This window comes from uncultured Bradyrhizobium sp., from assembly GCF_947648125.1.
Lineage (GTDB): Bacteria > Pseudomonadota > Alphaproteobacteria > Rhizobiales > Xanthobacteraceae > Bradyrhizobium.
Genome location: NZ_CANSMR010000001.1, coordinates 1 through 57671, shown reverse-complemented (window position 1 = coordinate 57671; position 57671 = coordinate 1). Strand labels below are relative to the sequence as shown.

Here is a 57671-nt window from a genome sequence, read left to right as displayed (position 1 = left end):
AGGAGCTTGCCGATGTTGACTTCCGCGAGCAGGCCGAAGATGACCAGCGCAACGCTGGTCGGTAGCAGCATCGACAGCGTCCCGGAGATCGCGACGACGCCCGCCGCCATCTTCGGCTCGTAGCCCTGGCGGATCATCGCGGGCAGGCTGGTCGAGGACAGCGTCGCGGCGGAGGCTGTCGAGGTGCCGCAGATCGCGCCGAAGCCTGCGCCCGCGAGCGCGGTGGCCATGCCGAGTCCGCCGGGAATGCGGCCGACCCAGGCGGAGGCCGTCTTGAACAGATCGTCCGCCACGCCCGAGAGCAGCACGAGATCCGCCATCAGCAGGAACATCGGGATGGTGATCAGCTCGTAGGACGACACCGTCGAGAGCGGCGCGGTCTGCAGGATGCCAAACAGCGTCGGGAAGCCGCCGACCATCACAAGGCCGACCGAGCCGGAAAAGGCCATCGCAAAGCCGACGGGGGTACCGATGGCGAGCAGGCAGAACAGCAGGGCAAGCACGATAAGAGGTGTCATCTGCCGCTACTCGAACGTTCGGGCTTCGCCGATGCCGGTCACGGGCGGCAGCGGATAAAAGTCGCGCCCAGTGACGAGGCTGAGCACATTGCCGACGAGCTGCAGCGCCAGCCGCAGCACCAGTACGCCACAGCCGAACGGCACCAGTGCAGCCGAAATCCAGGTCGGCCAGGGGATCGCACCCGCGAGCACGTCATGCTGCTCGTAGTTTTCCATCGCGCGCTCGAAACCGACCTTGCAGATCAGGATGAAGACGAACAGGCCGGCCAGCCCCGTGACGATCTCCGACAGCCGCCGCCCCGCCAGCGAGAAGCGCGACAGCAGGATGTCGACGCCGACATGGGCGTGCTCGCGCAAGGCATCCGACAGGGTGAAGAAAAACACACCAGCCAAGAGATAGAGCCCGATCAGGTCGTAGGTGAAGGAGAACGGACGATTCAGGGCGTAGCGCATGAACACGTCGGCGACCACCAGCACCATGATCACGAAGAGAAAGACCACCGCGATCACGGTCAGCGCGCGCTCGAGCGCCGAAAGCGCATCTCCTGCCCGTTTGATCACTTCGGACGCCTCCTACTTCGCGCCGCCGGCGGCGAGCAGGCCGTCGAACTCCTTCAGCGCAGCCGAAGCCTGCTTGCCGCGGCTGTCGTGTCCGGCCGCCCACTCCTGCCCAACGCCCTTCAGCTTGTCCTTGATCTCGGCGCGCGTCGCCTCCGGCAGCGGCTCGAAGGAGACGCCGCTCTGCTGCAGGTGCGCCTTGGTCGCGTCCTGCTCCTTGTCGACGTCAGCGCAAGCCTTCGGCTCAATCGCCTCGGAGGCCTCGTCCATCGCCTTCTTCACGTCTTCCGGCAGCTTGTCCCAGACCGACTGGTTGATGGAATAGGCGACGATGAAGCTGCCGAAGCTGACGCCTTCGGTCGCGTGCTTCACGAGCTTGTCCAGGCCATAGGCCACGACGCTTTCCATCGGGAACAAGAGCCCGTCCATCGTGCCTCGCGAGAGCGACTCATAGGCGTCGGGTGCGGCCATGCGCACCGGCACCGCGCCGAGCGCGCGCAGCGTGAGATCCTGCGCGCCGCCGGTGGTGCGCAGCTTCAATCCCTGCAGGTCCTTCGGCGTTTCGACCTTCTGCTTGGCGGTCCACACCTGATAGGGCGGCAGCACCACTTCCATCAGCAGCTTGATCTTGTTGGGCGCATATTCGCGGCTGGAGAGCAGTCCCTCGCGCGCCGCCTTCCAGTAGGCGAGCGTGCCCTGGCAGCTCGTCTCGAACGCACCAGGCAATTGCGCGACTTCCGACAGCGGCATCTTGTCGGAGACATAGGACGGAGCGATGTAGCCGATGTCGACGACGCCCGACTGCGTCAGCCGCAGCATGTCGGCGGCTTTGCCGATCTGCTGGTTCGGATAATAGGTGAAGGTCACCGCGCCGTTGGTCCGCTTGGTGACCTCGTCCATCCACGGCTTCAGCATCAGGCGGACGAGATAGTGGCCGGCAGGAAAGGAATCGGCGACCTTCAGCTCCAGCGCCTGCGATGGGGCCGATGCCAGCAGGCTCGTCAGCAGCAGCGCGAGAAGCGCCCCGGATGATCGCAAACCCTTCTTGCCCAAGCTCTTTTTGTTCATTTGCGCCTCCCTCTGACGTCCCGTTCCCGAATAGCCGCAGCGTGATCGCCATCTCCTGTTCGGCAGGTCAAATACACAAATGTGGATATAAATGTCAAATACGAGAATTTTTGTGTCAATTTGCTTACGGGTTTGGGGCCAAGGAATTGACATGCTACATTTGTGAACCATAGATACATATCTGTGAACTTTGAGACCAAGAGACCATGGGACCGCTTTCCGGCACGACGATCCTCGACCTCACCTCTGTCCTGATGGGTCCCTATGCCACCCAGATCCTCGCCGACATGGGTGCGAACGTCATCAAGGTGGAAAGCCCCGAGGGCGATATCGTGCGGCAGATCGGCCCGGGCCGAACGCCGGGCATGGGCGGCATGTTTCTCAACGTCAACCGCGGCAAGCGCAGCATCGTCATCGATCTCAAGCATCCGGAAGGACGCAACGCCCTGCTTCATCTTGCACGAGAGGCGAACGCGGTCGTCTACAACGTGCGGCCACAGGCAATGGCCCGGCTTGGGCTCGGATATGAAGAACTCGCGGCGATCAATCCCGCCATCGTCTATGTCGGTGTATTCGGCTATGGCCAATCGGGCCCCTATGCCTCGAAGCCCGCCTATGACGACCTCATTCAAGGCGCATCCGCAGTTCCCACACTGACTGCGGCGGCCGGCGACGGCACACCGCGCTACGTGCCCATCACCATGGCCGATCGCATCGTCGGTCTCATGGCTGTAAACGCCATTCTTGGCGGGCTGATGCACCAGCAACGCACCGGTCAAGGGCAGCGCATCGACGTGCCGATGTTCGAATCGATGGCGGAATTCGTGCTGATCGATCATCTGGGCGGACTGACCTACGATCCGCCACTCGATGGCGGCGGCTATTCGCGCCTGCTGTCACGACACCGACGCCCGTACCAGACCCGTGACGGACATATCTGCGCGCTGATCTACAACGACAAGCAATGGCGCAGCTTCTTTGAGAGCATCGGCCGACCGGAACTCCTGAACGATCCCCGCTTCGCGAGCCATGCGGCTCGACTGAAGCGCATCGACGAGATCTACGAGGAGGTCGGTCACATCTTTCTTGAGCGCACCACCGCCGAGTGGCGCGATTTGCTGGAACGCGCGGACATCCCGGTCATGCCGATGCACACGCTCGAGACCATTCTCGACGACCCGCATCTCGACGCAGTCGGCTTTTTCAGGACGGTTGAACATCCGGTTGAAGGACAGATCCGGCAGATGCGAGTGCCCTCCACCTGGAGCGTAACTCAGCCGGAAGCACGGGGGCCGGCGCCGGCGCTGGGCGAACACGGACGTGACATCCTGGCTGATGCAGGCTTCTCAATCAACGAGATCGACCGGCTCGTGCAACAAAAAGCAGTTCACCTGGCGACGCGGCCTTGATTTGCGGCAAAGCGGGAAATCAGACAACACAGGGAGAGAAACGCGATGGCCGGACTTTATTTCGAGGATTTCAGCATCGGGCAGGAGTTCAGGCACGCCCTGACCCGCACCGTGACCGAGATGGACAACACCATGTTCAGCCTGCTGACGCTCAATCCGCAGCCGCTGCACATCGATGCACATTTCTCGGCAAAGACTGAATTCGGTCAGCGCATTTTCAACAGTCTTTACACCCTGGGGATCATGATCGGCATGACGGTCTATGATACGACGCTGGGGACCACAGTCGCCAACCTCGGAATGACCGACGTGACGTTTCCGAAGCCGGTCTTCCATGGCGACACCCTGCGGGCAACGACCAAGGTGCTCTCCTTGCGCGAATCCAAATCGCGTCCCAAAGCGGGCATCGTGGAGTTCGAACATCACGCCTACAACCAGCACGATGAGGTCGTGGGCAAGTGCCGCCGCATGGCGATGATGCACAAGAGGCCAGTCTGATGCGTTCCATGCTGTTCGTGCCGGGTGATTCTCCGCGCAAGTTCGAGAAGGCGAGCGAAGGCAACGCCGACGCGCTCATCATCGACGTTGAGGACTCAGTCGTCGCGGATAAGAAGGACGAAGCGCGCAAGCTGACGCTGGCGATGCTGAAAGGCCGCCGCGGGCCGCACCAGCTCTATGTCCGCGTCAACGCGCTCGACACCGGCATGACCTTGACCGATCTCGCCGCGGTGATGCCTGGCGTGCCCGACGGCATCGTGCTGCCGAAATCGTCCGGCAGCGACGACGTGCGGCAGCTCGCGCTCTGGCTCGATGCCTTCGAGGCAGCGGCCGGCTCCGCGGCCGGCTCGACCCGCATCGTCTGCGTGGCAACCGAAACCGCCGGCTCGATCTTCGGCCTTGGCACCTACAAGAATTGCTCGCCTCGCCTCGCCGGCCTGATGTGGGGCGCGGAGGATCTGGCCGCGTCGCTTGGGGCGACGGAAAACGGCAGCGGCGGCGTATTCCACAGTCCGTATCGCCTGGCGCGCGACATGTGCCTGATCGCCGCAGCCGCCGCCGAGGTGACGGCAATCGACACCGTTTTTACCGACATCGACAATCTCGCCGGCCTCGAACAGGAGACCCGGATCGCGCGCCGCGACGGCTTCTCCGCCAAGGCGCTGATCCATCCCAAGCATGTCGACGTCGTCAATGCCGCATTCGAGCCGACCGCGGCCGAGCGCGCGTGGGCCGAGAAGATCGTGGCGGCCTTTGCCAGCAATCCGAATCTCGGCACCTTGCGTCTCGACGGCAAAATGATCGACAAGCCGCATCTCCGGGCTGCTAGGAAGGTACTTGGCCTGTGATTCATATCGGTAGCTGAGCAGGTCAGCCAATCGCGGAAGGCCAATGATTGTTCGACAAGCCGCTAATGTACTGGAAATACTTGAGTATTTCGCACGAACGAAACGGCCGGCGACGCTGGCCGAGTTGGCGAGCCATTTCGGCTGGCCACGTTCCAGCACCTTCAATCTTCTGACCACCCTCACGGAGAAGGGCTACCTCTACGAGCCGCGCCCGCGTGCCGGCTACTACCCCACCCCGCGCTGGCTCGCTGTCGCTCGCCAAGTGTCGGAGGTCGAGCCCCTGCCTGCCTGGACACACGCTCTGATTGCGGACCTTTCGGTTGAAACCGGCGAAACGGCGGCGATCGCCGCACCCTCGGGCACCATGGCGATGTTCATCGACGTCGTGGAATCGAACGCGCCAATCCGCTACTTCGCCCAGATAGGTCATCGCATTCCGATTCACGCCACGTCGAGCGGGCGGGCATTGCTGCTGCTGTATTCTCAAGATGAGCGCGACGCGCTTTATCGCAAGATCGAATTCAAGCAATATGGACCGTCGACGCCCATCAGCATCGAAGCCGTCGAGTCCGAACTACGTGCCTCGATGGATCGCGGCTATTGTCAAAGCCTCTCAGACTACAGCCGCGATCTTGCAGGTGTCGCGATTCCACTTCCGATCGGAGATCGTCGTCTGTCTGTCGTCGTCGCGGGGCCAGAGTTTCGTATCGGAAACAAAACCCCCGAGATTGCCGCGACCCTCAAGAAATTCGTGGAGCACCACCGTCCGAAGTCAGGCTAAAGCGTGATGAAGTTAGGTTCGTCTATACCCTGAGTTTGCGAGGTAGTTGGCGCATTCCTCGGGCGTGAAGAGCTGCAGCGCCTCGCCGATTGCGCGGCAAACAGCTTCACGGTTCGAGCGGCGACGATCTTCGAGTTTCTTGGTGGAGATACTCACCGCAGATTGAGTCGACCCTAAACCGAAGTTTCCATCTGCATTTCGCGTAAGAGATTGGTTCGGCTCGACAATTTTGCGACAGGGCTTTTCGGCTGTTGGCTTTCTTCCGAGAGCGAAGCCGCGCAGGGCGCGCTCTGTTCCTTGCGGACCCGTCATCGCTGTTCAGCGCGCAGAATCCTCGAGAATCATCGATTCGTCGATATGACGCCGCCTACCGCAAAGTGCTCCATTTCGAAAACGGGCTCCTCGACAACTTGGCTGAGCGGTTTTTGGTCAACTCTCGAACTTCGCCTCTCGCTTTTCGAGAAAGGCACCGATACCTTCCTGTGCGTCTCGATGCATGAACAGAAATGGAAAGCCATCGATCGCGTGCCGCATCTCATCGCCGCCGAGACCGCGGTTGTAAAACGATTTTGCCATCTGCACCGCAAGCTTTGGTTTCGATGCAATTCGTTCGGCAAATTCCAGGGCGGCGGCGAGAAGATCACCATGGGGAACCACACGTAGTACGAGGCCTAGTCTGAATGCCTCATCCGCGCTGATTGGATCGCCGAGGATACTCATCTCCTTTGCTTTGGCGCGGCCAATCATATCGTGCAGACGCACAATCGCAAAACCGGGCAGTAGTCCGAGCTTGATCTCTGGCACCGCAAAGCGTGCGCGATCAGATGCGATGATAAAGTCCGAAGCGATCGCGAGTTCAAAGCCACCGCCGAACGCAATACCATTGACGGCGGAAATCACGGGTTTGCGGCAATTCTCCGGCGCAGCTAATACCCCTAAAGCCTCGATCATAAATTTTCGTACTTTGTCAGGATCAAAGTTGAAGCCGCTGATATCGGCGCCAGCGCAAAATGCCTTGTCCCCGTTGCCGGTGATGATGGCGACGCGGACATTGTCGTCTTCATCCACTTTCTTCAGGCCATCGAGAACACCCTCACGGATGCCTGTGCTGAGCGCGTTAAGCTTGCCCGGTTCGTCCAGCGTAAGGATCGCGATCTTCCCTTTGGTTTCATAGTTGACACTGCCTAGTCTCATCGCAGTCTCCTTACACTATGGCAAGATCGCTTTAGCGAAACGCGCTGAAATCCGGTCTGCGTTTCTCGAGGAACGCATTGGCGCCTTCCTGCTGTTCTTGTGTCGTGAAATAGGCAGGTGCTACCTCGCGTACGAGGTCATCCATATCGCGCTCCATGATTGGCGCCATGTGATAGTAGAATGAGCGCTTGAGAATCTTCAGGCAAGTGGGGCTTAAAGCTAGGAGTTCGTCGCAATATTTCCTAACCTCGACGTCGAGTTCGCCCATCGGAACGACGGAATTAGCTAGCCCCCAGTCGAGGGCTTGTTTGGCAGTGTAGCGTCGCGCCAGCATCCAGAGTTCGCGCGCGCGCTTATGACCGAGCACATTGGCGCTGTGCGAGACGATGTAGCCTCCCGCCGGAGAGCCAACACGTGGGCCATTCTGGCCGAAAATCGCATGCTCTGCCGCGATGGTGAAATCGCAGAAATAGGCGATGTGATGTCCGCCGCCAATCGCGTAACCGTTAACACGCGCGATCACGGGCTTTGGACATTCGACAATATGGCGGTTGAAGTTGAATTTCAACCCTTCGAGCCCGCTCTTGCCACCAGCGTCCTTCTCCCAGTTGACGTCACCGCCGACGCAGAACGCGCGCTCGCCGGAGCCGGTGAGGACGATGACGCCAACTTTCTTGTCTGCGGTTGCCTCGAGAATCAACCGCTCCATCTCTACGATGTTATCGCCGGTAAAGGCATTGAGGGTCTTTGGCCGGTTGATTGTGATGGTGGCGACGTAGTCCTTGACGCCGTACATGATCTCTTTTTCGGACACGATGGAACTCCATTTTGTTTTGACGAATTGATAGCCGAACTCAGCCGATCATGGTGTATCCGCCTGACACCGACAGGACCTGGCCGGTGACGTGACCTGCGGCGGCGGACGACAGGAACACTACGGCGTTGGCAATATCATTCGGGCGACCGAGTTTGCGCAGCGGCAGCGCCTTGGCAACTTTCTCGAATTGCTCCGCCGTGAACATTGAATCTGGTTTTGTCCACATGCTATTGGCGCCAACCTCTTCCGTAGCCACGGGAACAGTGACGCCAGGACAAACGACATTGCAGCGGATGCCATAGCGGCCGTTCTCTTTGGCAATGGTCTTCATGAAAGAATTGACGGCAGCCTTAACTCCACCATAGACCGCCTCACGGGGCTCACCCGATCGGCTTGCGTCAGAACTTATCGACACGATAGCGCCGGTGCTCTTCGGAATCATGATATCGAGCGCACATTTGGTGCAGTTAAGCACGCCAACATAATTGATCTGGATGATCTTCTGCCAGAACTCGGGCGTCGTCTGAGTGAAGAACATCAACTGATCCCAACCAACGTTGTTGACCAGCACATCAACCGTGCCATGCTTGTCAATCGCGGCCTTGAACATAGTCTTCACCTGATCAAAATCGGTCACGTCGGTCCTGATTACCTGAACGCTCGCAGCGCCATTCTTCCGCGCAAGGTCGGCAACTTTTTCAGCCTGCGCCTGGTCGAGATCGCCAACTGTGATGTTGGCGCCCTCAGCCGCAAACGCTAGCACAATCGCCCGGCCGATGTTGGAGCCGCCGCCAGTGACGACGACCGATTTTCCCTTCAGATTGAGATCCATATTCGTCACTCCCCGTTTTGCATTTGAGTTTTCGATTGCTTGCTCATGCTCCACTACCGCTACAACCGCGTTGCGCTAGACAGTCGCGCCGCTTGGCAAACCTGGCGCACGTTGTACGTGCCGCCTACGAGCCGGAAAAAAAATCGAAGGACGGCGAGCCAAGATCGAGCAGGCCGTCGATGCGTCACGCGGCGACGGTCTGGTTGAGTTCCTTGCATCTGGTGAGGACGTGAGGGCTCGTCTGTTCGCGCCACAAGATGTGCTCCGTTGCGTAGCGAGGCTGGTAGATATTCCGCTCACCGCGATCGGAGACTGGGTTGCTGGCGCCAAATCTGTCTTTGCCGGACTAACGCCGTTGACGTGCGGAACCCGTGGCCAGTCAGTGACCTCGGCGATAAGATAAGGAAAGACAAGATCAATCGTCGCGCCGCAAGACAAACGCCTTTCGCGGTAGTTTTCTGCACCCGCATCCTTGCGCTTAATCGAGATCGAAAAGTTATACATCAGCGCTCGCGCGAAACTGCTCAACTGAGGGAACGACTCTCGCCAACGTTATCCGAGCCTTTTCGCGTCTTCCCACCACGGTAAACTCCCCGAACCTTGGCTCTTCGTTTGCAACGGTGGCCATAACCCAAGAACTCGCAGCGCCCAACGTCGGCTTTCTAACACATGTTCGAATTAATTCATAGCGGATCGCGTCGATGGTACGTCGGAAAGCAGAAGAAATTTGCCGACTATGCCACTCGTCGGCGTCCCGCAGGCTTTCTCCAAGCGGGTTGTTGGCTCGAATTCGATGCGCCGGAGACCCACAATTTCAGTCGATGCTGAGACCCACACTGAGCTCACCGCATTTGGCACGAGATCAATGACGATCCGGCCATCATCGTGAGCGGTGTGGCGAATAACGGTTATGGTTGGCGGTAGGCCTTTGCTGGAATTCTTGCCGACATATCCGCTGCGGGTCCGCGCGCGCCGTCGATGGCATTTTATGCAGCGTGCATCAGCCGAGAACTCACTTTGGAGCGTTGACGATCTCGCGAAGCTTGAACTTCTGCACCTTGCCGCTCGGTGTTTTAGGCAAGGCGTCGAGCACCTCAATGCGTTCTGGCCAGTAGTTCTTGGCCACAGTGTTCTTCGCCATGTAGCCTGACACATCAGTTAAGGTAAGCGAAGCTCCTTCGCGCAGCACCACGCAGGCACAGGCCCTCTCGCCCAAGCGCTCATCCGGCACGCCAACAATCGCGACTTCCTGCACGGCGGGATGGCGATACATCAACTGCTCAATCTCGATTACGGGAACGTTCTCGCCGCCGCGGATGATGATGTCCTTGGTGCGCCCCGTGATACGAATGTAGCCGTCCTCGTCTTTGCGGGCGAGATCTCCTGTCTCAAACCAGCCATCCCGATCGACGGCATAGAGATGCGGCCGCTTGAGATAGCCTACAAAGGTGCCAGGACCTCGCGCTTGTAGCCGGCCCTCTTCGTTGTGAGGCAGGACCTTTCCCCCTTCATCGACGGTCCTGACTTCCATGCCCTGGCTTGGGCAACCATCGGTCTCGAAGACTTTTTGGGGCGGATCATCAAGCTTAGTGGTCGTCACCAGCCCGTTTTCCGTCATGCCCCATCCCGAAATGATGTGCGCGCCAAGATTCTCGGTTGCCCGGCGTACCAGAACGCGAGGAATCGGTGCGCCTGCTGAAACAAAAGTCCGCAAGGACTTCATTGCCTCGGGTCGGAGTTCGGCCTCCGCGGTCAAATCCGCCAGAAACGGTGTAGACGCCATGGTCATCGTTACACGTTCTGTCTCGATAATGTCTGCGGCCTTGGCTGGATTCCAGATATCCTGAAGAACGACTCGTCCTCCAAGATACAACGGCAGCAGCAAGCCAACGAGAAAACCGGTCTGATGGGCCATTGGCGAGGCCATTAACACGACGTCGTTGGCTGTGAGGTGGACGCGATCCTCGAAATATCGCACGCTATTAAGTAAGGTATTGCTTGTGTGCATCACTCCCTTGGGCTCACCGGTTGTGCCCGACGTATAAAGCAATTGCACGACATCATCGGCCGAGGCAGCGGTCGCTGCCTCAACCCGCTCTCCCGGCGCATTCAGCACTGCCTCGAAGTCGCGATCGTCGCCGGAACCGATGACAACAATGTGCTCAAGTGTGGGCACCTTGACCTTAAGGCGGTCCGCCATTGCGGCGTGATCGAAATCGCGAAATCGCCGTGGAACGATCAGCACGCGCGTCTCGGCCAGAGTTAGCATGAATTCCAATTCGCGATCGCGGAAAATCGGCATGATTGGATTTGTGACCGCGCCGATCCGCAGCAGCGCGAGGTGGAGGGCCACGAATTGCCACCAATTCGGTAACTGATACGACACCACTTCGCCGGGCTTGACACCGAGCCGCAGCAAATTAGCTGCGATTCGGTCGGCAGTTTGCTGCAGTTCGCCGTATGTCAGTAGGGCACGTCGGTTGGTCGCAGCTTCGTAGCCGACAACCGCTATCCGTCCTGGATCATACCTGACCGTCTTGGAAAAAGCGTCAAGCAGCGTCTGATCGCTCCAAAAACCAGCGGCTCGCATCGCTTGCTTGCGCTGTTCTGAAAGAATTTGATCCATCGCCATCCTATGCCTCCCTCAATCATTCTTCTGACGCCAAGTCCGTGATCAGACTGAAGCTGCCATTCTTCGTCATCACCGCCGGGGCCCAGCCCCTCCGACCGATCACGCGTTGCCAAGTTTCTCGCGAAGCCTGTCAGCTGCTTCGGGATTGGCGAGAGCGAAAAGGTCGCAAGCATCCTGGTTCTCGAACACCACTCGCAGCACCTGACGCATGATCTTCATCTTACGCGCTCGCGGTAGATCGTCGACGAACAGTATCTTTTCCGGCCGGAAAAGGCTGCCATGCCGTCGACGATGGTGGACGATAACTCGTTCGCTACTCCCCCGTCGGGGTTTACGCCCGGCATGCTGGCGGTGGTATTCGGGCGCAAACTGTGCGCAGAGCGCCCGCGGCGCGGCGCGCAGATCGTTATGCGTGTCGGGGAGAGATGCCTGCATCCGTTACATCGCCTTGTGCGCTTCGGGGCCGCTGGTCTCCAGGATCTCTTCTTCGGCGCGCTGCCAGATCTCATAGGCTATCGGGTTCTCGCTTTCCTCGAGGATATGGCCCACCAGCCCGATCGCACGCGCCATAACGCCAAAGCCGCGCACGATCTTCCATGGGAAGCCGAATTCGCAGCAGATCGCCCCGATCGCGCCGGTGGCGTTGATCGGCAGCATCTTGCCCGATGCCTTTTCCGCGACGGCTTGGATCTTCTGGATTAGCGCGACATATTCGCCCGACTTGCCGTTCTCGGCGGCGATCTGGAACAGCCGCGGCGCGCGGGGATCGACCGGCTTGTGCACCGGATGGCCCAGGCCCGGCACGATTGTCCTGCGGGATCGGAACGCCTCGACCGTTTGGGCGGCAATGGCGTCGAGATCGGCGCCGGTCCCCAGCTTGTCCTGCGGCAGCGCCTCATACAGCATCTTTGAGGCGCCTTCCATTGAGCCGACGAACACCGTGCCCAGCCCGCAGAGCCCCGCCGCGACGGCGGCCTGAAGCGATTCCGGCGCGCCCATATAGGTCATGCGTGCGGCCAGGGCGGACGGTGTGATGCCATGTTCAACCAGCGTGATGACGATCGCGTTGAACACGCGGCTTTCCTCGGGCGTGGCCTTGCGGCCTGTCAACTGCAGAAACGCCAGATCGCCGAGGTTCATGTGGCCCAGGATTTGGTTGGGCAGGTCCAGTCCGCGCACGCAAATCTTGTCGGGTGTGCTCCAGCCGATATTCGAGGTAATTTTCTGTTTGCGCTTGCTCATCAGACCGGATCCCAGGAAAAGACGTCCGCCGAGACCTCAAGCGGTGTGAAGTGTGACTTGAGCGCGGGAATGGCGCGCTCGGCGATCGCGTCCGCCGTCCAGCCATCGCCGGAATGAACCGAGCGTAGCGGACGCGACTGACTCATGAGAAAGATTTCGTTCATCCGCACGGCGAAGATCTGGCCTGAGACGTCTGCGGCCCTGTCGCTCATCAGGTAGCAAGCCATCGGCGCGACCTTCGCGGGCGTCATCTTCTTTATTTTCTCGACCCTAGCTTCCTGTTCGGGTGTATCAGTTTTGATCGACGAGATCATCCGGCTCCAGGCGAAGGGCGCTATACAGTTCGACCTAATGTTCCACCGCTTGAGGTCCAACGCGGCCGATTTCGAGAATGCCGCGATGCCCAGCTTGGCGGCGGCGTAGTTCGCCTGCGCGTAGTTGCCGATCAGGCCGGAGGTCGAGGTCATATGCACCAGGGCCCCGCCTTCCTTTCGATCGAAGTAGTCGACTGCGGCGCGCGAGGTGTTGAACGCCCCGTAAAGGTGAACCTTCACCACCGCGTCGAAATCCTCGTAGCTCATCTTGTGGAAATAGCCGTCGCGCAAGATTCCCGCATTGTTCACCACCGCGTCGATGCGGCCGAACTCCTTCACGGCGGCCTCGACCATGGCACGGGCGTGGTCCGGCTCGGTTACGCTACCACCATCGGCGATGGCGTGACCGCCGGCGGCCTTGATTTCGTCCACGACCGCTTGAGCGGCGGTGACAGTCTGGCCGATACCCTTCAGTGACGCACCCAAATCGTTGACCACGACCGCCGCCCCTTCGGCCGCCGCCATCAGGGCGATGTCGCGGCCGATCCCGCCCCCCGCGCCGGTGACCAGCACCACCTTTCCATCAAGCGCCTTTCCCAAATCAGACCTCCTCATTGCGACTTGCGAAATTTGTCGAGACCGCCGGAATGCATCACCCGGCCCATCAGAGGCGCACCGATGATCTCTTCGGCCTTGAGCGCGGCGTCGACCAGCTTGTCGAGGTCGATGCCCGTCTCGATGCCCAGCTCCTGACACAGGAACACCGCGTCCTCTGTGCAAACATTGCCTGCCGCACGGGCATGGCCGTGGCCGGCAAAGGGGCAGCCCCCAAGCCCGGCCACCGAGGTTTCGAACATGTCCACACCCATGGTTAGGGCGGCATGCAAATTCGCGATGCCCTGCCCGCGCGTGTCGTGAATGTGCATCCCTATCCGCGCCTCGGGCGCCAGCTCGCGCAGCGCGCCGACCATGCGCTTCACCACTTCGGGGTTGCCCCAACCCATCGTGTCTGCGATTACGAGAATCGGGACCGGGATCTGCTCTTCTTCACAGATATGCAGAACGAAGCGGAAATCCTCCAGCACCCGCTCTTGCGGGATAGGACCTTCGAGATTGCAGCCAAACGCGGTCATCACATAGGCGGCATCGACAGTGAAGCCGGTCTGCTTGTACAGCCGCACCCACTCGCGCTGTCGCTCGCGCATTTCCGCTGAAGAGCAGTTGTTGTTGGACTGCGCGAAGGCCTCGGAGGGATAGAAAAGGAGCCGCGGGTCGATATCAACCTCATGCGCGGTAAGTGCCTTGCGGAATCCCTTCTCGTTCAGCCAGAGCGCGGTGTATTTCACACCCGGCTTGCGCTTGATGCGCTGGAACAACTCGCCCGTATCAGCCATCTGCGGCACGTATCTGGGGCTGACGAAGCTACCCACCTGGATGCGCTTCAGCCCCGTCTCGCTGAGCATGTCGATCAGTTCGATCCGCTGTTCGATCGGGTAGATCTTGCTTTCGATCTGAAAGCCCTCGCGCGGGCCTTCTTCACGAAACTCTACGAACTTGGGAAAATCGGTCATGCGTGTTCCAATTCAGGTTCGATGATCTCGGCAATCGTCTGGCCGCGATCCACCATCATGCCTTTGGAGACCGCAATATTCGCGGCGATGCCGGAGGCAGACGCCTTGATGGAGATCTCGAGCTTCATCGACTCCAGGACCGCTACGACATCGCCTTCCGCTATCGCGTCGCCTTCGGACACTTTGACGTCGACGATCATGCCGGTCAGTGGCGCGAACACAGCCCGGTCCGCGACCGCGTCGGCACCGGCAAAGGCCAGCGGCGGGGTCGGGCGGAAGACAAGTCGGCCCGGCGCGGTGTCGATCTCGATCATCCCGCCATGCAGGCACGCCGTTACCACGCTTACCGTGTTGCCCTGCGCAACGCGCCACCGGCCCGGCGCGATCTCACGGCAGGAGAAAGTGAGGGCGGCACCGTCGCTGCCGTAAACCGTGTAGGTGTCGCCGGAGCGGACCCGGCCGACGCAGAGCTCCTCACGGTTTCCCGCTGCGTCGGTCAGCATCACGCGCGGGCCCGCCTCCATCGCGTCGCCGCCAAGGCCGAGCCGCCAGTTGGTGAAGATGTCGCGGTTTGACCACGGTTCGGCGGCGCCGTCGCCGCGTCCACGGGTGACGAAAAGCACGGCTGCCATGGCCTTCCAGAGCCGGGTGCCCGGCACTTCCGTCGGCGCGGTCAGATCGTCCAGCCGCTCATCGATCCAGCGGGTGTGGACGTTCATTCGCTCGAAATCGGCGTTGCGGGCTAGCGCGGCGAGGAAGGCGCGGTTGGTCTCGACGCCTTCGACCGCGACGTGATCCAGCGCCTGCGCAAGCCGCGCCAGTGCCGTCTCGCGGTCGGGCGCGTGGATGATCAGCTTGGCGATCATCGGATCATAATAGGGGGTGACGGCATCGCCTGCCTCGACGCCGCTGTCGATGCGAAGACCGTCGGGCAGGCTCAGAGTGGTCAGCGAGCCGGTGGACGGAGCGAAGTGCATCGCTGGGTCTTCGGCGTAGAGGCGCGCCTCGATGGCGTGGCCGTCGATCGACAGGTCGTCCTGGGTCAGACCGAGCCCCGCGCCTTCGGCGATGCGCAGGTGCAGCGCCACGAGGTCGAGCCCGGTGATCGCCTCAGTCACGGGGTGTTCGACCTGGATGCGCGGGTTCACCTCGAGGAAGAAGTATTCCTCGCCCGCCACCAGGAACTCCACCGTGCCCAGGCCGCGGTAGTCGAGCGTCTCGCCAAGGCGCACCGCGTCACGGGCGATCGCGTCGAGAAGCTCGCGGGGAAGGCCCCATGCGGGCGCCTCCTCGATCACCTTCTGGTGACGGCGCTGGAGCGTGCAGTCGCGCTCGAACAGATGCACGACATGGCCCTTGCCGTCGCCGGCGATCTGCACCTCTACATGGCGGGCCTCAGGCAGGAACCGTTCCAGCAGGAGACCTTCCGAACCGAAGGTGGACTTCGCCTCGCGCAGCGCTCCCTCAATGTCAGCGGCCAGGGTCTTCTCGTCGATCACGAGCCGCTGCCCGCGTCCGCCGCCGCCGCCCACGGCCTTGAGCAGCACGGGCAGCCCCATCCGGCGCACTTCGGCGGCGATCTTATCGGGATCGGACAGGGCGCCCGCGGCGCCCGAGATCACCGGCACGCTGGCCGCGATGGCGGTATGCTTGGCGCTGGCCTTGTCGCCAAAGCGTTCCAGGGTTTCCGGCGTGGGCCCGATGAAGATCATGCCGGCGGCCTCGACCGCGCGGGCGAATTCGGGGTTCTCGGCGAGGAAGCCGTAGCCGGGATGGACGGCGTCTGCCCCGGCGGCCTTCGCCGCGGCCAGCACAGCGTCGATGCGCAGGTAGCTTTCCGATGCCGGCCCGCCGCCGATGCAGATCGAGCGGCCGATCTCGCGCACGTGGAGCGCGTTGGCATCGGCTTCGGAATGGACCCCGACGGGGATGACGCCGCAGCTCCGCGCGGTACGGGCGATCCGGCAGGCGATTTCGCCGCGATTGGCGATGAGAAGCTTCTTGATCTTCACTACGGCCGCCTCACATCCGAAACACGCCGAAATGGGTTTCAATCTTCGGCCGTCGTGACGTGATGTCGAGCATCAGCGCCATCACCTCGCGCGTCTCTGCTGGTTCGATCACGCTATCGATCCAGAGGTTCGACGCGAAATTGTAGGCGCCCTGGAAATCCTCGTACTCCTTTCGGATCGGCGCCTTGAAGGCTTCTTCCTCCTCCCTCGTCCAGGTCCTGCCCTCGCGCTCGTTGATCTGGGCACGCACCTGGGCCAACACGCTCGCTGCCTGTTCGGGACCCATGATAGCGGCACGACCCGTTGGCCAGGCAAACATCGCGTCAGGCTCGAAGGGGCGGCCCAGCATAGCCAGGTATCCGGCTCCATACGAACCGCCGGTGATGATGGTGAATTTTGGCACCCGAGCGGAGGACATGGCGGTGATCATCTTCGCGCCCGCCTTGGCGATGCCCATCTGCTCCACCTCGCGGCCCACCATGAAGCCATTGACATCAGCCAGGAACAGCAGCGGGATGTCGCGCTGCACGCAGAGATTGATGAAATGCGTGGCCTTCAGCGCCGCTTCGACGAACAGCACGCCGGTATTGGCGAGGATCCCCGCCTCATGCCCGTGAATGCGGCCCCAGCCGGTCATCAAAGTGTCGCCGTAGAGCGGCTTGAACTCATGAAACTCGCTGCCGTCGACTAGCCGCGCGACGATCTCGCGGTTCTCAGTTGGTACTTTAGGATCACGGCTGAGGATGCCGTGGATCTCTTCCACCGGGTAGGCCGGTGGGCGCGGCGGCGCCGGCGTCTTGCACGGGGAGGCCTTCTCGCCCAGGTGCTTGACGATCTCTCGCGTGATGGCGAGCGCGTGGGCGTCGTCCTCGGCCAGATGGTCGGTCACGCCCGAGACCGAGCAGTGCATCTTGGCGCCACCAAGGGTCTCGTTGTCGACCTTCTCGCCAGTTGCGGCGAAGGTGAGTTCCGGCCCGCCAAGATACATAAAGCCTTGGCCGCGCACGATGACCACCTCGTCGCAAAGCGCCGGGATATAGGCGCCGCCGGCGGTGCAGGGTCCCATGACCACGGCGATCTGCGGTACGCCGTCGCCTGACATCCCGACTTGGTTGTGAAATATCGAGCCGAACTGGCCTTCGTCGGGGAAGATGTTCTTCTGATCAGGCAGAAACGCGCCCCCGGAATCGACCAATGTCACCACCGGCAGGCGATTGGCCCAGGCGATCCGCTGGGCACGCACGTGCTTTCGGCAGGTCATGCCAAAATACGTGCCGCCCTTCACGGTGGCGTCGTTGGCGATGATCATGCAGTGGCGACCCTCGATCACGCCGATGCCGGTGATGATCCCCGCGCCGGGCGGCACGCCGTCATATTTGTCGAGGCCGGCCAGTTCGCCGAGCTCTAGAAACGGCATGCCCGGGTCGATCAACCGCTCGACACGTTCGCGCGGCAGGATCTTGCCCTTCTTCACATGGCGTTCCCGTGCGCTTTCCGGCCCGCCGACGCGCTGCCTGCGCCGCAGCGCGTGCAGCTCCGCGACCTTGGCGCGGTAATGCGCATCGTTCGCCCGGAAGTTTTCCGAGCCGGTGTTGATTAGGGATTTCAGCTTTGTCATGGCAGGTCGGGGTACTTTCTCAACACGAAGGCCACCTTGGCCGCGCCCGGCTTTTCGAAGGTGTCGGGATCGACGATCCGGACATCGGCCTTGAAGACCAAAGCGTCGCGCATGCGCTGCTCGATCTTCTTCTTGAGAGTCGGATCGCCCTCGGGCTTGCGAGCGGGGCCGCGCTCGACGATGATTTTCAGCGGCTCCTGCGTGGTGTGGCCCTCGAAATCGGCCACCACACGCATCACGCCGTTCGTTTCTGGCACCATCTCATTGACAACGCTGTTGATCGCCGAGGGGAAGACGTTGGCCCCACGCACGATCAGCATGTCGTCGGTGCGCCCGGTGCAGCGGATCTTCGGGCCCGTCCGGCCGCAGGAGCAGGTCGTGCCGAGCACTTCGATGAAATCGCCAGACCGAAACCGCACCAGCGGGCTCGCGCGACGACCGAGTGCGGTATAGATCATCTCACCCTTGGCGCCGTCCTCCCAGGCAAGGATCTCACCTGTATCGGGGTGAAGCAGCTCGGTGATGATGTAATCCATGTTGACCATGTGCATACCCGACTGCTCGTCGCATTCGGCCCAGTAGGTCACGCCCAGATCAGTGCCGCCGAGCATTTCGGTGCATTTCGCACCCCACAGTTTTTCGATTTTGGTGCGGATCGCCGGAATCCCGCCGCCCGGCTCGCCGCCGACGACGACTCGTTCCACGCCCAGTCTGCTCGCTGGGGCGCCCAGCATCTCTTCGGCCTTTTCGGCTAAGTGGATCACGAAATTCGGCGCTCCGGCAATGCAGCGCGGGCGTATGTCGGCACAGGCGCGCAAGAGCCGGTCGACGCCGCCATCGGCCCCGATGGGCACGTCTATGGCGCCCATATATTGCAGTCCCTGCATCAACGGGATGCCGCCGACAAAACCCTTGGCGAGCGAGAAAGCGTGAAGCACCATGTCGCCGGGCCGCACGCCGTTGGCGAAGAAGCATCGAGCGCTCATCTCGTGCCACATCTCGGCATCGGATTCTGTTAGCGCTACGTAAGATGGGCTGCCGGTCGTACCTGACGAGGCTTGCATCTGGGTGATGTCGGCCACGGGCGCGGCGCGATGGCGACCGAAAGGTGGCTCGGCCGACAGGCTTTCTCGAATCTCGGTCTTGTAAGTAAAGGGAAGCTTTTGCAGATCCTCAATGGTGCGAATTTCATCGAATTCGACGCCAGCCTCGGCGAATTTATCCTGGTAGAAGGACGAGTTGGCCTTGAGATAGGCCATCTGCTCCACCAGCTTCCGTTCCTGTATCTTTCGTACTTCGTCGAGCGGCATTCCCTCGACATCATGCCAGAAACGGGCATTCACTTTCATTCCGGCATCGGCGCGGCGAAACCGCATTCCGAACTCCATGACGTTCTCCCTCTCCGGTTGCTGGCTCAGTAGGACCGCGGTAAACCCATGACCTTCTCGCCGATGAAGCTGAGGCACAGTTCACGATTTACCGGGGCGGTGCGCAGCAGGCGGACCAGAGGATAAAGCTCGTAGAGTCCGGTATCTTCCGTAAAACCCGACCCGCCATGCGCCTGAAGGGCGGCGTCCACGGCTTCGATCCCGGCCTCGGCGGCGGCATATTTCGCCATGTTCGATGAAGCGCCGGCGGGAAGCTTGTTATCGAATTCCCAGGCTGCGCGGCGGGTCATCAGGCTCGCCATCTCGACCGCTGTATGAGCTTTGGCCATCGGATGCTGCACGCCTTGATGCGCGCCGATCGGCTGGCCGAAGACGTTGCGCTCGGAAGCATAGGCCACGGCCTTCCCTAAGGCGAACCGGCCAATCCCGCAGCAAAGGGCCGCCAGGATGATGCGCTCGGGGTTGAGAGAGTCGAACAGGATCGAAAACCCCTGGTCTACCTCGCCGACGATGTCCTCGGGGCCGAGATCCACCTCATTGAAGAACAGTGTCCATTGTTCTTCCGGGAGCGGGATCGAGACCTTCACCCGCTGCATTTCGACGCCTTTTTTCTTCAGATCCACGACGAACAGCGTGAACCCGTCGGTCTTGCGCTTGATTTCAGTATGCGGCTGGGTGCGGGCAACCACGAGACAATAATCCGAGACATCCGCTCCGGTGATGAAGGTTTTTTCCCCTGACAGCGCAAAGCGGTTGCCCTTCCGCTTGGCCAGCGTGGTGGCCTTGATCGTGTTCGATCCCGCCCCCGGTTCGGTGATTGCGAAGCAGAACTGAATCTCGCCGCGGCAGGCGGCCGGCAGCAGATCCTTCTTGTGGAAATCTGTCCCGTGATGCGCGATATGGGCCAGCGACATAGTCGGGCCCACCACCATCATCAGAAGCGGAATGCCGTGATTGGCGGTGCCCTCCATGAACAGCGCCATTTCCATCATACCGAGGCCGGCGCCGCCATATTCCTGGGGCACCATTGTGCCTAGGAAGCCGTCCTTGGCGATCTGCTGGAACATCTCCTTGGGGAAGGCGTGGCGACGAGCATGATCCAGCCAATAGGCATTGTCGAATTTCTGCGCGAGCTGCCCACCATATTCGTAGATCTGGCGCTGCTCGTCGTTCAGCTTGAAATCCATTCCCGCACCCATTGTTAGGCTTTGAAGGCCGGCGTGCGCCGATTTTCGAACGCATTTAGGCCTTCCGTTACATCCACGCTGGGCAGCGCGCGCACGGCAGCGTCGCGCTCCAGCCGCATCTGCTGGTCGGTCGCCATGTCGGCACCCTCGCGCGCCAGACGTTTCATCTCGGCAATGCCGGGACGCGAGCGCGTGGCGATCTTCTGGCAATAGGCCAGCGCCGCCTGGCGCAGCTCTTCATCCGGCACGATGTAGTTCACCAGTCCAGCCTCCTTTGCCTCGTCCGCATTCAGCCAGCGGGCCGAGAACATCAGGTCGAGCGCCCGGCGCAGGCCCATCAGCCGGGTAAGCCGCTGGCTGCCACCCCAGCCGGGAATCAGCCCGAACTGCGCGTGCTGGTCGCCGAACTGAGCGCTTTCCGCGGCGAAACAGACATCGCAGGACAGCATCAGCTCGAGCCCACCGGCCAGGCAAAGGCCCTGCACCGCGACGATCACGGGGAGACGGCTCTGTTCCAGCTTGCGAAACCCTTCCATGCCAAAGGCGATGAAATAGTCCAGCGCGCGCGCGTCCATCAGCTTGCTTTTCACCTCGGTCAGATCGGCGCCAGTGCAGAAGTGCTTTCCCTGCGCGCAGATCAGGATCGAGCGAACGTTGCGGTCAGCCTCAAACCTTTCGCGGGCCCTGGAGATACACTCATGCGCCTTTAGCGACAGGCAGTTGGACTTCTCGGGGCGGGCAAGCTCGATAATGCCGACGCTGCCCTCGACGCTGACATTGACGGGATCGCTCATTTCGAACCTCCCTTCCCCTTTTTGTCGTATTGCAGCGCGATGCGGCCGACCTTTTCGCGGGCGATGACGAGCTTCTGGATTTGCGCAGTACCGTCGCCGATTTGCAGGCCCAGAACGTCGTTGTAGCGCTGATGGTGAGGCAGGTCTGTGGTGTAGCCATAATGGCCGTGCAGGATCAGGCACTGATGGATGATCTCGCAAGCGGTCTTCGGCACGTACCACTTGCACATCGCCGCCTCCTTGGTGTGCGGCAGGCCACGGTCGCGCAGATCGAGCGTGTAGTAGCAAAGCTGACGCATCATGGTGAGCTGCGTTTCGGCTTCGGCCAGCGGGAAGCTGACGCCCTGATACTGCGCCAGCGGCGCGCCGAAGGCCTCACGTTCTTGGACATAAGCCCAGGTTTCGTCCACCGAGGCCTGCGCCGCGCCTAGACATTGCAGCCCGATCAGGGCTCTGGAATAGTCGAAGCCCGCCATGATCGTGCCGAAGGCGCGATCCTGCTCGGCCATCAGGCATTGCGAGGGGATAAAGACGTCGTCGAAAAAAACCGAACCGCGCCCCACGGGCTTGGTACCGATATCGTTGAAATGGGTTCGCTTGATGCCCTTTTCATTGAGATCCACAAAAAATGCGCTCACCCCGCGCGAGCCGCCCTCAGGATCACCGGTGCGGGCAAAGACGACTGCCGCATCGGCCTGCGCGGCGAAGCTCATCGAGGTCTTCTCGCCGTTCAGCCGCCAGCCATTGCCGGATTTGGTGGCCCTGAGTTGCAGATTCGCCGCGTCCGATCCGCCGCGCGGCTCGGTCAATCCCAGCCCGATCACCGCCTCACCCGCCGTGACACGGGCCATCCATTCCTTGGCGATTTCGGGCGATGCGTGTTTCGCGACCATGCCGCCCATCAGCGACCCCAGAAGCTGGATGTAGCTGACGTTAAAGTCGGCCCGCGCGATTTCCTCGACGATCAATCCAGCCGTGACCGAGCTTTCGCCCAACCCGCCGAACTTCTCGGGCAGATCGGCGCCGATCAGCCCAAGTGACCCCATCTCCTTGACCAGCGCGCGATCCATCACGTGTTCGGCGGCTCGTTTCTGATAGCTTTCGAGCAGTTTCTCACGCGCGAAACGCTGCGCTGTCTCTCGGAATGCCTGCTGGTCTTCGGTCGGTTGAAACTGCACGTGCTGGTCCTCCCGCACTTTAAATCTTGCTTTTCAAAAACCTAACAAATGTTAGAATGCTTGGCAAGACCGAGCTGGAAGAACAACGGGAGGAACCATGTTCGATAAGAATTCCGGCAGCCCCGCTTACGCAAATCTGCTGTCTTCCATCACCGCCGGACGACACAGGCTGCGTAACCGCGTCATCATGGGGTCGATGCACACGAGGCTGGAAGCCGAACCGGACGGCGTCGCCCGGCAAGCTGCCTTCTATGCCGAACGGGCCCGCGGGGAGGCGGCGGTGATCGTCACCGGCGGCTTCTCTCCCAATCGGGAGGGGATGCTCGATTACGAAGGGCCGCGGCTCGACGATGCGGTCAAGGCGCTGAAGCTTCGCCCGATCTGCGATGCGGTTCATGCCGAAGGTAGCCTGATCTGCGCGCAGCTTCTGCATGCGGGACGCTATGCCAAGATCGAGGAATGCGTGGCTCCCTCGGCGATCCGGGCGCCGATCAACCGGTTTTCCCCGCGCGAAATGAGTGAGGAGGATATTCGGCGCACCATCGACGATTTCGCCCAGGCAGCGCTCAACGCGCAGGTCGCCGGTTTCGATGGTGTCGAAGTAATGGGGTCTGAAGGCTATCTGATCAACGAATTCGCCGTCACCCATACCAACAAGCGCGAAGACGGCTGGGGCGGCAGCGCCGACAACCGGCACCGCTTCCCGGTGGAAATCGTGCGCGCGGTGCGCGGCCGCTGCGGCCCGGATTTCCTGATCATCTATCGGATTTCGGCGGCCGATCTTGTCGAGGGCGGCGCGCCCGTCGAGGAGATCGCTGCGCTGGCTCGCAAGATCGAGGCCGCCGGCGCCGACATACTGAACACCGGGATCGGCTGGCACGAGGCGCGCGTGCCGACGATCGCCTATCCGGTACCGCGTGGCGCCTGGCGGAAGGCGGCGGCGAATGTGAAGGCGGCAGTGTCGATCCCGGTGGTGGCGTCAAACCGGATCAATACCCCGGAAATTGCAGAGGACATTCTGGCCTCGGGCGATGCCGACTTGGTGTCCATGGCCCGGCCTTTTCTTGCCGACCCGCATTTCGTACGCAAAGTGCGCGAGGGTCGGGCCGATGAAATTAACACCTGTATCGCCTGTAATCAGGCGTGTCTGGATTTCATCTTCTCGGACCGTCCCGCAAGTTGCCTTGTCAATCCGCGCGCCGGTCGCGAGATGGAATTCCGCGACACAAGAAGTGTGTCCCCGAAGAACGTGGCGATCGTCGGGGGTGGGGCAGCGGGTATGGCCACCGCGGTCGAGGCCGCACGGCTTGGCCACACGGTCACGCTTTTCGAGGCCAAAGACTGCCTGGGAGGACAGCTCAACCTGGCCCGCGCGGTCCCGGGCAAGAACGAGTTCGACGAAACCCTGCGCTACTATACCGGTCAGATGAACAAGCACGGCGTCAGCCTACGGCTGGGCCAACGCGCGAGCCTGGACGACTTAACCGGATACGACCATGTGGTGATCGCCACCGGGGTGACTCCGCGCATCCCTGACCTACCGGGCATAGACCATCCCAACGTTGTGACTTATGCCGAGATCCTCACCGGCGAACGCGAAGCAGGACAGTACGTGGCCATCATGGGCGCGGGTGGCATCGGCCATGACGTAGCGGAATTTCTCGTGACCCCTGCAGCCAAGACCAACGAGGTTGCGGCTTTTTTCCAAACATGGGGCGTGGACGGACAGTTCAGGAGCGTCGGCGCGCTGGCGGGTGATCCGCTGGCCAACATGCCGGCAAAACGGAGAGTGGTGATGCTTCAACGCAAGACGAGCAAGCCGGGACAGGGGCTTGGTGTTTCGACCGGTTGGATCCTGCGCAACGCATTGCGCAAACACGGGGTGGAGATCTTGGCGGGTGTGATTTATGAGCGGATCGACGACGAGGGGCTCCACGTCACTTCGAACGGCAAGACAAGAGTCATCGCCGCCGACACGATTGTTCTGTGTACCGGACAGGAACCTGAGCGGGCGCTGTATGAGGCGCTTGTGGTCCGAGGTATTCCCACCTCGATCATCGGCGGTGCAGCCGAGGCGGCGGAACTCGATGCCTTGCGAGCGATCAATGAAGGCCACAGGCTGGCGCAGTCGTTGTGATTGGAAAGGGGTGCCATGATTCCTGACGTCGCGCGCGCGGGCTGGTCTGACCTCTACGCCCTGTTTCGCGGCCGTGCCCTGGCGCGGAGCGATAAGCTGGCGATCGAATGGGCGGGCAAGAGCTGGACCTACCGTATGCTCCTCGAACGGGTGGACCGTCTGGCCGCCGCGCTCTTGCAGCGGGGGGTCGAGCCGGGCGACCGAATTGCGATCCTGTCGCACAACCGGGCCGAATATGTCGAACTCCAGCTTGCTGCCGCAGGGATCGGCGCCATCGTGGCCTGCCTGAACTGGCGACTTGCCGCGCCTGAATTAAAACACTGCATCGAACTGGTTTCGCCGAGACTCGGCGTGGTGGAACCAGAACTTCGAGCCTCATTCGAGGCCGTCTCCGACCTTCCTATTCTGGAGATCGGCGCAGATTGGGAAGAGGCGATCACCGCGGCCGCGCCGGATCGGCGCACCGGCACATTGGTGCAGGAGCCCGAAGCTGGTCTTACGATCCTCTATACCTCGGGCACCACTGGGCTGCCCAAGGGAGCATTGATCTCTCACCGCGCCCATATCGCGCGCACCTTGGTCTTTGCCGCGCAGCTCGCGCTCGATCCGGCGGACGCCTTCATCGCTTGGGCGCCCATGTTTCACATGGCCTCGACCGATCACGCGCTGGCGACGCTTCTGCGCGGCGGCACCGTCGTGATGATCGATGGGTTGCAACCACGCGAAATCAATGCCGCATTGTCACGCCACCTGGTCGGATGGTTGGTCATGATGCCGGGCGCCATCGAGGTATTCATCGCCGAGCGACGTGCCAACCCGGTGCCGATCAAGGGCGTCCGGGTCGTCGGGGCCATGGCTGATCTGGTCCCGCCGCATCAGATTGCGGAGCTGACCAGCCTTCTGAATGCGCCCTATCTGAACTCCTTCGGAGCCACAGAAACCGGGCTACCGCCAGCGACGGCATGTCTGATTCCACCGGGGGTCGTGCCCGAGCGGCTGTCCAAGCGACTGAGCGCATTCTGCGAGGTGCGCCTGGTCGATCCGGAGGGCAGAGAGGTGCCGGACGGTACACCGGGCGAGGTGGCGGTGCGCGGACCGACACTGTTTTCCGGCTACTGGGAGGCGGAGGAGACGAACCGGAACGATTTCCGTGACGGCCTGTTCCATATGGGCGATCTGTTCCGCCGCAACCCCGACGGCACGGTCGATTTCGTTGATCGCGCGAAATATCTCATCAAGACAGGTGGCGAGAACGTCTATCCTGCCGAGATCGAGCGTGTTTTGCTTGCGCATCCGCGGGTGTCGGACGCTGCCGTTGTCAAGGCGCATGACGCACGTTGGGGCGAAAGCCCTGTGGCCTTCGTCTCTGTCCATGGCGACGAGCCGACCGAGGAAGAGTTGAAGCAGATTTGTCGGGCCGAGCTTGCTGGGTACAAGGTTCCCCGAGAGTTTCGCATCGTCCGGTTTGAGGAATTTCCGCGCTCCACCAGCGGGAAAATTCAGCGCCATGTTCTAGAGAATTGGCTCGCAAAGGAGGGCGCGAAAGACCAAGCGGGCAAGCCACCGTAACGGTCTGTTCCGGCCCATGCTGAAAGGCGTGTCCAGATTCAACAGAATCGCCCGGACCGGTATCGGTGCAGCTGGGAACATGCGCGAGATATTGTCCTCGGTGCGTCCGTACCACGTGCGGGCCCTGTCGTTCAAATCCCAATAGAAGTTCTCGCAAACGATGATGTTTTTCCCGACAGCCCCATCGCGACGCAGGTAGTCGGTAATGAATCCGCTCAGTGCAACCAGCGTGGTATCGCCCTCGCAAATCTGGAATTCGCGCGCCTGCATAAAGGCAATTGACGAGGTCAGCGGCGGCGAAGGCGTCACAATGAAGGTCGGCATCAGCCTTATTCTGGAATCAGACATTGACGCCAATTTTTCGGGCCTAGTGTACCGAGAATTGCGTGACGGAACTGGCCGAGCGTGTTGGGCTATTCAGCTTGTTGGCAAGGCGATAGTGAAAACTCCGCCTTGGAAGCTCTCCTTACACTGCTCTCCGAACGTTACCCGTCACCTTGCTTGAGAAGTTGGCGCGTGCGGCGGGCCTTTGCAAAAGTTCGATCCGTTGCCATGAACCGAGCCAACATTGGTGCAATCAGCTTGACTGGATCATTGATCGGCTGATTGCTTTCGCGCGCGAGGATCTCGGCGTAAACGATGAGGTCCCGATGAACGGTTGCTGGTAATTCAACGGTGACCTTGACCGGTTTGTCGTTGTTGAGATCGCTCAATCTAAGCTTTGCCATTTCTTCATCCCCCATAAGGTTCGAGCACGAGATCGCGGTTCACTATCACTCTCACGGGAAATCCCGGACGGATCGTCAACGTTGGCTGGATGTTGAGATTCCGGCGAACCACTTGCTGTCCGGTCTGATTGAGAGAATTGGCGGCCCCTAAACGCAGCGCCTGAAGAACCGCTGTGTTGGATCCATTGTCTGCGCCTGACCCCAACTCCGAACCCACCCCAAGCAACGTCGACAACGCGGCGGCTCCAAGCAACTCTTTCCAATGATTGTCGAGCTCGTCTTCTAGACCGGAGTATCCCGCGACGTCAGCTCCCGGTTGTCTTTCGAGCACGATCGAGCGACCGTTAGGCATGATGAGTCGCGTCCAGACCAGGAGCACGCGTGATTGTCCGAAGGCGACCTGGCTATCGTAGGTCCCGATCAATCGCGCCCCCTGCGGAATCAGCCGGGCTCGCCCGGTCGGAGTGTCGTAGACATTTTCTGTCACTTGCGCCGTGACCTGCCCCGGCAAGTCAGACCGGATTCCCGTGATAAGGGCAGCGGGAATGATCGTCCCCGCCTGAACAACAAAGGGCGATGCTGGCCTCAGCAGTCGGTCGGGGCTTGTCGTCCGCCGATCAGCGGGCGCGTTGACGAAGGCGAGTTTTCGGTCCTGGCCATTTTGAGAAAATGCCTCATCGGAGGACGTTGTTGCGTTTGAAGGCGTCTCACTGGATGGTGCCGGAGCGGGCGACGGGCGGACATTGGTGTTTGCAAACACTTTGCTTGTGCGTGCGGCCTCCGTTTCCTGATTGACGCGTTGCTGTTCGGCGTCAATGACGAGCGAGCTGGGCGCTGAGCTTTGTGCCGCAACGATGGGACGGCCGAGATCACCGGGCAGAGGCGGTTCGAGTCGCGGCACGTCGTGGGGTATTCCCGCATAATCTTTCGGCAAGCTTGCAAGCTGATCGGCGACGTTGTGGTGATCGGTCGAGTAGAGTTCGTTCGGCGCTGAATTGCGCGGCTGATTACTGCGCAGTGCCCAAATCACGGCGCCAGAGATAAGCAGCAAGGCCAGAGCAGTGCCGCCGGCAAGAACTTTTCGAGAAAGCCGCGTGGTCCTCGGGCGCTCGGCACCCAGACGCAAGGCCTGCGGGCTATTCGCAGACGAATGCCTTGGTTCGGGTGCAGGACCAACGTTTCCGTTTGGGCCATTGTCCGTCACAATCGGCTCCCGTCGCTTCTGACAATTCGGACTCTCTGCTGCTTTTCACCGCCGAGCCGCAACTCGGCTGCCGCGAACAGGCGGTCGGCAATCAGGACATTCCTGTAGACGCGATAGTTGACGAGTTCGGACTTACCGTCCTGTCCGATGACGAACAGCGGCGGCATTTCGCCCTGCCCGATCCCTGACGAGAATTCGATATAGACCTTGCGGCCGTCATCGTACGCATTGACTGGCCGCCACGGCGGATTGTCGCCTTCAATGACGTAACGGTAGCGGCGCTGATACATCTCCGGGATGACCGGCATTAGTGGCAAAGCCTTGGAGTGGCTGGATCGGTCTTCCGGGTAAAACCAGGCGACCGACGGCATATATGGCTTCTCGCGAGAGCGGAGTTCGATCAGGTAGGTTCGTCGATCGGTGTTGACGACAAGGTTCGTCTCGATCGCGGGCCTTGTCGGCTTCACCATGATGTGGACGCGCCGGGTGTCTCCGTTTCCGCTTTCGGTATCACCGACGATCCAACGCACGGTGTCGCCAACGGCCAGCGGCCCTGAACCGATCAGCTGCTCACCCGGTTCGAGCGCGATGTCCGTAATCTGTCCTGGCGAGGCATAGATCTGATAGAGCGCGCCGGGGCTGTAGGGAAAAATCTGCGCGGCATTGAAATACCCCGCGCGCCGTGGCTGGACCCGCGCGACATCGTTTGCGATTTCGATGCGATCGGCCGGGTCCTTTGCCTCTGCTTCACCCTTCTTGCCGCCACGAGCAGGAGTCCAGGATGGAGGAACATGCAATGGCTGCGCATGATCGTCTGCGGGCATCGGCAGATCAGGAGACGGTGGTACGTCGTCGTCATAATTGATCTGCGGTGGTTTGAAGGTCGTGCAGCTCGAGAGCGCGAGCGCAATGAGTAAGGCTACACGTTTCAGGCTAGCCGATCTCGGTGCAAAGGTTCTCATTACCCGAGCTCCTTCGACCAGTTGATGGCGTTGACGTATACGCCTAGCGGGTTCTTGCGCAGGCGGTCAGCCTCGCGCGGGGTTTCGACGACGATAGAGAGGATCGCGGTCCAGCGTTCGGTCGCGGCGAGCTGACCGCTGTCATATCGGCGCTCTGTCCATGCAACTCGGAAGCTTTCCGGTGAAGCACGGATGACGCTGGAGATGTTGACCGCAACCTGTGTGTTGCCGAGCTTGGCAAAGGGGTCGTTGGTGCGCGCGTAGTCATTCAGTGCCGCCGCCCCGCGATCGGTCGTGAAATCGTAGGCGCGGAGCCAGTTCTGTCGCAGGACGATGGCGTCGGCAGGCAGGCCTCGAACATCTTCGATGAAGCGCGCGAGATGAAATGCGATCTGCGGATCGGTCGGCTGATAGAAGGGACTCGCTGGGGCAACTGCCTGGGCCTGACCGAGATGGTCCACTTGCACCACCCACGGTGTGATGGTGCCCTGGGTAGACTGCCAAACGAGGCCTGCAGCGAGTCCGCCGGACAGCAACAGACATCCGAACGCCATCAGCCGCCAATTCCTGGCCTGGACGCGTGCGGAACCGATACGGTCGTCCCAAACCTGCGCTGCCTTCTGGTAGGGCGTCACGGGCTGTGGCGTGCGGCCATAATGCACGGATGGTCTTTTGAACATCAGTGCCCTCCCTCGGACAGATCGACCGAGGCTCCACCACCGGCACTGTCGCCGCTGCGGACGGCGTGGGTAGCAGCGGACACACCCTGGTTCACGGCCTGCGCGCGCTTCATGCGGCGTGCCCAAGCCGGCGCGGCGTCCGTTGTTGACGAACCGCCACCGAACCCGGCAGCCATACGCCGTAGCGGGCTGACGATCGCCGAACCGCCTGCGCTGGCGACACCACCCAAGCCCCCCGCTCGGTAAGCACTTGCCGCTCCTGTCGCTGCCGTGGCTGCGCCGCGGGCACCGGCAAGAAGCGCGCCACCTGCCAGCCCCGCACCGCCAGCCGCGAGACCAGCGCCAGCGACGATGGCGCCCCCTGCCGCCAGGCCTGTCCCGACCGCGGCGCCGGCACCGAGTTGCGGTCCACCCGACACGATGCCGTTGGCAATGCCTGGCCCAAAGATGCCGAGGCCGAGAAGAGAAAGCGCCCCAAGCACAAGCGCCATGGCGTTATCGATCGTGGGCTGATTGCCGCCAAAGCCGGCCGTGAATTGTGCAAATAGTGTCGAGCCAATGCCGACGATGACGGCCAGCACCAGAACCTTCACGCCGGAGGAGATTACGTTGCCGAGGACGCGCTCGGCGGCAAACGCGGTCTTGCCGAACAGGGCGAACGGGATCAGCACGAAGCCCGCGAGCGTCGTCAGCTTGAACTCGATGAGCGTAATGAAGAGCTGGATGGCTAGAATAAAGAAGGCCAGCAGCACTACGATCCAGGCAAACAGCAGAACCGAGATCTGGATGAAGTTTTCGAAAAAGCTGACATAGCCCATCAGGCCCGAGATGGAATCGAGGATCGGTCGCCCCGCATCAAGCCCGACTTGGGCAATCCTTCCCGGCCTCAAGAAATCGGCCGAGGAAAGGCCGGTCCCTGAGGCTTTCAGACCCAAGCCAGCGAAGCTCTCGAAGATGATGCGGGCAAGGCTGTTCCAGTTGCCGATGAGGAAAGCGAAGACCCCGACAAATAGCGTCTTCTTGACGAGCCGAGCCAGAATCTCCTCGTCGGCACCCCATGACCAGAACAGGCCGGCTAGCGTGATGTCGATAGCAGCCAGCGTGGTGGCGAGATATCCGACTTCGCCTCTGAGTAGCCCAAACCCAGAATCGATGTACCGGGTAAACGTCTCCAGGAACTGATCAATGATTCCGGTGCCGACCATCGGTCACTCCTTCCCGGTCTGCTGGATCGAAGGGTAGCCAGATGGCAGCCGGCTCTCGTCCTTGGGCGCAGCAAACAATGAGGAGCCCGCATGGGCGGCCCCAGTATCGGACGCTGCTGGCGCTTTTTGCCCAAGAAACTGCCGGCGCTTCTCAGCCCAGGCCTTTCGGCACTCGGACAGAGCGTCTTTCTGCTCATACGTTACTGAGCGGCACTCCGCGAGCTTCGCCGTCAACGGATCGGATGTCACGTCGGCGGACGCCGGCGCGTTTGTCTGCGCCTCGTCACCACGCAGCCGAATCGCACAGGCAGCAACCTCGAGGACAATGAGCACCGCGGCCGCCAAGGTAAGGAGTCGTTTGATTGTTTTCGTGTTCATCAGTGAAACATCTGCACGGTTGTGGGTTGATAACCGGCGCCCTGAGTCAGGAAGCGGCGCAGTTGCTCTCTGCCCTGGTCCTGAGCGGCCGCACGCTGCGCGGACTCTAGATTCTGCGCTCGCCCGTGAGCTGCGACGACCGCAGTAAGATCCGCAAGTTGCTGAGCCTGCAGCGCCAGGAGCTGATTGCCGGCCTGGGTTGCCTGCAACGCACCGGTCGCCCCCTGGCTCGAGGTGACAAGGGCGGACATCTGGATGCGGTTGGTGTCGAGGTTGCCGACGACCGTGGCCTGCGTCCGCATGGCATCCTGGAGGCTGGCAAGTGCATTCTGCCAACGGCTTTGCGCGTTGGCGATTAACGCCTGGTCCGAAACACCCGCTGATGCCGGTCCATAGGTCGTCGAGAATGCACGATCGATCTGCTGGATGTCGTAGGCGATGCGCTGAGCCTGGGCGAGAAGCTGTTGCGTTCGCTTGATCGACTGCTCCAGTTGCAATAACGAGGAAAATGGTAGCGTAGCCAGATTCCTGGTCTGGTTGATCAGCATCTGCGCCTGATTTTGCAGAGATACGATCTGGTTGTTGATCTGCTGCAAAGCTCGAGCGGCGGTCAGCACGTTCTGCGCATAGTTGTTGGGATCGAAGACGATCAACTGCGCCGACGCAGGCCGCATGCTAGTAGCGAGGGTGAGCGCGATGATGCTGGCGGAGGCAAGACGGCGGAGGCAGTTCATTTGGATGCCTCCAATTCGGAGAGATGCGGGATGAGATCTGTCGCCCAAGCGATATCGCGGGCCTTCAGCCAGCCGGACACGAAACCGTCGCGGCCATGATCAATAATGACCTGTTCGATCAGGAGTTGGTCGGCCTTGGAGGACGTCGCGGTGAAGGCGAGCGCGACCTCGCCAAGGCCGAGCTCGAACAGTCGATTGCCGCGACGCGACTGGCAGTAGTAGTCGCGCTTCGGTGTGGCCCGAGCCAGGATCTCGATCTGGCGGTCGTTCAAACCAAAGCGCCGGTAAATCGCCATGATCTGTGGTTCGATGGCGCGGTCGTTCGGGAGCAAGATTCGAGTCGGACAGCTCTCGATGATTGCCGGCGCGATCGCCGAGCCGTCGATATCCGCGAGCGATTGGGTAGCGAAGATGACTGAGGCATTCTTCTTGCGAAGGGTTTTCAGCCACTCACGCAGCTGGCCGGCAAACTCTTGATTATCAAGCGCAAGCCAGCCTTCATCGATGATGAGCAAAGTTGGTCGGCCATTGAGCCGTCCTTCAATGCGGTGGAACAGATAGGAAAGGACAGCCGGCGCGACTGCGGTGCCGATCAACCCGTCGGTCTCAAAGACCTGGACTGAGGCTTCGCCAAGGCGCTCGAACTCCGCGTCAAGAAGCCGACCATACGGGCCCCCAAGACAATACGGCTGGAGAGCACGCTTCAACACGTTCGACTGAAGAAGGGCGCAAAGACCCGTCAAGGTCCGTTCTTGGATCGGCGCCGAAGCCAGCGAAGTCAGTGCCGACCAAAGATGATCCTTGACTTCCGGCGTGACCTCGACCCTTTCACGACCGAGGATCGCGGTCACCCACTCTGCTGCCCAAGCACGCTCAGACAAGTCATCGATCGCGGCAAACGGCTGAAGTTCAACGAACTCCGCGGATTCGCCCGAGAGCACGCCACCGATGTCATGCCAATCGCCACCCATGGCGACGGTTGCAGCCCGTACCGAACAACCAAAATCGAACGCAAAAATCTGAGATTCGCCGTAGCGGCGAAACTGCAGCGCCATCAGCGCCAGCAACACAGATTTGCCGGCGCCGGTCGGTCCGACTATAAGTGTGTGTCCGACGTCGCCAACGTGAAGGGAGAAGCGGAATGGAGTGGATCCCTCCGTCTTAGCCAGGAATAATGGCGGCGCCTTGAAATGATGGTCCCTCGCCTCGCCAGCCCATACCGCCGACAGCGGAATCATGTGCGCAAGATTCAGCGTCGAGATCGGGGGCTGCCGAACGTTGGCATAAACATGCCCCGGCAGGCTGCCGAGCCAGGCTTCAACCGCATTGACCGTCTCGACCATGCAGGTGAAATCCCGACCCTGGATCACCTTTTCCACGAGACGGAGCTTTTCATCGGCGGTGGCAGCATCGTCGTCCCAGACCACAACCGTGGCGGTAACGAAGGTCTCTCCGATTTGATCCGAACCCAGCTCCTGGAGCGCCGCGTCGGCATCGATGGCCTTATTGTGGGCATCGGTATCAAGAAGCGCTGAAGCTTCGTTGGTCATGACCTCCTTGAGGATCGCAGCCACCGATTTGCGCTTGGCGAACCATTGCCGTCTGATCCTGGTCAGAAGTTTGGTCGCCTCTAGCTTGTCCAGCATGATCGCGCGGGTCGACCAGCGGTAGGCAAAGGCAAGACGGTTCAGGTCGTCGAGAATCCCGGGCGTCGTCGCCGTCGGGAAACCCACAATAGTCAAAACGCGGAGATGCGCTGAGCCGAGTGCGGGCTCGAGACCACCGGTTAGCGGCTGATCGGAGAGCAGCGCGTCGAGGTACATCGGGATCTCGGGCACCCTGACGCGATGCCGCTTGGTCGAGACCGTAGAGTGCAGGTAGGTCAGCGTTGCTTCGTCATCGAGCCAGGCGCACTCGGGCATGAAGCCTTCAATGAGGTGCAGCACGCGATCGGTCCGGTCGATGAAGCCGCGGAGAATCTCGCGCGCATCGGCGTCCCCAGTCCGGTTGCTACCCTCATAAAGCAACCGTTCCGCTCTCGCGGTGCCCTCGGCCGGCGGGAGATAGAGGAATGTCAGGAAATAGCTCGATTCGTAATGCGCGCCGGCTTCTTCGAACTGTGCCCTTCGCTCTGCGTCGACCAGCGCGGACGCGGCATCTGGAAACGTATTGGGCGGATAGGCTCCTGCCGAATGACGTTGCCCCTCGACAAAAATGGCCCAGCCGGATTCAAGCCGGCGCAGTGCGTTGTTTAACCGACCAGCAACAGCAACCAGCTCTGCCGGAACGGCGCTATCGAGGTCCGGTCCCCGAAATTTCGCCGTTCGCTGGAACGACCCATCCTTGTTAAGGACGATGCCTTCGTCAACGAGAGCAGCCCAGGGCAGAAAATCGGCGAGGCGGGTATTGGAACGGCGGTATTCGGCGAGGTTCATCATGAGGGAGCTCACGGGTTGAGATGACCGGGGATACGAAGGTGTCTACGTACGACCTCGACGAAGTCAGGGTCGCGCTTGGCCGCCCAGACGGCGGCCATGTGGCCGATGAACCAAAGCAGGAGGCCCGCGACCCAGAGGCGCAGACCGATGCCCAGCGCAGCTGCGAGCGTTCCGTTGATAATGGCGATGGAGCGTGGCGCACCGCCCATGAGGATCGGCTCGGTCAGTGCGCGATGGACGGGGGTCTCGAAACCCGGGATCTCACTGCCCATCAGATCACCACTCCGCCGCCGAAGGAGAAGAACGACAGAAAGAAGCTCGAAGCCGCAAAGGCTATCGAAAGGCCGAACACGATCTGGATCAGTCTACGGAATCCGCCTGACGTATCGCCGAACGCGAGCGATAGCCCGGTGGTGATGATGATGATGACAGCTATGATCTTGGCGACGGGACCTTCGACCGATTGCAGGATCTGATTGAGCGGTTGCTCCCAGGGCATGTTGGAGCCGGCAGCCAAAGCTGGATTGACGTCGAAGCAGGAGGTCACCAACAGACTCGTCGAAACCACCCGACGCTCGAAGGAAGAAATAACGCTCATGAATTGTCCCCTATTGCTGTCAGGCTGTAGTCGCCGGAGGGAGCGAGCCCAGTGACGCTGGCAAGTTCGGCCAGGCGGCGATCGGCGCCGCGACCGGAAAGGACGGCGATGACGTCGATGGTTTCGGCGATGAGGGCGCGCGGGACCGTGACAACAGCTTCCTGGATGAGCTGCTCAAGCCGGCGCAAAGCTCCGAGCGTGGTGCCCGCATGGATGGTACCGATTCCCCCGGGATGACCCGTGCCCCAGGCTTTGAGCAGATCGAGGGCCTCTGGGCCGCGTACCTCCCCGATCGGAATGCGATCGGGCCGAAGGCGCAGCGATGAACGGACGAGGTCCGATAACGAGATCACGCCGTCTTTCGTGCGCAGCGCCACAAGATTCGGTGCCTTGCATTGCAGCTCTCTGGTGTCTTCGATGAGAACAACTCGATCCGAAGTCTTGGCGACTTCGGCGAGTAATGCGTTGGTTAGCGTCGTCTTGCCGCTTGATGTGCCGCCAGCAACAAGAATGTTCTTGCGCGCTTCGACCGCGCATTTCAGAGCAACGGCTTGCCCCGAGGTCATAACGCCTGCAGCGACGTAGTCATTCAGCGTGAACACCGCGACCGCAGGCTTTCGGATCGCGAACACGGGAGCTGCGACTACCGGCGGCAATAGTCCCTCGAAACGCTCTCCCGTCTCGGGCAACTCGGCCGAAACACGCGGGCTGGCTGCGTGGACTTCGGCACCGACATGGTGGGCAACCAATCGGACAATGCGCTCGCCATCCGCAGGAGGCACCATTTCTCCGCTATCTGCCAAACCGCTCGACAGCCGGTCGATCCACAATCGACCGTCAGGGTTGAGCATGACCTCGACGACGGTCGGATCTTCGAGAAAGCGTGCGATAGCAGCACCAAACGCTGTGCGCAGCATGCGCGCACCACGCGAAATCGCTTCCGATTGAATGGAATAGTGTACCACCGTCGTCCCCAACGAATGAGGCTGTCCCGAGCGGCCTCAGATGGGGATGATTAGAAAAGGCAGGAAGTGAGTTAGCGCAACAAGGCAATTGTCGGGTTAGTGGCTTGGCGTATAAAAAGAAAGGTCATGAAAATAGTTGTTCCAAGCGCATTCCGAATTGTGATCTTCAACAGGAGATTCGCGATGACCACAAGCCTTCCGAGGCTCTCGTTAGAACCTCTTCGGAGAAGCAGCTTCGCTAATGAGCTACGTAACCAGAATGGGCTTTGGGAACAGCCACGTGTGATGTCGGCTGTTCACCTCATAGCGGCGCAATTGCAGACGTCGCCGAACTTCGCAGAAGGGCCAGAGGACTAAACCGCTCGCGCGGTAGGCCGCTGCGGCAAGCAGCGCGGCCAATCCGATAGCGCCAAGGGGCGTCCTGTCTTGAGATGAGGGGTTGCAACAACCTCCACCCAAGACAGGAGCATCCCCATGACCGACGAGGCAATGAGCCCGTTGCGCCGGCGCATGATCGAAGACATGACGATCCGCAAGTTGGCCCCGAAGACCCAACATGACTACGTGCAAAGGGTCAAGAACTTCGCGGCGTTTCTCGGGCGATCGCCCGACACGGCGAGCTTCGAGGACGTGCGCCGCTACCAGCTACATCTGGCGGCAAGCGGGGTCGGCGTGCCGACCATCAACCAGACCGTCTCGACGTTGCGGTTCTTTTTCCGCGTCACGCTGCGGCGCCACGAGATCGTCGAGCACACCCATGTCATCCACGAGCCCCGCAAGCTGCCGGTGGTCCTCAGCGTTGAGGAAGTGGCGCGGCTGCTCGATGCCGCGCCGGGGCTCAAGTACAAGGCCGCGCTGAGCGTGGCCTTGGCGCCGGCCTGCGCGCCACAGAGGTCGTCTCGCTCAAGATCGCCGACATCGACAGCACGCGCATGATCATCCGCGTCGAGCGGGCAAGGGCGGCAAGGACCGCAACGTGATGCTGTCGCCGCACCTGCTCGACCTGCTGCGGACCTGGTGGCGGGCGGCGCGGCCGCAGGGCTGGCTCTTTCCCGGCCGCGATCCGGCCCAACCGATGACCACGCGCCAGCTCAATCGCGCCTGCCATGCCGCGGCCCAGATGGCGGAGATCAACAAGCGTGTCTCGCTGCACACCTTGCGGCACAGCTTCGCCACCCACCTCTTGGAGCAGAACATCGACGTCCGCGTCATCCAGGTGCTGCTCGGTCACGCCAAGCTCGACACCACCGCGCTCTATACCCGCGTCGCCACCAAGACGATCAGCGAGGTCATGAGCCCGCTGGAGCACATCGCACTCAAGCTCAAGGAGGTCCGGCCACCCGGCTGACGCCAGGACGGTGTCGCGCCCGGCTCTGGAGGTTGCGGATATCTTCCGCGACCATGGCCCGGCATGGCGCAAAGCCCATGCCGGCCATGTCAGCCTCGACCAGCTCAAGGTGATGTCGGCGATCGAGCGTTGCCGCACGGCGGCGCTTGGCGGCCATGTCGCGCGCTGCGCGGACTGCGCCTATACCACGATCGCCTACAACTCCTGCCGCAACCGGCACTGTCCGAAGTGCCAAAGCGCCGCCGCGAAGGACTGGCTTGCCGATCGCGAGGCCGAGTTGCTGCCGGTGCCGTACTATCACGTCGTGTTCACGCTGCCGGCGGCCATCGCCGACATCGCCTACCAGAACAAGGCCGTCGTCTATGATCTTTTGTTCAAGGTCTCGGCCGAGACCATGCTGACGATCGCCGCCGATCCCAAGCATCTGGGGGCCAGGATCGGCATCACCTCCGTGCTGCACACCTGGGGCTCGGCCATGACCCACCACCCGCATGTGCACATGATCGTGCCGGGCGGCGGCATCTCGCCCGACGGCCAGCGCTGGGTGTCTTGCCGGCCGGGCTTCTTTCTCCCGGTGCGCGTGCTCTCCCGCCTGTTCCGGCGACTGTTCCTGGAGAGGCTCGTCGCCGCCTACCAGGCCGGTCGCCTGAGCTTCTTCAGTGATCACGCTCATCTCGCCGATGCGCAATCCTTCGCGGCTTATCTCGCACCGCTGCGCAACGCCGAATGGGTCGTCTACGCCAAGCGGCCGTTCGGCGGACCTGAGGCGGTGCTGGCCTATCTGTCGCGTTACACCCACCGCGTCGCCATCGCCAACAGTCGCCTGATCGCCTGCGACGAGCGGGGCGTTACCTTCAAGTGGAAGGACTATCGCATCGAAGGCCGCGATCGCTACAAGCAGATGAGGCTCGAGACCTTCGAGTTCATCCGCCGCTTCCTCATCCACGTGCTGCCACGCGGCCTGCACCGCATCCGCCACTACGGCCTGTTCGCCAAAGGCGCTTGCGCCGGCAACATCGCCCGCGCCCGCGAGCTGCTCGCCGCTGCAAAGCCTGAAGGTCAGCCCACCAGTGCTGCCGTCGAACCCAACAAGTCGAGTTGTCCATGCTGCGGCGGCCGCATGATCGTCATCGAGGTGTTCGCGCGCGGTGCAACACCACGCCACCGCCCGACAGCTCCAACGAACCGCATCAGGATCGACACCTCATGACCGCGTCACCGTCCTGCAAATCTGGTCGTTACGCTCGCTGGATCTCGACCGGCCACGGCAGAGCGCGCCCAGCTATCCGCCAGCCGTCGCAAATCGTCGGGCAAGTTATGGAGTTCGATGCCACCCGCTGCTCATGCGTCAGCCGCTTCACCGTCGACCAACTCGTCGCATCGGCTCGATCCAAATCAGCCAGTTCGCCCGCGGCGCTCAAATCCCCATAGCGCCTGCGGCACCGCCGTACGTTCCCTCAAGCGCGGTTTCCTCCCTTGGAGGCTTTCGGACGCCGGCCGCCGAACTCGCGGCGCCGTCCCTCAAGCGGCCGGCATCCGAAACCCTTCACACCAGCGGACATCCTGCACGCACAACAAAAGCCCCGGCCTAAGCCGGGGTTTTCCAATTTGCCAGCACAGATTAGCCTTGTTGCTCGATTTCTCCGGGGCGCCATGTTTTATCGAACCAGGGCTCCAGCGGGCCATAGAGGCGAAGAATCATAAACCAGCCCTTGCCGGGAATTGTTTGCACCCAATTGTTTTCAAAGCCGGCCGGAGCTTTTGGTCCAAAATAGACATCGACGGAGCCGTCTGCATTGACCTTGAGCGCTTTGTTCTGACTGCTCACACTTGGGGACTGTTGATCAGTTTGCACCATCGAGCGCGTCTGGAGGTCGTAGACGATGACCGACCAGAAATCCTTGACTGGAATGTTCGGAGGCAGGTGCAGTTTATAGGTCTTGCCACCATCGAACGGGTTACCCTTGGAGTCATGGGAAGCCCATGGGTATTGAGAGCCTTCACCCACCATTTTCGCTTCCATCGCAGGCGTCACGCCCGTGGCGAAGAAATAGAAGAAGGCTGCTCCATCTAAGTTGCTGACCCCCGGCGCAGTTTCAAATTTGTATCCTCCGAAGAACGGTAGTCGCCACGAACTGTTTGGATAGAAGTAGGCGTCTTCACCACGAATCTCGAACGCGATCGTGCGTGCTGTTACAGCACCGATATTCGCCGCGTCCTCCAAAATCTTCTTCATCCGGGCATCGGGATTAAACGGCTTGCCCTTGGCAATGCCTATCGATGCAAACAGCCCCAGCGTTGTCGGGTCGCTTCCCTCGCTCGGCTCTTCTTGAATTACCTCATTGAGTAGACTCCAAAACGAGTAATCGCTTGGGAAGACGAAGTTCGACGGGATACCGGATGCATTGACGAATTTTACGGGTGGTGGATTGGCCGCGTCCGCAAGCTGATAAATTTTCAGGTTCTTTTTGACTGACTCGACCCCCGGCGCGGGCGACCCGTCGACAAGAAAAGATCGGAACGGCATCCAGTTTCCGTAGGTGCTCGGCCGCACGACGAAATAGCCCTCCGGGATCGCGTCCTTATACCCCGGCGGCAGTATTAGATATTTTCCGCCCCTTCCGCGATCTGCGCCTGTGATGCCGACATCAGCCACCCAGCGATACCAAAAGTCATCGATGCCCCCTAGGACCTTGGGCGGAATTTCTACGACCAGTGGTCCCTTGTGCGTATCAAGCCAAATGAAGCTGTAAACAGTGTTATCGTTCGCCGTCAGCTCCACGGTCCGCGCGTCGACAAGGTTTTCCCAAATGACGTCCGTCTGGTTATCCGGGCCGTATTTGCGCAGCGTATCCCGCATGCCCGCTTGGTTCACAATGGGAAGAGCCAAAAGATAGGCTTGAAGTGCGCGGGATGCATCGAGGTTGTCATAGATTTTCTGGATAGTCCCCTTATCAGGGTAGCCATTGGATAGGTTTAAGGTGCCGATTGGTGTTTCGACTTTGTCTGGCGTAGCGACGCCCGGCGGCATTGGTGTTTGGTATTTGTATTGCTGGGCATTTGCCGCAAGGGTGCAAAGCGCCAACATGGACAGCGTTGAAAAAACCGACAGCAGTACTCTCACGATGCGGCTCCATCATCTCGAGGGCTGAGGAACCACAGAGGTCTATTTTGGATGTCGCTATTCGGCTTTGACGGAGATCAACCGTAAGCGGCATTTTTGGCGATGCCCGGCATGTCGGGTCTGGGCCGATATTGTTGCAAAAGTCCCAAAACGCACAGCGCCTAATTTTCCGCCAAAGAACGAAACAAGCAACAATCGCCGATCAATAGAGCTTCAGGCGCGCTACCAGAATCGTCCGTTGGTTTGGCGCTCGGCGACGTGGTCCCCCACATCATTATTCAATCGCTGCACTCACGGGCCGGAGAATTTGAGTCCCACCTCGCAAAAAGACTTTTGCAACAATATCGGCCATAAGGCGACGTAGGGCGGGTGGTCGCATTGCTCTAGGGTGTAGGTTCTACCTGATACAGTCCATCGGCTGCCATCACGGCGTCGTAACGCCCGCGCGGATCGAGGTCCTTGTTCATCGGGCCTAACTTTGCGAGCGCCGACAGCGGGATCGTGTATTTCAAACCTGCGCCACCTTGACGTGGGCGAATGACGATGACAGCCGCCGCGCCCTCTGGCGCTCTTTCCGGCGCGATCATCAAAGTGCGTTGGCCAACGGACGCAAAGGTCGCGATTGCGACGCCATCAGCGAAGCACGCACACGGCGATTTATCGCTGTCGTAGTAGGTAACGGTTAATTCACGCGGTTTCGCGTCAAGATGCGCGACCGCATCAAGGCCGATCCTGATGCCAAGCGGAATGAACGCACCAAACGCGCCATGCACACGCGCTCCAAGAGCAACCCACTCTTCGGGGGTTTCAGCACGTGCGCCAACCGGCTGCAAAACCAGAAGCGCCGCGATCAGTATTCGCTTCATGAGCTTGGACCATTCCGGCAATGAAATTTTGCACTTGGAAGGAAACCAAGAAGGGAGTGAATGCGCAACGCATAATTATGACCGCTTGGGGTCATGAGCGACAAAACTCAAGGTGAGCATAATAGGTCCGTTTTCGGCTGCTTAGCGTCGGCTACGAGGGGGGACGGCTTCTACGAGGTGACGATCTGCTTACCAATCGCCTCCGGCACCCGCCTCAAGGATGGGCCCGTCAATGTAAGAGCCGCCGGATCCGGCAAGGCTTCCGGAAGGTTCACCGAAGACATTTCTGCCGAGGGTTCGGATCCATGGCACCGCAAACCACACCAGCGCGGCCGCCTGAAGCGCAACGCAAAGACCGAATGCGGCCTGATAGGCCACGACCGGATAATGCCCGTCTTGAGACGGCCATTGCCCGACCACGAGCCCGATGCCGTATTGAATCGTGAACGCCCAGCCGAAGTGCAAGAGGTTCAGGGCGCCGTTGGCGCGCGCGGCGAATTCCCTGGGGAAGTAATCCGCTACAACCGCGAAGCTTAGGACAGTTGCGGCGCCGGCCAGGGACACGGTGGACCAAGGCAGAAACGAAGGCAGATGAATGCGCAAAACCAGGGCGAGTTCGGCCACGATGAACAGCGCTCCCACGCCGGCCAACAGGACTTCGGTTCTTATATTGAGTTTGCGCAGGCGATCAGCCATGGCCCCAAGGAGGAGGGCTCCGAGACTTAGACCAACGGCCATAAGGAACATTTGAGTGACCCGGCTCTGCCCGTCGAGTCCTTCCACATCCGTAAGCCAGGCCGAAGCCCATAATGACTGCAACGCCCAAGCCGAGCCAATAGAGGCCGCTGAGAGCGGGGCGACTCTCAGGAAGCGAGGATCTGAATAAATAGACCACAACGTAAGTGGCTTTTGAGCGGAGGTGCCGATCTGTGAGTCGACGACGCGCTCCGGAACGACCAGGTAAATAAGCCCGCTCACCGCAAAGGTACCGATCGTCAAGATTTCAAAGAGGCTGCGCCAACCAACGTAATTCAGCAACCAATCGACTGGCGCTGTCGCTGTGACCGCGCCGAGCGATCCCAACATGATCATCCAGCCGTTGGCGAGCGCAACACGCTCTCTCGGAAACCAAGTGACAATGGACTTGAGCCCGGCCATTAGCGAGCCGGCAACGCCAAGTCCAATCATGGCGCGCGCAACAAGAAGCTCTGGAAAGCTCGACGCGTTACCGAACAGCGTGGCGCCGCCAGCCGCAAAGACCAGCAACACACCTTGGACCCGACGCGGCCCTAGACGATCTAGAAGCACCCCTATGGGAATCTGGGTCAACCCGAAGACCAGGAAGTAGATCGACGCGAGCAGCCCGGTCTGCGCGGCATCGAGCTCGAAATCAGATGCCAATGCCGGCGAGATCGCCGCGTTGATCGTCCGAAACAGGTAGGCAAGGTAATAGCCTGCGGCAAAGGGCAGAAAAACTGAGAGGATCAGGCGCCATTTCGGAAGTGAGGATTCTCTTGAGGCATCCAATTCGCCCCTCAATTTCGGATCGCAATCTGGCGGTGCCGGCCGTGGGTTTTGCTGCAAGTTGCTCGAGACGCCATGTTCGTGAGCGCGCGAATTGCTACCCCCTTCTGCAGGGCTTAGGTCCTGGGTGATATCGAAGCATTCAGAAGCAGCTTTCTGACCGTTGTGTTGCGGCTCCGAAACCTGCGTGGCTTGCTCGCCTGTTACTTGCTCCGCTCGTCCATGGCCTTGGGAATAGAGACTGTCGATGGTCTCCTGCATGAGAGGCCGACACTGTCGAACTCGGCGATCGACCTGTTCCGCCAAAACTTTAAAGCGCTCGTCGCCAAGGCGGATCGCCTCTTCTTGCCGCGCTTGCGAAACCGGCGGTGTCACGGCTAACTGATATCGAGCGTGTAGCGCGACTGTCTCGGCTATCATCCGCATGTCGTGCTCAAGACGGTCGAATCTGGTGTGCATATCGTCAAGACGCTCGCGCAGCAGAGCTTCGACCGACGGTGCGGGTGTAAGAAAATCCTCAAGGGCGGCTTCCACGAGCATGCTCTTGCCGACGCCCGGTCGGTCGGCTGCGACGTCGAGCCGACCGCAGACACCTTCGCTAAGCCGAACAGTTACTTTGCGACGAACGGAGGTTTTACGCTTGCGCGCGGGTCGAACGTCAACGCGATCAGCTTGCGCATCCAGTTCGGCGAGTTGTTGCATCTTCTGACATTCCCCAACGCCCCACGATCGAACCACTGCTTCGCGATACGATTGATGAGGTGAACTAATCTGATGGGAATTACAGAAAGAGCAGGCCGAGCTTGGCTTCAACAAAGCAACACTGCCGATCATGCTCTGGCGTAGGAAAAGAAAGGAGATGCGGAATCACGAAGGTCGGCACTGAGCATCAGAAGGCAAGATCTGTTTGGCGGGTTGTTAGCTACGATCTAAAGAGCCGGAAGAAAGATCGCTTCTCACAATCGGTACGCAATCGCCTTCACGAGTGAGGCTTTCTGGACGCGCTGCTTTGATTCAAGACGGAACAGCATCATCCTCAGGAAGAGCCGGCCTGACTTTTGACTTGCGCCGCGTTCGCGATTTCAGGCGATTCGATACTGACTTCTCTGAGAACCGTCGATCCACTGGAGAGGCGCCGGCCGAGTGCTTCGATAAAGCGATCATAGCGTTCGGCACCCTTCGCACGCGCTGCAGGGCTCGACTGCTCCGGCAGTGCCGGGGTTGACGTGAGCCAGAAACGGATGAACAAAGCGATTGTCTCGAGAGTCACACTGTCATTGCGTTCGAGCCGCTCGAGCACGCGCACGATCCGGTCCAGCCGCTTGGCGATCGCAGCCTCGCGCCGATCGGAATCGTCTGGAGAAAGGAAAGAGGCAATCGCGGCCTCCGCAACCAGCGACTTGGGTTTGCCCTGACGTGTAGCGTAAGCCTCCAGGCCCGCGAAAATCTCTGGATCGAGGTAAATGCTGAGCTGAGCCTTTTTCATCTCGCGCGCTTACAGGCCCATCTTGTCGTCAGGGTCGAGGCTGACAGCGCGTGCCAGACCCTGCATCGAGCCGTTCAAGACTCGCGCCTGCACGGCATCAGCATCACCGTCATCCGGATGGGCGTCGAATTCGGTTTCTGCACGTGGCGAAGTGATCACGAGTTCGTCGGGTTGCGGCAGTTCGGGCTCGCGGCGATGACCACCATTCGGATCGCGCGCTTTGGGTTTCAGCACTGCTAGTAGCTCTTGCGAGGGCGGAATGGGCGTGCGGGTCGACCAGTCGTCGGGTTGGGTGGCAAAGCTGCCGGAAACCGTGAGCGAGGGTTTTAGGATTCGGCGCTGGAATTGGGGATCCTCGTAATATCGAACCTTGCGGGCGCGCACAGGATGCACACCCGAGATCATCACGATCTCCTCGCTCGGTGAGAGCTGCATGACTTCTCCTGATGTGAGTAGCGGACGGGAAGTCTCCTGGCGGCTTACCATCAAGTGACCGAGCCAGGGCGAGAGGCGATGTCCGGCGTAATTCTTCATGGCCCGCATCTCGGTCGCGGTGCCGAGCGCGTCCGACACCCGCTTGGCGGTGCGCTCATCATTGGTCGAAAACGCAATCCGGATATGGCAATTGTCGAGGATCGCGTGGTTTGGCCCATAGGCGCGTTCGAGTTGGTTCAGGCTTTGAGTGATCAAAAAGCTGCGGATGCCGTAACCTGCCATAAAAGCGAGCTGGCTCTCAAAGAAGTCGAGCCGGCCGAGGGCTGCGAACTCGTCAAGCATGAGGAGCAGCTGCTGCCGATTCCGGCTGGTATTGAGGCTTTCGGTCAGACGCCGCCCAATCTGGTTGAGCACGAGGCGCATGAGCGGTTTCGTGCGGGCGATATCAGATGGCGGCACCACCAGGTACAACGAGACGGGGTCGGGCCTGTCCACAAGATCAGCAATTCGCCAATCACATCGGCCGGTGACCGTAGCGACGACGGGATCGCGATAGAGCCCTAAGAAGCTCATCGTGGTCGACAGCACTCCGGACCGTTCATTTTCGCTTTTGTTGAGGAGTTCCCGTGCAGCTGAAGCGACCACTGGATGAACGCGATCCGCGAGATGCCGGGTCGCCAGCATCGCATTGAGCGTCGCATCGATTCCGCGAGAGGGGTCAGACAGAAAATTGGCGACGCCGGCGAGCGTTTTGTCCGCTTCCGCGTAGAGGACATGGAGAATCGCGCCGACCAGCAGCGAATGGCTGGTTTTCTCCCAATGATTGCGGCGCTCGAGCGCCCCTTCGGGGTCGACGAGGATATCGGCGATATTCTGTGCGTCCCGCACCTCGGAGTCGCCCTTGCGGATCTCGAGCAACGGATTGTAGGCGGCGCTTGCAGGGTTGGTCGGATCAAACAGCAGCACGGTCCCAAAGCGGGCGCGAAAACCCGAGGTCAACTGGAAATTCTCACCCTTGATGTCGTGGACAATGGTGGAGCTCGGCCACGTCAGCAGTGTCGGGATGACAAGTCCGACGCCCTTGCCCGAGCGCGTTGGCGCAAAGCACAGCACATGTTCGGGGCCGTTATGCCGCAGATAGCGGCCGCCAAAACGACCAAGCACGACGCCGTCGGGTCCAAGGAGCCCCGCACGCCGAACCTCCCGGGCATCCGCCCAGCGGGCCGAGCCGTATGTTGTCACATGCTGCGCTTCCCTCGCCCGCCAGATCGAGAGGACCATGGCAATGACCATGGCTGCGATCCCGCCACTTGCGGCGATGCAGGCGCCCTGCATGAAGATACCGGGCGCATAGGCATCGAACTTGAACCACCAGATGAAAAATGCGAGCGGCTGATAGATCGGCCAATGCCAGATCATGAACCAGGCGGGCCCGAGCTGTGGCTGGTAGGCCAGACGCCAGGCCGTCCATTCGGTCGCTGCCCAAAGGAAGCCGAGCACAGCCAACGAGGCGAGGAGCAGTTGCCCCCACAAGATGCGGGTCGCGGACATGGCAGACGCAATGCGCACCACCGCCGCCCCCATGCAAGAGCAATCCAACCGGCGTCGCAGTATCGCGCACGATGGCGCAGAAATCGGCGGTTCAGAGCGACAGCTCGCGCTTGCGGGCGAAATTCCAATCCACGCCGCCGGGACCGGCAATGCCGTTCACCTGTCTGCCGAGTTCACGCTCTAGCGAAGGTAACCAGGGCACGAGCTGAAAGCCGAGGCCATTGTCGATCATTGCAAAGCGGCCCGAGGAAAGTGACAGCCTTCGGCTGTAGATTCCCGCAACGGAGTCTCCTGCCTCAGCGGGGAGATAGGTCAACCCCGTCTCGGCGGCCAAGCGCCGGCCCACACTGTCGAGTTCGCGGTTACGCAAGGTCCCAATGAGGTTACGGCCGAGTGTGACCTTATCGCCATCCCGGCGAGCGAGCCCTTGCTCAATCAGCGTGTCGATACGTCGGTCGAGCGCGGCACGGACTTCGCTACCGAAACCGGCGCGCGAGAGATCGGTGCCTTCACGCGCGACCAAGCGCCGGTCAAGCCAGGTCGCCCCTTCCGCTGCCACCTGCTGATCAAGATTGAGATCTGAGCGGACGGCAAGCGCGATCCGCTGTCGGCCCCTGGCGTCCTCAAAGCGCCGCAGCTCCACGATGCCGCCGATCGGCCCGTCGCCAACCGCATCGATGTCTGGGAGTTTGAGATGATGGACGCGCCCATCGATCCCGTCGACAATGGCAAAGGCCGTGCTCCTTAGCTCATCATCGAGGCCGCGGGCAATAAGGCGCCCGATCACGGGTTCGCCGTGGCTTTCGCCTTCCAGCGCCCAGGATGTTGCTGCGCGTGCCGCGCCATCCTTGGTAAGGGTCTTGTGCAACCGCTTGATGATATCGCCACGCTCCCCCAGCGCGCGCAGACGCTGCTCTGCGTCAGGCGCCAGCACCCACCGCGCAGGCCCGGCAGGCTCGGCCAGGCCCAGGCGCTCGAGCGTCCGCATCCGCCCGATCCGGATCTCATGCAACGGATCGCGTGGGGCATCCCGGTCTGGCCGGAGATCGATCATCCCATCCGCCCCACCCGCTTGCCTGGCGAGCACCCGGTCGAGCCGCGTCCAGCGTTCGGCCACCATGTCCGCCTCGAGCCCTTTGCGGATCTCGAGCTCCGAGCGCGGACCGAGCTCGAGAGTCACGAGATCGCCGGCGCGGGCGCGCAGGCCCGTCGAGATATAATCGCGGCTGATGACGAGGTCCTTTCCATCATCGGCGCGGCCCCTCACGAGGATGTGGATATGGGGGTGCTCGGTATTCCAATGGTCGATGGCGACCCAGTCGAGTCGGGTGCCCAGATCGCGGGAGGCCTGATCCATCAGTTCGCGGGTGAAGCTGCGCAAGCTCTGCAGCTCTGAAGCATCATCGGGCGAGACGATGAACCGAAAATGATGCCGGTCACCCTCGCACCGCTCCGCAAAGGCACGGCCGTCGGCCTCATCTCCTGCGGCATCGAACAATTTGCCGCGCTCCCCATCCCGGGTCACCCCTTCTCGCTGGAGATATCCGATGTGAGCTCGGAGCGCGCCTGGCGAACGCATCCGCCGCACCACCCGCGCCTTGACGATGGCGCCTCGGGCGCTGTTGTTGAGGAACCGCGAAGCCGCAAGGCTCGCCGCGCGGCCACGCCCAAACGTGCTGCCACGCCTCGGGCCGCCACGCGGGAAGCCGCCGGCCTTTTGCGTGGCTTTGAGCGCCTGCGCCAGAAAGGATTTCGATCGCGGCGAATGGGTCGAGCGAATGCGGCCAGGACGGACGCGAAAATCGTCGTTACCGGTCATCGTGGCCTCATAGGGTGTGGAAAGCCCAGCAACTGTGACGCGTTGCAAGGAAATGGAAGTTGTGCCGGATGTGGCGCAATGTCGGCCATGTCGTTGGAGTTTGCTGCTGTTTCCTACCCCGACCGACCGCACGCACCTTGCGTGCTTTATCCTGCCCTCCTCGGTCGCTCGTTCCCAGGGCCCAACTTCCAAGCCAATAGACTCTCGGTACTCGCGGCGATTTGCGACAACATGCAGTTCGGCCCATTGCGGTGGATCCTCCAATAGCGCTTGCCCGAACACGTCGGCTGGTGGCCGATTCATTGCGAAAGAGCCGCCGAGACTTGGCAGTTGACTTGCGAAGCCCCCACTGTTTGCGAGCGAAGCGAGCGTTTGCGATAGCGATCGTTACCCGAAGGGCCGAGACACCCGTAGGGTGGCTCGGTGAGGAGCGAAGCGACGAGTAGAGCGCGGGCCGAAGGCATCGCCCGTATGCCATCAGCACGTTAATATCGCACTCCTCAGCGAACTCTTGCCGCGTGAGCGAGGGTCCTTCAGTGGCAAACCCGAAGGTCTTAGCGTCATGATCGTGTTGCAGCCTTTCGAATGCAAACCGAATGTCCGTCACGGTGCGCCCGCCCGCTCAACAAACAGCGGAGCCTCCCGCCAAGGAAGTGCACGCCTGCCGTCAACTGCGGCGTGTTCACCCTGCTCGCTGTCCAGCAATGGTGTGACCGCCGCGACGTAGGCCGTAGTTTCGGATGGAAGCGGCTTTCCTGTTACGAGGTGCTGTTCATATCGCCACGGACCTGCATGGTAGGCCGCAAGAAAGCCTGCCGAGCCGAAACGGTCGTGCATCTCCCTGAGATAAGCCGTGCCCGCCAATATGTTGCCTCGCGGATCAAACGGGTCGAGACCGAGCCCATAGCGAACGCTGAGCTCGACCCACGTGCCGGGCATGAGCTGCATCAAGCCCATTGCGCCACGAGGCGAGATCGCATGCTCGTCGCCCGCGCTTTCAATTTGTATGATGGCACTGATCCAGCTCGCCGGCACGGCAAAGCGAGCGGAAGCTTCCGCGATGAAGTTGGCAAAGCGGTCGATGGATGGAGGACGTACAGGGCTCTGTGCGCTCACCCTCGATTCGAAGAACGTCGATGCCGCAATCAAGCACATGAAATGCGTGATCACCACGATGAGGCGGGCACTGAGTCCGAGCGACGCGCGCCATGCAATCAGGTCCGCCGGCGCACGGAAATGACTTTTCCTTTGCCGGCCTGGCGAGCGCTTTTTGGTCGTTGGGCATGGCCGGCAAGGAAAGGCCGGACGCAGTTCTGAGGACCTGCAATCGACTGAGGGAGCGGGAATGCTGTGCATGATCACTCCTCGTCAGTCCAAACTGGTACTGCCCTGCCGATCACCGCGGATGTGGGTACCGGTCCAAAGTACCGACTGTCGAGCGAGTCGGTTGACTGCCAGTTCATGACAAAGATGTCGCCATCAGCAATGACGCGGCATCCGTTCCAAGCCGGAAGCGGACGGCCTCTCCCGTCGCGTTCCCGCGCCTGGCCGACCTCGACGCCGTCGACGGCGATCGTCAGGCGGTTTCGGCAAACCTTCTGTCCGGGGAGTGCCAGCACGCGCTTGAGCATGGGGACACCGATCGGCAGATAACCATTGAGATCAAGGAATGCAGCAAGGAGAGCAGGTGGCTGAATCGCGACAAGTTCGGTAACGACCAACGTCGTCATCGGCTGAAGGCGGTAAAGGCCAATTGGAACGCTGTTCGATGCATTCCATATGTAGCGTGGTGGCGCTCTCCCGATCGTCGAAAGGAGAAGAACGGTTGCCGCGAATGTTGTGAAAACCGTCGCACACCGAGCTGTCATGAGGTTATCCTCCGCCGATGGAGCCAGGCCTGGTGCCGGGACCGGGTGTATGGCCGGGGTATTTCGTTGACCGACAACCGGTTATGCGCGTGGTGCCAATAGTCGGGTGCTACGTCGGCAGGATCGATGTCGAGCGCCTCGACAGCATCGATCAATTGCAGCACCCGTTCGACCTTCGGCCAGCCGGATAGCCGCAACAGGCTCTCACCGCCGGGCTTGATCCAGGGCACCGTCGAATAGCGCTGTCCCGGCGACGCTGCGCGCAGGATATCGATGCGCGACAGAACCGTCCCAAAGTCGTTGGATGTCCAACGCACGAAGGCGAAGATGCTGCCGGGAGCGAACGACAGGACGCGTCGATTGCGGTCGACGAGTTTCTCCGAAACGGAACGACCAAATCGAATGCGGTTTTCGATGCGCTTTTCGAGCCACAGGAGTTCGACTGTCGTGAGATCGCTCACGACGACCTCTTTGGTCGAATGGCTTTGAGGATTGTGAACATCTCTCTTCATCGGTCAGCGCCGCTCTTTTCCCGCATAAGGGATGGGAGCGTGCCGTTTTGCCGGCAGCACGGTGCCAGTGCCCGGATCGCTGGTTGACGTTCTGGTACCGACGTCTGCCCATGCATTCAGGTCGGCAACGGCGTAGATCACGCGGCCACCGATTTTCCGGTAAGCGGGACCGGTGCCGTAAGTTCGGTGCTTTTCGAGAGTGCGGGGTGAAAGGCTTAAGTATCGGGCTGCCTCGGCAGTCCGCAGGTATCGTGGCGATGTAGCGAGGCTCGCATCGGACATCTGACAATCTCCGTTGCCGTGTGGAGCGCCAGCGAGGTCCGTGGCGCGCTGGCGGCGACAATGACGGAGAAGGGCCTCGAAGGGGGATGCCGAAGATGAGGGGGTCTATTTTCGACACCCCTGAAGGTGGGGCTATTTCTTCCGGGATGTGGGACGCAGCAGCGCGCGGTACCCGCCGCGCATCAGAGCGATGCCGTTCTTGACCAGGCGGATGGTCAAGCTGCGAAGATCATGGTCCTTCCAGGAGCGGCCACGAACGCGCTCCCTGCCGAACAACCCCTCTGCGATTTCACGATAACTATGTCCCGCTAACCAGGCATCGAGGGCTCGCATCATCAAGACGAAGCGCCGGCGACGTTGGGGAGAGAGCGCAAGAGGAGACGGGCCGAGACGGCGGCCGTCGATCGCGCACCAAAACCGGTGCGCCGCCTGCAGACGGATGTCGGAATTGGCGTCGAGTGGCAATTCGATCGAAAGCGGGACCCCTTTGGGGGGTATTGCTGGCAGATAAAGCCGGTGGCTTGCGCCTGCCAGCGCTACAACTCCATGCCAACCATCTGGCCCCCGGCGAAATTCGCCAGCGGCAAGGCTGGTCCAATCAAGGGCATATTGCCCACCATCGCTGGCCGCGCCGAATTGACGGAGCGACAAGACGGTCGAGAGGGCTTCAGGTGCCCAGAATATCGATTGCCGGTCGAACGCCTGTTCAGGATCAGCCGCGAAAAGACAACCCCCATTTATGTCGGAATGAGTGAGGCGCCCCATTCGATTGCGCAGCGGCTGTCAGATTCTTGAAATCTCGCTCGTATTCGCTGTCGCGGCGGAGCCATTCCCAAGCAACGTCGGCACCTTCTGCCATTCCGAAGTTTGCGTAATCTTGCTCTGATCTCCAATCAACAGCTGACATAGCGACTTCCCCACTGCACTGCACAAACGATGGCGAATTGCAGCCTGATAAATGTGACCATTTCTGGTTGCAGCATTCGGTGAAGCCAATGGCCTTATTTGCGTTTTTGATTGGGCTTCAAGGGATCGTCACGTTTTCTTCAAACAATCTTCATTCGGCCTTGGGCCAACCACGGCTGAGAAGCTGGCGATAACCGTGGCGCGCCGCCCACTTCGCTCGCGCCAAATGGCTCTCGTAGCAACGATGGGCGCGAGCGTGATCCGCGTCAGGATCAACGTGAAGAACGATACGCGCCACTTCTCGCCAATCGGCGTTGTCTTTTTCGGCGTCGAGGAGACGCACATAGGTGACCGCGTGTTGCTGGTCATACGGCGTCAGCGTCGGCTCATCAGGAGCCAGATCCGCAACTTGGGGATCAAGCGGTGGCACGCAAGAACTCCTATTGGTCGAGAAGCTTTGGAGAACCCTAGCTGCACCTGAGCTATTGTCGTACCCACTGGGTCAAGCGGTCTACAGGTTTTTGTGCGCTCCAGAGATCAAAGAATCGTTGGAACACTTCTGGCGATGCTAAGCGGCGGCTCGTCCCCGCGTATTATAGCACGTAGCATTGAAATACGCGATTGCCTCCTATCCTGCGGATGGACATTCGCAAGGTCTTTGGAGCAAACGCGCGCAAATTCCGCTTGGCCTTGGGGCTGAGTCAAGAAGCTGTCGCCGAGCGAATGGGTGTCGATCGGGCCTTTATCAGCAGCATGGAGCGAGGGCTGCAAAATGCCACCCTGCTTACAATCTGGGAAACGGCTCAGGCGCTGGAGGTTCGGCCAGTGGATTTGCTCGACGAAAAAACATCCAAGGCTCGTAGCTAGTCTCGCAAGCGGACTGCGAAGACTTCGCCCCCAACCCGATGAAGCTCCACTGGGCTATTCGAAAATTCAGGCCTGCGCCTCGGCGAGCCCTTGCGGCGCCTTTCGTCTCACCGGCTCTGGGCACGAAGGAAGCCCCGCCCGGATTGACTGGGCGGGGCTTGACGGAGCGAGCCTTACTCGCCGTTCTTGCGCGGCCGCGACCACAGCAGGGTGTAGCCGTCGCCACCCTCGTCATCGAACAGGTTTGCGTAGATCGGCGCGTTGAAGGAGGGGTCATCGAGTTTGAGCGAGAGGTAGTCGCGACCTTCCTCGGAGCGCTTCGACCAGGCGGCACCGATCTCAGCCCGGCCCACAAAAATGCGGTGGCTCGGGGCCTTGTCGTTTGAGGGATTGGTCTCGGCGACGATGCGGACGCCTTTGGCCTGCAGGCTGAGAGTGATGATTTCGCCCTGGAAATCGTTGCCGATCTTCTTGAACTGACCGATGGTAGCCATTGTCTCTTCTCCTGTTTGTGTTTCGAGCCCGCGACCACCGCGGCCTCGATGGCGATCTGCAAGGTCGAGGACGATCGGCGACGCACCCGAAGGGCCGCAGCGCAGCGAAGGACGCTGTCGCAGCGACTTTCTTGCCTCGCGAGGAATGGGCGAAGCCCAGGGGAAGAAAGTCGCTGCAATAGCGTTGCGGCTCAGACGATCGAGGCGCAGCCGGTCTTCGGCCAGATCGAGCCATCACAGAGGCCCGGTGCGTCGCGTGCTGAAACGCAATCTCGGGAGAAGAGGTGGCTAATCTCCGTTGTGCCGTACAAGGGGTTGGAACGGTTGGACGTAGAGAAAGAAACAGAATGCGGGAAATAGCGGCATCGCTGCCCGGAGAGACCTCCGGGAGAAGCGTCGTTCCACCCTGATGCGGAGCCGGACTAACGTCCAGCCCGTGCAGGTGCTCTGAGGAGACAACAACGTTCCTTCGCTCAGGTCCCGAACACCCTGCGCGCTGATCTACTCAAACCTGTTCGATACCGAGAGTGGGAAGATTTATCCTTCGCGTGTCGCGGCCGCGAGAACAGGTTGAGGGCCGTCGCCAATCGCCCTGCGGGGTTCGACCGGTCGGGGCTCCGTGAAGATGGTCAACCGCGTCCATGCTGTGCCGCCGACGAAGACCGCGCCGAGGCAAGCGAAGACCTCCCGCCAAACAAGCGAGGGCACTCCGATTTGTGCCATCGCAAGGACGACATAATAGCCAGCAAATGTAGCCGGCAGAGCGAACACGGCCGCGATGACGGCACGCAAGACTAGGGATCGTGTCATTGCGAACGCGATTTGGGCGATTGCTAGCGTCACGCCGCTGGCGGCGGCGGCAACAATCAACGCGCCGAGCACGCCAGCGCCAGTGTGCAAGGCCAACATGCCGGCATTTATCGCCACAAAGAATGGCAAAGCGTACACTGCCAGCGCGAAGATCAGCCAGCAGAAGATGCCGATGCCAGCGATGTTGAGGAGAAGTCCGAGGGCGAGCATGGTGGTGGCTCCATGTGCATAGGTGTAACGGTCACGCCTTCCACCACCACCACGGCGCAGTTCCGAATATGGTAGCGAAACGAGGCGGAGTTGCGGCGATGCAACTCCACCTCGGTGGCGTGAAGAGCGGTAGGACGGCGCTTACGCGCCGTCGCCGAACGTCCAGACGGGGATGCCGAGCTTCTTAGCCTTGTCGCTCAAGTTATGCTGGATGCCGGTGCCTGGAAGGAAGACCATGACGCCGATCGGCAGTAGCTCAAGCATCGCATCGTTGCGTTTGAACGGAGCGGCCCTCGTGTGCTTCGTCCAGTTCGGCTTGAATGCGATCTGTGGTACCTTGCGGTTAACAGCCCATTTGGAGGCGATCAGCTCGGCGCCTTTTGGCGAACCGCCATGGATGAGGACCATGTCGGGGTGCTTGGCGTGAACCTTGTCGAGGCGATCCCAGATCAGGTGATGATCATTGAAGCCGAGACCGCCGGTGAGTGCGATCTTCGGTCCCGCCGGCAACATGACCTCGGTTTCTGCGCGGCGCTTGGCTGCGATGAAGTCCCGGGAGTCGATCATTGCGGCTGTCAGCGTGCGGTGGTTGACAAGTGATCCCGATCGGGGGCGCCAGGATGAACCCGTATGGACTTCAAAGCGTTCGACCGCCTGGTCGCGGAAGAGCTCCAGGCAATTGCGGCGTTCGATTAATGTGATTCCTTCCGCCGTCAGGCGCTCGAGTTCGACTGATCGCACTTCCGAGCCGTTCTGCTCGCGCTGGCTTTTGCGCTGAGCCTGTTCGTTGTCGTCGAGCTGACGACTAATTCGGTCTGCGGCGCGATGGAAGAGGTTGACCGTCGACCAGAGCAGGTCCGGAAGGTCCGGTTCGAGCCGGGTATCGTCCAGTGTGGCGACCAGTGCGTCGAAGATGTCGGCGATTGCGCCAGCGATCATCTTACCTTCGGGCAGCGGTCTCGGATCGGGCTGGTCGTCGAAGGGACGGTAGCCAAAGAGCTGCAATTCATTGAGGACGAGGTCGGTCGGAGATGCGCCGTGCGGCGGTTCGATGTCGTCGTGATCGGTCATGGGATGTGGTCCTTTTGCCGGATCGGCCGCGCCCATCGCGGCCTTCGTGGCGATCACTCAGACGGCGGGCGGGACGGGCCGGCACCCGGAGCAACGCGGAGGGCCGCAGCGCCAGCGGAGGATGGCTGTGGGGCGGCTATTTTGCTTCGCGATGCAAAGGCCCGTAGGGCCGGCGGAAAATAGCCGCACCTCAGCCATTGCCAGCCCGAGGCGCCTGCCGTCCGATCGCCCTCTAGAAGGCCGTGGTCGCGCCTCTCCGGCTTTGGACCCACCGGGATCGAACTGTCGACATCGATCGAAGCTAAGCGCGACTATACGACAGTAGCCGGCAAGAACAGAAAGCGGGAGACGTCCTCCGGTACCAGCTGAATCCGTAGCGTTGCCCGAAGAGCATCGAGGCCGAAGACGTGCAGATCCTCGTTGAAGTCGCCTAGCCGAGGCGATAACGGGACCGCTTCGATGCCGACGGATCCTGCGCGTTGCAACAGGACAGCTTGCACCGCGTCCCCAGCGGCATCGGCGTCGCGAGCGATATAGAGCCGGCGCAAACTCGACGATAGTGCCATGGCTGCGAGGTGATTGGCCGATAGTGCAGCGGCCATCGGCAAAGTTGGAAGGAGACAGCGTAGCGACAGCATGGTCTCGATGCCTTCGCCGGCAACGAGCACGTCGTCGTCCGCTGCCCCGAAACGAACTGCGTTGCCGAGCAGGTCACCCATGGCTCGTCGCGGCGTATCGATCGGAGCCTTGCCAAGCCGAATCCGATCAAAACCGTCCGGATCGAGCCAGGTCCGGTGCACGCCGGTGATTCTGCCATCGAGGTCGGTGACACAGGCGATCATTGCCGGCCAGGTTTCGGTTGGCAGGTGCTCATCTGGGCGATAGTAGCAGCGAGGGTGGAAGCGCAAGCTGCCACCATGATGAACGTCGGCTATTCCTCGACGCTGCAAGTAAGTCTCAACGATGGTGTCCTTAATCGGACCCGAGATCGCAAACAGCCGTCTTGCGGCTTCTTGCGAGCCGACCGTTGCTGCGAGACGACTAGGCCTAGAGGCGTGTTCCGGTTCAGTACGAGGGAGCTTGAGAAACCGCCTCGCCTCCTCGGCGACCTCGCGGAAGTCACGAAGCCCGAGGCTATGCCGAATGATGTCCAGGAGATCGCCATGCTGGCCGGTCGCGGCGTCGGTGAACTTGCCAGCGGGGCCCTTAGGGGAATCTTGGAGCCGCACGAACAACGAGCGGCCTGGAGTATTATGGACATCACCAACCAGCCAATACCGCCCCTTGCGCTTTCCATTGGAAAGATAGTAACGGCACACCGCCTCGGCCTCGCGCGCGAGGCGATGCGCTAGTTCGGAGGCGTCGCGGCGCATCACGCGGCCTCCCGTTCGGCGATGCGTTCGATTCGATAGTGCTCGAGCACCTTCGCCAGGACTTCGACGCCGCCCTCGTCAGTGGGCACGAACATCCGCAGCTTCCAGGAGATGATCTCGCTGAAGAGGCCATACGTCCTGAGGCGATCGCGCATGGTGTCGGTGAAGCCCGACAGTTCGATGCGGTACGCGCCCATGACCCGGACGCGGCGGAGCTGGAGGCCTTCGGAGAGGTCGAGAACAGTTCGCCCCTCCATCAGAGCGGCAAAGGCCGCGTCCGACGCCAGCTTGGGCGCGTCGGCCGCAAGGACGTTCGCCACCCAGGTGGCCGAAACCTTGCGACCAATGACTCTTTCTCTGGCATCGGTCTGAAGCCGGTAGACCCGCGTCGACTCGTCCGGCAGCCGCTTCCAGATCGGCAGGAGCAACCCCGCGACCATATGGATGGTGCTATCGGTGAACTCGGGGACTTCGGCGAGCTCGGCCTGCCAGGCCGTGCCGAAGCGTTCGCGGTCGGCTTCCGCCCAGTGGCTTTCCGTCATCATCTTCAACGGAAGGCTGTTATGTTCCATCGGCCGGATCAGCCGCACGCGCCGTTCGATCTCACCGTCATCGAGCATGAAGCTCGGCGCCGGCACCTGAACGGCGGCCCGGCCCGAGCGCTCGTTGACCAGCGGGACGGCGCACGAATCCGAGAGCCGATCGAGCGCCTCGTCCAGCGTCACGGGCCGGTTGCGCCGCCGTTCGATGATGGTCAGCAGCCGTGTCTCCGCGCCAGTCCCGGGATGGGTGTAGATGACGCGCCGGTCAGCCACGACGAAGCTCTCGGCGAGCAGCGTCTCCAGGCCGGCATCGTAGGTGCCGGACGCGATCGCGCCTTCGATGCGAGCGGAGAGCAGTTGCTCGAACGCTGCAAACAACACGTTCTGCAGGTCAATGGTGAGCGCCAACAGCCGGTTGAGGAAGGTGGTGATCGGCGGCAGTTCATCCTTGATGCCGTTGGCATCAATCAGCTTCAGACCGGTCGCGTCCTCGAAACCCTGAAGCGAGCAGCCTTCAACCTTGCCG

55 protein-coding genes and 1 pseudogene (1 of these 56 running past the window's edge) are annotated in these 57671 nt (G+C 61.0%); 9 read left to right on the top strand and 47 right to left on the bottom strand.

The annotated features are described in order from the left end of the window. The 3 genes in view from Q0030_RS00275 to dctP are tightly spaced (at most 12 nt apart) and all read right to left on the bottom strand, a layout consistent with a single transcriptional unit that may run on beyond the window. Positions 1-518, bottom strand: the beginning of a protein-coding gene (locus tag Q0030_RS00275; protein WP_298361795.1) for a TRAP transporter large permease. The gene continues 772 nt to the left of window position 1, outside the view; 518 of the gene's 1290 nt are visible here — the first part of the coding sequence; its start codon is at positions 516-518; the stop codon falls past the left edge of the window. A gap of 6 nt (positions 519-524) precedes the next feature. Next, positions 525-1079: a TRAP transporter small permease gene (locus tag Q0030_RS00270; RefSeq protein ID WP_298361793.1), complete on the bottom strand. Its 555-nt coding sequence runs from the start codon at positions 1077-1079 to the stop codon at positions 525-527. 12 nt (positions 1080-1091) lie between these two features. Further along, positions 1092-2144 carry a TRAP transporter substrate-binding protein DctP gene (gene dctP / locus Q0030_RS00265; protein WP_298361790.1) on the bottom strand — a complete coding sequence of 351 codons (1053 nt, stop codon included), beginning with the start codon at positions 2142-2144 and terminating at the stop codon, positions 1092-1094. Positions 2145-2350: 206 nt separating this feature from the next. Here dctP and Q0030_RS00260 point away from each other — a divergent pair, with 206 nt between their 5' ends. The 4 genes from Q0030_RS00260 to Q0030_RS00245 are packed head-to-tail and all read left to right on the top strand — an operon-like array spanning position 2351 to position 5680. After that, positions 2351-3553, top strand: a complete 1203-nt coding sequence (locus Q0030_RS00260; protein ID WP_298361787.1) for a CoA transferase — start codon at positions 2351-2353, stop codon at positions 3551-3553. Between the two features lie 45 nt (positions 3554-3598). Continuing rightward, positions 3599-4051, top strand: coding sequence for a MaoC family dehydratase (locus tag Q0030_RS00255; RefSeq protein ID WP_298361784.1), 453 nt, complete (start codon positions 3599-3601; stop codon positions 4049-4051). Further along, a complete protein-coding gene (locus Q0030_RS00250) occupies positions 4051-4899 on the top strand; it encodes a CoA ester lyase (protein WP_298361782.1) in 849 nt (282 codons plus the stop codon). The genes Q0030_RS00255 and Q0030_RS00250 overlap by 1 nt, the downstream gene beginning before the upstream one ends. A gap of 43 nt (positions 4900-4942) precedes the next feature. After that, positions 4943-5680, top strand: a complete 738-nt coding sequence (locus Q0030_RS00245; protein ID WP_298361779.1) for an IclR family transcriptional regulator — start codon at positions 4943-4945, stop codon at positions 5678-5680. 429 nt (positions 5681-6109) lie between these two features. On the opposite strand, the gene Q0030_RS00240 is transcribed toward Q0030_RS00245, so the two are convergent. The 14 genes from Q0030_RS00240 to Q0030_RS00175 all read right to left on the bottom strand — a co-directional run bounded on the left by Q0030_RS00240 (position 6110) and on the right by Q0030_RS00175 (position 22459). Beyond that, complete coding sequence (locus tag Q0030_RS00240) at positions 6110-6874, bottom strand: enoyl-CoA hydratase/isomerase family protein (protein WP_298361776.1); 765 nt, start codon at positions 6872-6874, stop codon at positions 6110-6112. Between the two features lie 31 nt (positions 6875-6905). Next, positions 6906-7688, bottom strand: a complete 783-nt coding sequence (locus Q0030_RS00235; protein WP_298361773.1) for an enoyl-CoA hydratase-related protein — start codon at positions 7686-7688, stop codon at positions 6906-6908. Between the two features lie 40 nt (positions 7689-7728). Next, positions 7729-8523, bottom strand: coding sequence for an SDR family oxidoreductase (locus tag Q0030_RS00230; RefSeq protein ID WP_298361770.1), 795 nt, complete (start codon positions 8521-8523; stop codon positions 7729-7731). 1012 nt (positions 8524-9535) lie between these two features. Further along, positions 9536-11155, bottom strand: coding sequence for an AMP-binding protein (locus Q0030_RS00225; protein WP_298361767.1), 1620 nt, complete (start codon positions 11153-11155; stop codon positions 9536-9538). A gap of 99 nt (positions 11156-11254) precedes the next feature. Next, positions 11255-11590: a hypothetical protein gene (locus Q0030_RS00220; protein WP_298361765.1), complete on the bottom strand. Its 336-nt coding sequence runs from the start codon at positions 11588-11590 to the stop codon at positions 11255-11257. A 3-nt stretch (positions 11591-11593) separates the two neighbouring features. Then, complete coding sequence (locus Q0030_RS00215) at positions 11594-12397, bottom strand: citryl-CoA lyase (RefSeq protein WP_298361762.1); 804 nt, start codon at positions 12395-12397, stop codon at positions 11594-11596. Further along, the gene (locus Q0030_RS00210) at positions 12397-13311 is read right to left on the bottom strand and encodes an SDR family NAD(P)-dependent oxidoreductase (protein ID WP_298361760.1); all 915 of its coding nucleotides are present in this window, start codon (positions 13309-13311) and stop codon (positions 12397-12399) included. Before Q0030_RS00210 ends, Q0030_RS00215 begins: the two co-directional genes overlap by 1 nt. An 11-nt stretch (positions 13312-13322) precedes the next feature. Next, a complete protein-coding gene (locus Q0030_RS00205) occupies positions 13323-14282 on the bottom strand; it encodes a hydroxymethylglutaryl-CoA lyase (RefSeq protein WP_298361757.1) in 960 nt (319 codons plus the stop codon). Continuing rightward, a complete protein-coding gene (locus tag Q0030_RS00200; RefSeq protein WP_298361754.1) occupies positions 14279-16294 on the bottom strand; it encodes a biotin carboxylase N-terminal domain-containing protein in 2016 nt (671 codons plus the stop codon). Before Q0030_RS00200 ends, Q0030_RS00205 begins: the two co-directional genes overlap by 4 nt. A 10-nt stretch (positions 16295-16304) precedes the next feature. Beyond that, positions 16305-17912 carry a carboxyl transferase domain-containing protein gene (locus Q0030_RS00195; protein WP_298361752.1) on the bottom strand — a complete coding sequence of 536 codons (1608 nt, stop codon included), beginning with the start codon at positions 17910-17912 and terminating at the stop codon, positions 16305-16307. Next, positions 17909-19300 (bottom strand): phenylacetate--CoA ligase family protein, encoded by a 1392-nt coding sequence (locus Q0030_RS00190; protein WP_298361749.1) that lies wholly within the window; start codon positions 19298-19300, stop codon positions 17909-17911. Before Q0030_RS00190 ends, Q0030_RS00195 begins: the two co-directional genes overlap by 4 nt. Positions 19301-19326: 26 nt before the next feature. After that, positions 19327-20487, bottom strand: a complete 1161-nt coding sequence (locus tag Q0030_RS00185; protein ID WP_298361746.1) for an acyl-CoA dehydrogenase family protein — start codon at positions 20485-20487, stop codon at positions 19327-19329. Positions 20488-20501: 14 nt separating this feature from the next. Beyond that, a complete protein-coding gene (locus Q0030_RS00180; RefSeq protein ID WP_298361743.1) occupies positions 20502-21281 on the bottom strand; it encodes an enoyl-CoA hydratase/isomerase family protein in 780 nt (259 codons plus the stop codon). Further along, positions 21278-22459: an acyl-CoA dehydrogenase family protein gene (locus Q0030_RS00175; RefSeq protein ID WP_298361740.1), complete on the bottom strand. Its 1182-nt coding sequence runs from the start codon at positions 22457-22459 to the stop codon at positions 21278-21280. The genes Q0030_RS00180 and Q0030_RS00175 overlap by 4 nt, the downstream gene beginning before the upstream one ends. Before the next feature lie 97 nt (positions 22460-22556). Here Q0030_RS00175 and Q0030_RS00170 point away from each other — a divergent pair, with 97 nt between their 5' ends. Continuing rightward, positions 22557-24596 (top strand): NADPH-dependent 2,4-dienoyl-CoA reductase, encoded by a 2040-nt coding sequence (locus tag Q0030_RS00170; protein ID WP_298361737.1) that lies wholly within the window; start codon positions 22557-22559, stop codon positions 24594-24596. A 15-nt stretch (positions 24597-24611) separates the two neighbouring features. After that, a complete protein-coding gene (locus Q0030_RS00165; protein WP_298361734.1) occupies positions 24612-26165 on the top strand; it encodes an AMP-binding protein in 1554 nt (517 codons plus the stop codon). Here the strand turns inward: Q0030_RS00165 and Q0030_RS00160 are convergent. The 12 genes from Q0030_RS00160 to trbB form a co-directional block, all read right to left on the bottom strand. After that, positions 26109-26489: a hypothetical protein gene (locus Q0030_RS00160; protein WP_298361731.1), complete on the bottom strand. Its 381-nt coding sequence runs from the start codon at positions 26487-26489 to the stop codon at positions 26109-26111. The two genes, Q0030_RS00165 and Q0030_RS00160, sit on opposite strands and share 57 nt — an antisense overlap. A 161-nt stretch (positions 26490-26650) precedes the next feature. Beyond that, on the bottom strand, positions 26651-26893 hold the full coding sequence (locus Q0030_RS00155; RefSeq protein WP_298361728.1) for a DUF2274 domain-containing protein: 243 nt from the start codon (positions 26891-26893) through the stop codon (positions 26651-26653). Positions 26894-26897: 4 nt separating this feature from the next. Next, positions 26898-28097, bottom strand: coding sequence for a TrbI/VirB10 family protein (locus Q0030_RS00150; protein ID WP_298361725.1), 1200 nt, complete (start codon positions 28095-28097; stop codon positions 26898-26900). Beyond that, complete coding sequence (gene trbG / locus Q0030_RS00145; RefSeq protein WP_298361722.1) at positions 28094-29059, bottom strand: P-type conjugative transfer protein TrbG; 966 nt, start codon at positions 29057-29059, stop codon at positions 28094-28096. Before trbG ends, Q0030_RS00150 begins: the two co-directional genes overlap by 4 nt. After that, positions 29059-29739: a conjugal transfer protein TrbF gene (trbF, locus tag Q0030_RS00140; protein WP_298361719.1), complete on the bottom strand. Its 681-nt coding sequence runs from the start codon at positions 29737-29739 to the stop codon at positions 29059-29061. The genes trbG and trbF overlap by 1 nt, the downstream gene beginning before the upstream one ends. Further along, positions 29739-30944 (bottom strand): P-type conjugative transfer protein TrbL, encoded by a 1206-nt coding sequence (gene trbL / locus Q0030_RS00135; RefSeq protein WP_298361716.1) that lies wholly within the window; start codon positions 30942-30944, stop codon positions 29739-29741. The genes trbF and trbL overlap by 1 nt, the downstream gene beginning before the upstream one ends. A gap of 3 nt (positions 30945-30947) precedes the next feature. Then, on the bottom strand, positions 30948-31322 hold the full coding sequence (gene trbK-alt / locus Q0030_RS00130) for a putative entry exclusion protein TrbK-alt (RefSeq protein WP_298361713.1): 375 nt from the start codon (positions 31320-31322) through the stop codon (positions 30948-30950). Then, complete coding sequence (trbJ, locus tag Q0030_RS00125; RefSeq protein WP_298361710.1) at positions 31322-32056, bottom strand: P-type conjugative transfer protein TrbJ; 735 nt, start codon at positions 32054-32056, stop codon at positions 31322-31324. Before trbJ ends, trbK-alt begins: the two co-directional genes overlap by 1 nt. Continuing rightward, complete coding sequence (gene trbE / locus Q0030_RS00120) at positions 32053-34494, bottom strand: conjugal transfer protein TrbE (RefSeq protein WP_298361707.1); 2442 nt, start codon at positions 34492-34494, stop codon at positions 32053-32055. The genes trbJ and trbE overlap by 4 nt, the downstream gene beginning before the upstream one ends. 8 nt (positions 34495-34502) lie before the next feature. Then, positions 34503-34766: a VirB3 family type IV secretion system protein gene (locus Q0030_RS00115; protein ID WP_298361704.1), complete on the bottom strand. Its 264-nt coding sequence runs from the start codon at positions 34764-34766 to the stop codon at positions 34503-34505. Next, positions 34766-35092, bottom strand: coding sequence for a TrbC/VirB2 family protein (locus Q0030_RS00110; RefSeq protein WP_298361701.1), 327 nt, complete (start codon positions 35090-35092; stop codon positions 34766-34768). The genes Q0030_RS00115 and Q0030_RS00110 overlap by 1 nt, the downstream gene beginning before the upstream one ends. Beyond that, complete coding sequence (gene trbB, locus Q0030_RS00105; RefSeq protein ID WP_298363212.1) at positions 35089-36009, bottom strand: P-type conjugative transfer ATPase TrbB; 921 nt, start codon at positions 36007-36009, stop codon at positions 35089-35091. Before trbB ends, Q0030_RS00110 begins: the two co-directional genes overlap by 4 nt. Before the next feature lie 522 nt (positions 36010-36531). On the opposite strand from trbB, the pseudogene Q0030_RS00100 reads away from it, so the two are divergent. Together Q0030_RS00100 and Q0030_RS00095 are read left to right on the top strand one after the other, a co-directional pair. Continuing rightward, positions 36532-37405, top strand: a pseudogene (locus Q0030_RS00100) (site-specific integrase). Between the two features lie 10 nt (positions 37406-37415). Continuing rightward, a complete protein-coding gene (locus Q0030_RS00095; protein WP_298361696.1) occupies positions 37416-38615 on the top strand; it encodes an IS91 family transposase in 1200 nt (399 codons plus the stop codon). A 411-nt stretch (positions 38616-39026) separates the two neighbouring features. Here the strand turns inward: Q0030_RS00095 and Q0030_RS00090 are convergent, their stop codons facing one another. From Q0030_RS00090 to Q0030_RS00035, 13 genes are all read right to left on the bottom strand, one after another. After that, positions 39027-40493 (bottom strand): DUF1254 domain-containing protein, encoded by a 1467-nt coding sequence (locus Q0030_RS00090; RefSeq protein WP_298363211.1) that lies wholly within the window; start codon positions 40491-40493, stop codon positions 39027-39029. Positions 40494-40912: 419 nt separating this feature from the next. Then, positions 40913-41395: a formylmethanofuran dehydrogenase subunit E family protein gene (locus Q0030_RS00085; protein WP_298361693.1), complete on the bottom strand. Its 483-nt coding sequence runs from the start codon at positions 41393-41395 to the stop codon at positions 40913-40915. Positions 41396-41584: 189 nt separating this feature from the next. Further along, a complete protein-coding gene (locus Q0030_RS00080) occupies positions 41585-43621 on the bottom strand; it encodes an MFS transporter (protein WP_298361690.1) in 2037 nt (678 codons plus the stop codon). 334 nt (positions 43622-43955) lie between these two features. Then, entirely contained in the window at positions 43956-44405 is a 450-nt protein-coding gene (locus Q0030_RS00075) for a CopG family transcriptional regulator (protein WP_298361687.1), read from the bottom strand. Positions 44406-44414: 9 nt separating this feature from the next. After that, positions 44415-46391 carry a conjugal transfer protein TraG gene (locus Q0030_RS00070; RefSeq protein WP_298363210.1) on the bottom strand — a complete coding sequence of 659 codons (1977 nt, stop codon included), beginning with the start codon at positions 46389-46391 and terminating at the stop codon, positions 44415-44417. 91 nt (positions 46392-46482) lie between these two features. Continuing rightward, positions 46483-48210, bottom strand: coding sequence for a VirD2 family relaxase/mobilization nuclease (locus Q0030_RS00065; protein WP_298361684.1), 1728 nt, complete (start codon positions 48208-48210; stop codon positions 46483-46485). 603 nt (positions 48211-48813) lie between these two features. After that, positions 48814-49566 carry a lytic transglycosylase domain-containing protein gene (locus Q0030_RS00060; protein WP_298361682.1) on the bottom strand — a complete coding sequence of 251 codons (753 nt, stop codon included), beginning with the start codon at positions 49564-49566 and terminating at the stop codon, positions 48814-48816. A gap of 2 nt (positions 49567-49568) precedes the next feature. Beyond that, positions 49569-50078 (bottom strand): S26 family signal peptidase, encoded by a 510-nt coding sequence (locus Q0030_RS00055; protein WP_298361679.1) that lies wholly within the window; start codon positions 50076-50078, stop codon positions 49569-49571. After that, entirely contained in the window at positions 50075-50539 is a 465-nt protein-coding gene (locus tag Q0030_RS00050; RefSeq protein ID WP_298361676.1) for a DUF2840 domain-containing protein, read from the bottom strand. The genes Q0030_RS00055 and Q0030_RS00050 overlap by 4 nt, the downstream gene beginning before the upstream one ends. 54 nt (positions 50540-50593) lie before the next feature. Further along, the gene (locus tag Q0030_RS00045) at positions 50594-50872 is read right to left on the bottom strand and encodes a helix-turn-helix domain-containing protein (protein ID WP_298361673.1); all 279 of its coding nucleotides are present in this window, start codon (positions 50870-50872) and stop codon (positions 50594-50596) included. Positions 50873-51004: 132 nt separating this feature from the next. Next, complete coding sequence (locus Q0030_RS00040) at positions 51005-51637, bottom strand: DUF2285 domain-containing protein (protein WP_298361670.1); 633 nt, start codon at positions 51635-51637, stop codon at positions 51005-51007. Then, a complete protein-coding gene (locus tag Q0030_RS40510; protein WP_363323427.1) occupies positions 51585-51731 on the bottom strand; it encodes a DUF6499 domain-containing protein in 147 nt (48 codons plus the stop codon). The genes Q0030_RS00040 and Q0030_RS40510 overlap by 53 nt, the downstream gene beginning before the upstream one ends. A gap of 198 nt (positions 51732-51929) precedes the next feature. Beyond that, positions 51930-52208 (bottom strand): DUF2285 domain-containing protein, encoded by a 279-nt coding sequence (locus tag Q0030_RS00035; protein WP_298361666.1) that lies wholly within the window; start codon positions 52206-52208, stop codon positions 51930-51932. 209 nt (positions 52209-52417) lie between these two features. Here Q0030_RS00035 and Q0030_RS00030 point away from each other — a divergent pair, with 209 nt between their 5' ends. Next, positions 52418-52645 carry a helix-turn-helix transcriptional regulator gene (locus Q0030_RS00030; protein WP_298361663.1) on the top strand — a complete coding sequence of 76 codons (228 nt, stop codon included), beginning with the start codon at positions 52418-52420 and terminating at the stop codon, positions 52643-52645. Between the two features lie 173 nt (positions 52646-52818). On the opposite strand, the gene Q0030_RS00025 is transcribed toward Q0030_RS00030, so the two are convergent. From Q0030_RS00025 to Q0030_RS00005, 5 genes are all read right to left on the bottom strand, one after another. Continuing rightward, on the bottom strand, positions 52819-53139 hold the full coding sequence (locus tag Q0030_RS00025; RefSeq protein ID WP_298361659.1) for a DUF736 domain-containing protein: 321 nt from the start codon (positions 53137-53139) through the stop codon (positions 52819-52821). 537 nt (positions 53140-53676) lie between these two features. Beyond that, positions 53677-54159: a hypothetical protein gene (locus Q0030_RS00020; protein WP_298361654.1), complete on the bottom strand. Its 483-nt coding sequence runs from the start codon at positions 54157-54159 to the stop codon at positions 53677-53679. A gap of 141 nt (positions 54160-54300) precedes the next feature. Then, positions 54301-55230, bottom strand: a complete 930-nt coding sequence (locus Q0030_RS00015) for a DUF2493 domain-containing protein (protein ID WP_298361651.1) — start codon at positions 55228-55230, stop codon at positions 54301-54303. A gap of 311 nt (positions 55231-55541) precedes the next feature. Further along, entirely contained in the window at positions 55542-56603 is a 1062-nt protein-coding gene (locus tag Q0030_RS00010; RefSeq protein WP_298361648.1) for a toprim domain-containing protein, read from the bottom strand. Further along, positions 56603-57671, bottom strand: a 1069-nt coding sequence (locus Q0030_RS00005) for a strawberry notch C-terminal domain-containing protein (protein WP_298361643.1), incomplete at its 5' end; no start/stop codon positions are given. The genes Q0030_RS00010 and Q0030_RS00005, both read right to left, overlap by 1 nt.

Coding starts and splice junctions, on each gene's coding strand:
- dctP (WP_298361790.1), bottom strand. CDS start 2,144: ATGAACAAAAAGAGCTTGGGCAAGAAGGGTTTGCGATCATCCGGGGCG.
- Q0030_RS00260 (WP_298361787.1), top strand. CDS start 2,351: ATGGGACCGCTTTCCGGCACGACGATCCTCGACCTCACCTCTGTCCTG.
- Q0030_RS00255 (WP_298361784.1), top strand. CDS start 3,599: ATGGCCGGACTTTATTTCGAGGATTTCAGCATCGGGCAGGAGTTCAGG.
- Q0030_RS00250 (WP_298361782.1), top strand. CDS start 4,051: ATGCGTTCCATGCTGTTCGTGCCGGGTGATTCTCCGCGCAAGTTCGAG.
- Q0030_RS00245 (WP_298361779.1), top strand. CDS start 4,943: ATGATTGTTCGACAAGCCGCTAATGTACTGGAAATACTTGAGTATTTC.
- Q0030_RS00240 (WP_298361776.1), bottom strand. CDS start 6,874: ATGAGACTAGGCAGTGTCAACTATGAAACCAAAGGGAAGATCGCGATC.
- Q0030_RS00230 (WP_298361770.1), bottom strand. CDS start 8,523: ATGGATCTCAATCTGAAGGGAAAATCGGTCGTCGTCACTGGCGGCGGC.
- Q0030_RS00225 (WP_298361767.1), bottom strand. CDS start 11,155: ATGGCGATGGATCAAATTCTTTCAGAACAGCGCAAGCAAGCGATGCGA.
- Q0030_RS00220 (WP_298361765.1), bottom strand. CDS start 11,590: ATGCAGGCATCTCTCCCCGACACGCATAACGATCTGCGCGCCGCGCCG.
- Q0030_RS00215 (WP_298361762.1), bottom strand. CDS start 12,397: ATGAGCAAGCGCAAACAGAAAATTACCTCGAATATCGGCTGGAGCACA.
- Q0030_RS00205 (WP_298361757.1), bottom strand. CDS start 14,282: ATGACCGATTTTCCCAAGTTCGTAGAGTTTCGTGAAGAAGGCCCGCGC.
- Q0030_RS00195 (WP_298361752.1), bottom strand. CDS start 17,912: ATGACAAAGCTGAAATCCCTAATCAACACCGGCTCGGAAAACTTCCGG.
- Q0030_RS00190 (WP_298361749.1), bottom strand. CDS start 19,300: ATGGAGTTCGGAATGCGGTTTCGCCGCGCCGATGCCGGAATGAAAGTG.
- Q0030_RS00185 (WP_298361746.1), bottom strand. CDS start 20,487: ATGGATTTCAAGCTGAACGACGAGCAGCGCCAGATCTACGAATATGGT.
- Q0030_RS00180 (WP_298361743.1), bottom strand. CDS start 21,281: ATGAGCGATCCCGTCAATGTCAGCGTCGAGGGCAGCGTCGGCATTATC.
- Q0030_RS00170 (WP_298361737.1), top strand. CDS start 22,557: ATGTTCGATAAGAATTCCGGCAGCCCCGCTTACGCAAATCTGCTGTCT.
- Q0030_RS00165 (WP_298361734.1), top strand. CDS start 24,612: ATGATTCCTGACGTCGCGCGCGCGGGCTGGTCTGACCTCTACGCCCTG.
- Q0030_RS00160 (WP_298361731.1), bottom strand. CDS start 26,489: ATGCCGACCTTCATTGTGACGCCTTCGCCGCCGCTGACCTCGTCAATT.
- Q0030_RS00155 (WP_298361728.1), bottom strand. CDS start 26,893: ATGGCAAAGCTTAGATTGAGCGATCTCAACAACGACAAACCGGTCAAG.
- trbG (WP_298361722.1), bottom strand. CDS start 29,059: ATGAGAACCTTTGCACCGAGATCGGCTAGCCTGAAACGTGTAGCCTTA.
- trbF (WP_298361719.1), bottom strand. CDS start 29,739: ATGTTCAAAAGACCATCCGTGCATTATGGCCGCACGCCACAGCCCGTG.
- trbL (WP_298361716.1), bottom strand. CDS start 30,944: ATGGTCGGCACCGGAATCATTGATCAGTTCCTGGAGACGTTTACCCGG.
- trbK-alt (WP_298361713.1), bottom strand. CDS start 31,322: ATGAACACGAAAACAATCAAACGACTCCTTACCTTGGCGGCCGCGGTG.
- trbJ (WP_298361710.1), bottom strand. CDS start 32,056: ATGAACTGCCTCCGCCGTCTTGCCTCCGCCAGCATCATCGCGCTCACC.
- trbE (WP_298361707.1), bottom strand. CDS start 34,494: ATGATGAACCTCGCCGAATACCGCCGTTCCAATACCCGCCTCGCCGAT.
- Q0030_RS00115 (WP_298361704.1), bottom strand. CDS start 34,766: ATGGGCAGTGAGATCCCGGGTTTCGAGACCCCCGTCCATCGCGCACTG.
- Q0030_RS00110 (WP_298361701.1), bottom strand. CDS start 35,092: ATGAGCGTTATTTCTTCCTTCGAGCGTCGGGTGGTTTCGACGAGTCTG.
- trbB (WP_298363212.1), bottom strand. CDS start 36,009: ATGCTGCGCACAGCGTTTGGTGCTGCTATCGCACGCTTTCTCGAAGAT.
- Q0030_RS00090 (WP_298363211.1), bottom strand. CDS start 40,493: ATGTTGGCGCTTTGCACCCTTGCGGCAAATGCCCAGCAATACAAATAC.
- Q0030_RS00085 (WP_298361693.1), bottom strand. CDS start 41,395: ATGAAGCGAATACTGATCGCGGCGCTTCTGGTTTTGCAGCCGGTTGGC.
- Q0030_RS00080 (WP_298361690.1), bottom strand. CDS start 43,621: ATGCAACAACTCGCCGAACTGGATGCGCAAGCTGATCGCGTTGACGTT.
- Q0030_RS00075 (WP_298361687.1), bottom strand. CDS start 44,405: ATGAAAAAGGCTCAGCTCAGCATTTACCTCGATCCAGAGATTTTCGCG.
- Q0030_RS00070 (WP_298363210.1), bottom strand. CDS start 46,391: ATGTCCGCGACCCGCATCTTGTGGGGGCAACTGCTCCTCGCCTCGTTG.
- Q0030_RS00065 (WP_298361684.1), bottom strand. CDS start 48,210: ATGACCGGTAACGACGATTTTCGCGTCCGTCCTGGCCGCATTCGCTCG.
- Q0030_RS00060 (WP_298361682.1), bottom strand. CDS start 49,566: ATGCACAGCATTCCCGCTCCCTCAGTCGATTGCAGGTCCTCAGAACTG.
- Q0030_RS00055 (WP_298361679.1), bottom strand. CDS start 50,078: ATGACAGCTCGGTGTGCGACGGTTTTCACAACATTCGCGGCAACCGTT.
- Q0030_RS00045 (WP_298361673.1), bottom strand. CDS start 50,872: ATGTCCGATGCGAGCCTCGCTACATCGCCACGATACCTGCGGACTGCC.
- Q0030_RS00040 (WP_298361670.1), bottom strand. CDS start 51,637: ATGGGGCGCCTCACTCATTCCGACATAAATGGGGGTTGTCTTTTCGCG.
- Q0030_RS40510 (WP_363323427.1), bottom strand. CDS start 51,731: ATGGCAGAAGGTGCCGACGTTGCTTGGGAATGGCTCCGCCGCGACAGC.
- Q0030_RS00030 (WP_298361663.1), top strand. CDS start 52,418: ATGGACATTCGCAAGGTCTTTGGAGCAAACGCGCGCAAATTCCGCTTG.
- Q0030_RS00025 (WP_298361659.1), bottom strand. CDS start 53,139: ATGGCTACCATCGGTCAGTTCAAGAAGATCGGCAACGATTTCCAGGGC.
- Q0030_RS00020 (WP_298361654.1), bottom strand. CDS start 54,159: ATGCTCGCCCTCGGACTTCTCCTCAACATCGCTGGCATCGGCATCTTC.
- Q0030_RS00015 (WP_298361651.1), bottom strand. CDS start 55,230: ATGACCGATCACGACGACATCGAACCGCCGCACGGCGCATCTCCGACC.
- Q0030_RS00010 (WP_298361648.1), bottom strand. CDS start 56,603: ATGCGCCGCGACGCCTCCGAACTAGCGCATCGCCTCGCGCGCGAGGCC.